Genomic DNA, 57,671 nt, shown 5'->3' on the forward strand with positions numbered 1-57,671 from the left:
TCGCTCGAGGCGCTGCTGGGCCTCGCGACGGGCTCGCTGGGCTGAGGTCGGGTCAGCTCGGCGTCGCCGCGACCGGGTCGGCTGCGCACACCTGGCCGTCGGCGGTGATCTTTATGCGGCCGTCGGGGTCGAGCTTGCCGAGGATCGCGTAGGAGAGGTCGGCGAGCCGGTCGACGCCCGCATCGTCGAGGCCGTCGAGGATGAGCCGGCGCACCGCCGCATCGTAGAGCGGGCGGGCTGCGGCGTAGGCGTTCACGCCGGATGCGGTCAGCACCGCATTGGTCGCGCGCCCGTCTTCGAGGCATGCGGCGCGCTCGACGAGCCCTTTGCGCTCGAGGCCGGTGACGACCCGCGACAGCCGAGGCAGGCTCGCGTTGGTGCGGGCCGCGAGGGCGCTCAGGCGCAGTCGGCCGAGCTCCGCCTCGTGCAGCGCCTCGAGCAGCGTGAACTCGAACGAGGTGAGTCCGACCGCGGCCAGCTCTTTGTCGAGGGCCGTCGGCAGCAGTTCGAGCAGCGCGTGCAGGCGCGCGATCGCGACCCGCTCGGGCTGTCTCAGGGTGCTGTCCATGGGCTCAGTCTAGCAAAACTTGCACCTTTAACTAAATGGGCCTACCGTGATGCTTGTACCTACAACCAATCCACTCAGGAGGTCATCATGACGAGCTTCACCGTCTTCGGAACCGGCAACATGGCGAACGCGATCGGCGGCGTGGTCGCCAAGGGCGGCAGCGACGTGCAGTACATCGCGCACGCCGAGTCGGGCTCGGCACAGATCACCGGCGACGTCGTCGTGCTCGCGGTGCCGTACGCCGCCCTCGCCCCGATCGCCGCCGCCTACGGAGAGCAGCTCAAGGGCAAGACCGTCGTCGACATCACCAACCCGCTCGACTTCTCGACCTTCGACGCGCTCGTCGTTCCCGCGGGCTCTTCCGCCGCTGCCGAGCTGCAGGCGCTGCTGCCCGAGAGCCACGTGCTCAAGGCGTTCAACACCAACTTCGCCGCGACCCTCGTCGCCGGCACCGTCGGCGCCGCGACCACCACCGTGCTCGTGGCCGGTGACGACGCCGACGCGAAGGCGGCGCTCATCGCCGCCGTCGAGGCCGGCGGCCTCGCGGGCGTCGACGCCGGTTCGCTGCGTCGGGCGCACGAGCTCGAAGCCCTCGGCTTCCTGCAGCTGACCCTCGCCGCGGGTGAGAAGATCGGCTGGAACGCCGGCTTCGCCCTGGCCAGCTGAGAACCGCCGTCGAAAGGGGGACGCCGTGATCACCGAGACCACGCTCAGCGCCGACACCGCGATGGATGCCGTCACCCTGCGGGTCGGCGACCTCGAGCTGATGTCGTCGTACTACGCGAACGCGCTGGCGCTCGAACCGATCGCCGAGAGCGCGCGGGGCGCCGAGGTGCACCGCGTGCTCGGGCGCGGGACGACGCCGATGGTGCGGCTCGTCTCGACTCCGGGGCTTCCCGCCGTCGACCCGCGGCAGGCGGGGCTGTACCACACGGCGTTCCTCTTCGACGATGAGCCGTCGCTCGCAGCGACCGTCTATCGCGCGGCGCGCGACCCGCGCAGCCGCTTCACCGGGTCGGCCGATCACCTCGTCAGCGAGGCCTTCTACTTCACCGACCCCGAGGGCAACGGCATCGAGCTGTACGTCGACCGCCCACGATCGGCCTGGACGTACGGCGACGACGGCGAGCTGAAGATGGACGTGCTGCGGCTCGACCCGAACGCCTATCTGCAGGCGCACCTCACCGAAGACGCCCTCGCGCACACCGCGGCGCGGGCCGGGCGCGTGGGGCACGTGCACCTGCAGGTCGGCGACATCCGCACCGCGCGCGAGTTCTACATCGACGGTCTCGGATTCGAGACCACAGTGGCCTCGTACCCGGGGGCGCTCTTCGCCTCGGCGGGCGGCTACCACCACCACATCGCGATGAACACGTGGCAGTCCCGCGGCGCGGGCCCCCGGGCGGCGAGCCTGGGCCTCGGCGATGTCGCGATCACGGTGCCCGGTCGCGAGGATCTCGACGCGCTCGCCGCGCGGCTGCGGGATCGCCGCATCCCGTTCGCCGACGACGGCCGCGCGATCCGCGTGACCGACCCCTGGCAGACCCAGGTCACAGTCGCCCCGGCGATCTGATCCCCCCTCCCTCCCGCAACTTGGCACCTGTCGCCGCTTGCGGGCGCACTTTGGCGACCGTTAGTGCCAACTTGCGGGAAGGAGGGAGGGCGGATGCTGGCGGCTCAGCGGCCGGAGACCCAGTCGGCGATGCGGGCAACCGGCGAGGTGGTGGCCCGGCCGCGCGCCTCGTGCGCGTCGGCGAGGTGGTAGGCCCCGTAGATCGCCTGCACGGCGAGCCAGCGCAGCGGCTCGGGCTCCCACTTGCGTGCGCGATGCCCGACCCAGGGCAGCGACACGAGGTCGGTGTCGCGGTCCAGCACGAGGTCGGCGAGCGTGCGGCCGGCGAGGTTGGTGGTCGCCACCCCCGTGCCGACGTATCCGCCGGCCCAGCCGAGGCCCGTCGCCCGATCGACCCCGACGGTGGGCGACCAGTCGCGCGGCACCCCGAGCACGCCCGCCCACGCATGCGCGATCGGCACGTCGGCCGCCGCGGGGAAGAACCTCCGCAGCAGCCCCGTGAGGTTCTCGATCGTGCGCTGCTGCGTTCGGCCGTCGGTGTCGACCCGCGAGCCGTAGCGATAGGGCACCCCGCGCCCGCCGAACGCGATGCGATCGTCGGCGGTGCGCTGGGCGTACATGTAGACGTGGGCGAAGTCGCCGAGCGTCTCGCCGCGGCTCCACCCGATCTCGTCCCAGAAGTCCGCCCGCAGCGGCTCGGTCGCGATCATCGACGAGTTCATCGGCAGCCACGTGCGGTGCTCGCCGGCGAGGTCGGCGGTGAACCCCTCGGTCGCGCGGATGACGTGCGCCGCCGACACGGTGCCGCGGTCGGTGATCGCCCGCCCCGGTTCGATCACCCGCACGGTGGTGTCTTCCCAGATCTCGACGCCGAGCCGCTCGACCGCCTCGGCGAGCCCGCGGGCGAGCTTCGCCGGATGGATGCTGGCGCAATGCGGATGCCAGATAGCCCCGGTCGCCCCCGCCACCCGCAGCCGCGCCGCGACCTCTGCGGCGTCCCACCGCTCGGCGTCGGTGTGCGGCCACGACGACTCGTCGGCGTAGGCCGCTTCGAGCCTCGCCTGCTGCGCGGCGCCGCGGGCGACCTCGAGCTCGCCGCCCTTGCGGATGTCGGCGTCGATGCCCTCGGCATCCGCCACCCTGATGACCTCGTCGACCGTGTCGTTCATGGCCGCCTGCTGGCGCGCGCCGCCGTCGCGGCCGTACTGCGCGCGGCCGCCGGTGACCGAGTTGGTGAGCCAGCCGCCGTTGCGCCCCGACGCGCCGAAGCCCGCGAAGCGGCGCTCGAGCACCGCGATGCGCAGGTCGGGCTGCAGGGTCTTCAGGTAGTACGCGGTCCACAGCCCGGTGTAGCCGGCTCCGACGATCGCCACGTCGACCTGCCGGTCGCCGGGCAGTGCGGGCCGTGGGGTCGGCAGCCCGAGCTGCTGCCACCAGAACGAGACGCCGCCGTTGGCGACGGCATCCGCATCCGCTGGCGCCATCACGCCAGGCTCGACATGACGTGCTTGATGCGCGTGTAGTCCTCGAAGCCGTAGACCGAGAGGTCTTTGCCGTAGCCGGAGTGCTTGAACCCGCCGTGCGGCATGTCGGAGACGAACGGGATGTGCGCGTTGATCCACACGCACCCGAAGTCGAGGTCGCGCGAGTAGCGCATCGCGCGGCCGTGGTCGCGGGTCCACACCGACGAGGCGAGCGCGTAGGGCACGCCGTTGGCGAGGTCCAGCGCCTGTTCTTCGGTCGTGAACGGCTGCACCGTGAGCACGGGGCCGAATACCTCCTGCTGCACGATCTCGTCGTCCTGCCGCACGCCCGTGACGATCGTCGGGGCGAAGAAGAACCCGCGGTCGCCCACGCGCGCGCCACCCGTGGCGACGGTCGCGTGGTCGGGCAGGCGCTCGATGAAGCCGGTCACCCTGGCCAGCTGATCGGCGTTGTTGACCGGTCCGAAGAACACGTCGGGGTCGTGCCGGTCGCCGGTCTTGGCGGCCGATTCGGTCTGCGCGACGAGCTTCGCGACGAAGGCGTCGTGCACCGACTCGTGCACGATGACGCGCGTGGCGGCGGTGCAGTCCTGGCCCGCGTTGAAGAACGCCGCCGCGACGATGCCTTCGGCCGCGGCATCGAGGTCGGCGTCGTCGAACACGATCGCCGGCGCCTTGCCGCCGAGTTCGAGGTGCACGCGCTTGAGCTGCTTCGCGGCGGCCTCGGCCACCTGCATGCCGGCGCGCACCGATCCGGTGATCGCGACGAGCTGCGGCGTCGGGTGGTCGACGAGTGCGGCGCCGGTCGAGCGGTCGCCGAGCACGACGTTGAGCACGCCGGCGGGCAGCACCTCGGCGGCGAGCTCGGCGAGGCGCACGGTGCTCAGCGGCGTCGTCTCGCTGGGCTTGAGCACGACCGTGTTGCCGGCGGCGATCGCCGGGGCGATCTTCCAGATGGCCATGTTCAGCGGATAGTTCCACGGCGTCACCTGCGCCACGACGCCGATCGGCTCGCGGCGCACGAACGACGTGAAGCCCTCCGCGTACTCGGCGGCGGCGCGGCCGTCGAGATCGCGAGCGGCGCCCGCGAAGAAGCGCAGCTGGTCGACCGACTGGTCGATCTCGTCGGCGACGAGGCTCGCGCGGGGCTTGCCGGTGTCTTGCGACTCGAGGTCGGCGAGCTCATCGGCGTGCGCCTCGAGCGCGTCGGCCAGCCGGAAGAGGGCGAGCTGCCGCTGCGCGGGAGTGGCCGCCCGCCACGTGGGGAAGGCGGCGGATGCTGCCGCGAACGCCTCGTCGACCTCTGCGGCCGTCGAGATCGGGGCGGTGCCGTAGACCTCTTCGGTGACGGGGTCGACGAGGTCGTAGACCTCTCCGGCGGAGGCGACCGATCGGCCGCCGATGACGTTGCGCAGGGTCTCGGTCATGCCCCCGCCCCCACGACGTAGACCTTGCGGAGGGTGCGCCGAACCGCCCAGCGCGTGCGGGTGCCGGCGGTCAGGCGGCAGACGACGCCTGCGCGCAGCTCGGTGCGCTCGGTCACGAGGCCGCTGCCGTCGAGCACCTCGACGACGGCTTCGCCGGCGAGCACGACGAACACCTCGTCGACCTCGACGTCGTACATGGCGCCGACGCCCAGCTCCCACACACCCACCTCGGCGTCGCCGACGGTGAACAGGGCCGCCTGCCCGACCGACGGCTCGCCGCCGGCGTTCTGGTCGGCGGGGACGGGGAAGCGGGGGAGGGCGAGCTCGAGCGCGTCGACGCGGGCGACGGCGATGGGGTCGCTCACGAGACGTACTCGTCGGCGACGTCGAGGGCCGCGTCGATGATGTCGAGGCCGCGCACCAGCTCGTCCTCAGTGATCACGAGGGGCGGTGCGACGTGCACGCGGTTGAAGTGCGTGAACGGCCACAGGCCCGCCTTCTTGCAGGCTGCGGCGACCGCGGCGACGGGTGCGGCATCCGCCCCCGCCGCATTGAAGGGCACGAGGGGTTCGCGGGTCTCGCGGTCGCGCACGAGTTCGATCGCCCAGAACAGGCCCATGCCGCGCACCTCGCCGATCGACGGGTGCTTGGCGGCCATCGCGGCGAGGCGCGGCGCCACGACGCGGTCGCCGAGGTCGCGCACGCGCTCGAGGATGCCGTCGCGCTGGAACACCTCGAAAGTCGCGACGCCCGCGGCGCACGCGAGCGGGTGGCCAGAGTAGGTGAGGCCGCCGGGGAAGCTCACGGTGTCGAAGTGGCTCGCGATGCGGTCGCTGATGACGACGCCGCCGAGGGGCACGTAGCCGGAGTTGATGCCCTTGGCGAAGGTGATGAGGTCGGGCACGACGTCGAACGCCTGGAAGGCGAACCACTCGCCCACGCGGCCGAAGCCGACCATGACCTCGTCGGCGATCATGACGATGCCGTACTTGTCGCACAGGGCCCGGACGCCTGGGAGGTAGCCGGGCGGCGGGATCAGCACGCCGTTGGTGCCCACGACCGTCTCGAGGATGATCGCGCCGATCGTCGAGGCGCCCTCGAGCACGATGGTCTGCTCGAGGTGCTCGAGCGCGCGCTCGGCCTCCTGCTCGGGGCTCGAGGAGTGGAACGCCGAACGGTAGGCGTAGGGGCCGAAGAAGTGTGCAACCGATCCGTCGGCCGGCTCGTTCGCCCAGCGGCGGGGGTCGCCGGTGAGGGTGATGGCCGTCGAGGTGTTGCCGTGGTAGCTGCGGTACATCGACAGCACCTTGCGCTTGCCGGTGACCAGACGCGCCATGCGCACAGCGTTCTCGTTGGCGTCGGCGCCGCCGTTGGTGAAGAACACCTTGCTGAAGCCCTCGGGCGCGACCTCCGAGATGCGGCGGGCGAGGTCGCCGCGCACGTCGTTGGCGAGCGCCGGCTGGATCGTGGCGAGGCGCCCGGCCTGCTCCTGGATGGCGGCGACGAGATCCGGATGCTGGTGCCCCAGGTTGAGGTTGACCAGCTGGCTCGAGAAGTCGAGGTAGCTGTTGCCGGCGTAGTCCCAGAAGGTCGAGCCCGCGCCGCCCGCGACGGGGAGCGGATCGATGAGGGCCTGCGCGCTCCAGGAGTGGAAGACGTGGCCGCGGTCGTTCGCGCGCACCTGCGCGTCGGTGTCGAGGTCGGCTGCGGGTTCGGTGAGGGTCATGGTCTTCTCCGGTCGTTGAGCGAGGAGCGAAGCGACGAGTCGAAACGCGGTCAGTTGTTCTGCGGGAAGCCGAGGTTGATGCCGCCGTGGGTGGCGGGGTCGAGCCAGCGGCTGGTGACGGCCTTCTCGCGGGTGAAGAAGTCGAACCCGTGCACGCCGTAGGCCTTCGCGTCGCCGAACAGCGACTTCTTCCACCCGCCGAACGAGTGGTAGGCGACCGGCACGGGAATGGGCACGTTGATGCCGATCATGCCGACCTGCACCTCGCTCTGGAAGCGGCGGGCGGCTCCGCCGTCGTTGGTGAAGATCGCGGTGCCGTTGCCGAACTGGCCGGAGTTGATGAGCTCGAGGCCCTCTTCGTACGAGTCGACGCGGACGACCGAGAGCACCGGGCCGAAGATCTCCTCGGTATAGGCGCGGCTCGTGGTGGGAACGTGGTCGAGCAGGGTCGGGCCGAAGAAGAACCCGTCTTCGTGGCCGTCGACCTGAAGGCCGCGGCCGTCGACGACGACGGTCGCGCCGTCGGCCTCGGCGATGTCGACGTACGAGGCGACCTTGTCGCGGTGCACGTCGGTGATCAGCGGTCCCATATCGGGCTCGGCGCCGTTCTGCCCCGCGCCGTTGCCGATGGTCAGCTTGCCGATGCGGTCGGTGATTTTCTCGATGAGCTCGTCGGCGACGGGCTCCACCGCGAGCACGACTGAGATCGCCATGCAGCGCTCGCCTGCCGCACCGTAGCCGGCGTTGACGGCCGAGTCGGCGACGAGGTCGAGGTCGGCATCCGGCAGCACCAGCATGTGGTTCTTGGCGCCGCCGAGGGCCTGCACGCGCTTGCCGTGCTTCGACGCGGTCTCGTAGATGTACTGCGCGATCGGGGTCGAGCCGACGAACGAGATGGACTGCACGATCGGGCTCTCGAGCAGCCCGTCGACGGCGACCTTGTCGCCCTGCAGCACCGTGAACACGCCGTCGGGCAGCCCCGCCTCCTTCCACAGCTGCGCCAGCCACAGCGACGACGAGGGGTCTTTCTCGCTGGGCTTGACGACGACGGAGTTGCCGGCCGCGATCGCGATCGCGAAGAACCACATCGGCACCATCGCGGGGAAGTTGAACGGGCTGATCACGCCGACGACGCCGAGGGGCTGCTTCAGGGAGTACACGTCGATGCCGGTCGACGCGTTCTCGCTGTAGGCGCCCTTGATGAGGTGCGGGAATCCGGTTGCGAGCTCGACGACCTCTTGGCCGCGGAGGATCTCGCCCATCGCGTCGGAGAGCACCTTGCCGTGCTCGGCGGTGATGATCTGGGCCAGCTCGCCCTTGCGCGAGTTCAGCAGCTCACGGAACGCGAACAGCACCGCCTGGCGGCGCGCGATCGAGTAGCCGCTCCACACGTCGAAGCCGCGCTGCGCCGAGGCGAGCGCCTCGTCGATCTCGGCCTGGTCGGCCAGTGCCACGGTGGCCTGCACGGCGCCGGTGGCGGGGTTGAACACGGGGGCGGTGCGACCGCTCGTCGACGGACGCTCTGCGCCGTCGATCCAGTGCGAGATGGTGCAGATGTCGGCGGCCGATTCGGCGGCGGCGGGGCTCGAGTCGGTGATGCTCATGGGGATCCTCCGTCTGGATGCTGTGGGGTGGGGCTTCGTGGATGCGCCCCGCGCGACTCGGACAGATCGACCGACGTCGCTTAGGCTGTGCGAGTCCCAGTGTGTCAGAGGGAAGGGCCGCCCACAGGTGGACGATCGTCATGAAGAATCTGTGATCCGGACGGATCGTCCGACCCTCGGTGTCGCGTTGCCGACGGTGCGAGAGGTGCTCGCGCTGGAGGCGTTCGGCGTGGGGGTGCCGGAGGTGCTCGTCGGCGACGAGGCGCTCGATGCCCGCGTGCGCTGGGCGCACGTCTCCGACAGTGCGGGGGTCGCGCGCCTGCTCGACGGCGGCGAGCTGCTGCTGTCGACGGGGTCGGGCTGGCCGTCGGAGCCGGCGGATCTCGTCGCATTCGTGGCGGGGCTGGCTTCGGCGGGCCTGTCGGCGCTCGTACTCGAGCTCGGCACGCACTACCGCTACGTGCCCGCCGTGGTCGTCGAGACGGCGCGGGCGCACGGCCTGGCGCTTGTCGCGCTGCACCGCGAGGTGAAGTTCGTCGCACTCACCGAGGCGGTGCACAGTCGCATCATCCTCGAGCAGACGGCGGCGCTGCGAGCCCGCGACGAGGTGCGCGAGCGGTTCACGGCGCTCGCGCTGCGCGGGTCGCCGGCAGATTTCGTCGTGCACCAGCTCGCCCAGACCCTGCAGGCGCCCGTCGTGCTCGAGAACCTCGCCCACGAGGTGGTGGCCGCCGATGTGCCGCTGGCGATGGAGGAGGAGCTGTTCACCCGGTGGGAGGTGCGCTCTCGCATCGCTCATCGGGAGCGCGCCGTGGAGTCGGGGCCCGAGGAGTGGCTCATCGTGCCGGTCGAGGCGCGAGGCACGCGATGGGGTCACCTCGTGGCGCTGCCGGGGCCGCCGCACGCGGCCGGCCGGGCGGCGGTGCTCGAGCAGGGCGCGATCGCTCTCGCCCTCGGGCGCCTGGCCGACGGCGACGGCGATGAGTGGGGTCGCATCGGACGGCGCCAGCTCGTCGACGGTCTGCTCGCGGGGCGCTTCGCGGGCCCGGCGGGGGCTGCGGCGCGGCTCGAAGCGGCGGGGCTGCCGGTGGAGGGTTCGCGGCTCTACGGCATGGTGGCCGCGGGCGCGCCCGTGACCGCGGAAGCCGTCGATGCGGCGGCCCGCGCACTCGGCGGTCGTGCGCTGGCGGGGTCGGCGCCGGCGGGAGTGGGCGCGCCGGCCGCCGTGCTGCTGGTGTCGCTGCCCGTGCGCGAGCAGTTCGACGACGCGGCGGCGCGCGCGTTCGCTTCGGCGCTCGCGCCCGATGCCGCGCGCCTGGTGCTGTCGGTGGGCTCGCGCGCCGAGGGCTTCGAAGCCGGGCTCATGTCGCTGCAGGAGGCGATCGATCTGGCACGAGGGCGCATCGCGCGGGCCGAGCGGGGGCCGGTCGTGCGCCGGGCCGACGAGCGACCGCTGGCCCGGCTCGTCACGTCGCTGCGCGATGATCACCGCCTGCTCGATCACGGCGAGCGGATGCTGGCGCCCCTCATCGAGTACGACCTCGGTCGCGGCGGCGACCTGCTCGATGTGCTGGGTGCGATGGTCGCGCATCCGGGCAACCGCACGGCCGCGGCATCCGCTTCGCATCTGTCGCGTTCGGTGTTCTACCAGCGCATCGCGCTCATCCAGGACCTGCTGGGCGCCGACCTCGACGACGGCGAGGTGCAGGCGGCGCTGCACCTGGCGCTGCTGGTGCGGCGGTCGGCGGCGCGCTGACCGGTGGGCCGGTGGGCCCCTGGGCCGGTAGGCCATTGGCGGGTGGGCGATGTGACTGGGCCGGTGGGCCGGTGGCCGGCGGGCGGTGCAGCTGAGGTGGTCGGGCCGGTGCGGCTGGCTGAGTTCGGCGGCCGCGACCCCGCCGGTCAGAACGGGGGTGGGGGGTCGGGTGGGTCGCCGGGTGGTGCGTCTGCTCCCTGGACGGTGGTGAACATGAGGGTGCGGGCGGGGGTGTCGGGGTAGACGCGTCCGGTGGGGCTGGTCCATTCGAGTACGCCGCCGGGGAGTTGTCGGACTTTCCATGCGGTGTGGTGTTTGAGGACGTGGTGCCCTTCGCAGAGGTGGGCGAGGTTGCAGGCTTCGGTGCGCCCGCCTTCGACGTGGGCGAAGGTGTGGTCGAGGTCGCACCGCCAGACGGGCTGTCGGCATCCGGGGAATCGGCAGTGTTCGTCGCGGGCGGCGAGCAGTCGCCGCAGCGAGGCCGGCGGGCGGTACTGATCGACGGCTCGCACGCAGCCGGTGCCGTGATCGGTGAACAGTCGCATCCACACGTGGGCGTGACCTGCAAGTCTGCGGGCGGTGTCGGGGTCGATGGGGCCGTGCCCGATCAGCTCTGCCGGTTCGTCGCCGTCGCCGGTGAGGGTCGCGGCCGGCGCGGTGATCTGCACGCGGGCGTGGATCGCCCGCGCTTCGGGCACCGAGGCGGCAGAGACTCCGGCGGTTGCGTGGCCAGTGAGCAGGAGGTCGGCCAGCACGTCGGCGCGCACTTCGCTGAGGGTGCGGGTGTCGCGGAGTGCGGGTTCGGGGGTCGCGTTCGCGGGGCCGCCCTCGGCGCCCTCACCGCTCGCGCCTTCCAGATCGTCGAATCCCTCGAGCGTGGCGGTGCCGGCAGCATCCGTCTTGCGGGCCTCGATCACCGCCTTGGCTTGTTGGGTGAGGCGGTCGAAGATGCCGTGTGCGATGACGGTGGGTTGCAGGCTCCACAGTTCGCTCATGCCGTCGTCACCGTCGCGCAGTCGCACGTCGCGGTCGCGGCGGGCGAGGTCGTGGCGTTCCTGCAGAGGGATCGGATCGATGCGCTGGGCGAGCATCCGCAGCAGCGGGCGCGCCCGGCCCGGGGTCTCCCGCCGGCAGATGCCCAAAGCCTTCTGCTCGAACTCGGCGCGTGCCTTCGGGTCGCCGATCCGGGACCCCGTGTCGAGGATCGCGACGATGTGTCCGCGTTCGATCTGGCCGCCGGCGAGCGCGGTGAGTGTATCGGGGAAGTCATCGGCGAGCATCGCCGCCTCGGCGAGCCGTGCCTGGATCGTGCGATCCGACGCCCGCACCGCGCACGCGAGCTCGGCGGCGATCTCGCGAAGGGGCAGGTCGGTGGTGCGGGAGTCTGCGGAGGCGACGCGGGCGCGACGCACGGTCACCAGGTTCATCGCCTCGGAGAGCGCCACAGACTCGGCCGCCTCGGCCGCAGCCTTGGCGCGCCGGGCTTCGACGAAGCGCGTCGTGAGCTCATCGAGCAGCCGCGCTTCGGCGTCGGAGAACCCGGGTGAGGGCGTCGGTTCGCTCGAGCTGGTCATACATCCAGTTTGCCGAGGGCCTCCGACATTCCGATCAGGACAAAGACCAGATCAGGATCCAAAACTGTGGACAATTTCGCTCGCTCCCCAGTTGTGGAGGAACAGTGCCCCGCCCGGGCCCTCAGCCCGCCTTGCGCCCCCGCTCCGCGGCGGCTCCGAACAGGTCGAGCGTGAGCCCTTCGAGCAGGTAGCCCGGCTCCACGTCGAGCGCGTCGGCGAGGCGCACGAGCGTCTGGATGTTCATCATCGCCCGCCCGCTCTCATAGCTGCGCAGGTTCGACGAGTCGATGTCGGCGCGCACCGCGAGCTGGTCCTGAGTGAGCGTGTAGCGCCTGCGAGTGTCGGCGACGCGGCGGCCGATGTGGGCTGCGGCGGCTGACGGGACTCGAGGCACCGTTCCAGCGTCACGAACACCGGTCGCTCGTGCCAGGGCGCATGTCCACGGGTACAAGTACACTCGATCCGACTTGGGATGGGAGTGTCGTGGCCGACGAGAAGCTGGTGAAGTCGCGCCGTCGCGTCGCCGACCACGGAGAGGTCTTCACCCCGCGGTGGCTCGTCGACGACATGCTCGACCTGGTCAAGAGTGAGACCGAGCGCATCGACTCGCGGTTTCTCGAGCCCGCGTGCGGCTCGGGCAACTTTCTCGTGCCGGTGCTCGAGCGCAAGCTCGCCGCCGTGCAGGCGCGCTACGGCGGCAGCGATTTCGAGAAGAGGCACTACGCCCTCTTCGCGCTCATGTGCATCTACGGCATCGAACTGCTGCCCGACAATGCGGCCGAATGTCGCGAGAACCTCGCGGGTACTTTCGCCCGGTACCTGAAGACCGATGCCGTCGCTGCCGAAGCCGCCCGCACCGTGCTGGCCGCGAACATCGTGCAGGGCGACGCCCTCGCCATGACCGATGCCGCCGGCGACCCCATCGTCTTTCCCGAGTGGGGCTATCTCGGCCGAGGCCGCTACCAGCGCCGCGACTTCCGCTTCGATGCGCTCACGCAGCGCTCCGCAGCATCCGGCACGCTCTTCGATGCGTTCGAGGAGCACGAGATCTTCACGCCGGTGCGCACCTACCCCGCCATCACGATCGACGAGCTCGCGAAGGAGTCGTCGCGATGACGACAGTGGATGCTGCCCCCTTCTCGCTCGCGCGCACGCACAACCCCGACGTGCTCACGTGCATCGCGAACCTCTCCAACGACGAGGTGTTCACGCCGCCCGAGCTCGCGAACCAGATGCTCGACACCCTCGAAGCGGCGTGGGCGGAGGCCAACGGCGGCAAGGTCATCTGGGCCGATCCGAACGTGACGTTCCTCGACCCGTTCACGAAGTCGGGCGTCTTCTTGCGTGAGATCGTGTCTCGGCTCACGCACGGCCTCGAGTCGGTGATCCCCGACCTGCAGCAGCGGGTCGATCACATCCTCACGAAGCAGGTGTTCGGCATCGGCATCACGCAGCTGACGGCGCTGCTGGCCCGCCGCAGCGTCTACTGCTCGAAGGACGCGACCGGCCCCCACTCCGTCGCGAAGGGCTTCGACCGCGACTGGGGCAACATCTGGTTCGAGCGCACCGAGCACACCTGGGCCGGCGACAAGTGCGCGTACTGCGGTGCCGCACGGGCCATTCAGGAGCGCGGCGACGAGCTCGAGACCCACGCCTACGCCTTCATCCACACCACCGACCCGCGGGCGCTGCTCGCGACCATGTTTGGAGCCGACGTGCAGTTCGACGTCATCATCGGCAACCCGCCCTACCAGCTCGACGACGGCGGCCATAACAACTCCGCGGCGCCGATCTACCAGCACTTCGTGGAGAACGGCTTCGCGCTGGAACCTCGTTTCGTCGTGCTCGTGACGCCGTCGCGTTGGTTCGCCGGCGGAAGAGGGCTCGACAAGTTCCGCGATCGGATGCTTCATTCGCACCGGATCCGGCAGCTCGTCGACTTTCCCAAGCTCTACGACGGATTCCCCGGTGTGAAGATCCGTGGCGGAGTCTCGTACTTCCTCTGGGATCGTGACAATGAGGGGCCCTGCACCATCCAGACGATGTGGGACAACGTGCCCCTGGGTGCGCCGGCGACGCGCGATCTCGATGCGTATGACGTGCTCGTTCGACGCAACGAGGCCGTCTCCATCTTGGAGAAGGTGCGCGCGAGGCATGAGCGGACGCTCGATAAGCGAGTGTCTGCAGGCAAGCCGTTCGGGCTTCGCACTTTTTTCCATGGCAAGCCCAGCAAGGACGGACTGGCCGACCCGGTGATGCTCTTTGGGTCGCAGAAGATCTCATGGATCGAGCGGAGTGAAGTCGAGCAGCATGGTGCCTGGGTAGACCAGTGGAAAGTGCTGATGACAGCGGTGCAAGGCACCAGTGCCGCCGTCGAGACCAAGTTTCTCAGTCGCCCCATTGTCGCCGGCCCGGGCACGGCATGCAGCGAGACCTACCTCGTGGCGGGGCGATTCGAAGACGAAGCAACGGCAACACGGTACGCGGACTACCTGCGATCGCGGTTTCTTCGATTCCTCGTCTCGCTGCGCAAGTCGACCCAGCACGCAAACCGAGATGTGTACTCCTTCGTTCCGGATCTTCCACTTGACGAAGATTGGACTGACGAGAAGCTCTACGCGCGCTACGGCCTGACCGAAGACGAGATCGCGTTCATCGAGTCACAGGTCGCGCCCCACGATGCCTAAGCCCCTCGACGAGCTCCTGCCGCTCAAGCCCGACGCCCGCCTGCGCATCTACGCGTACTCGATCCAGGACGACGCGCACGAGGGGCTGCTCAAGGTCGGGCAGACGACGCAAGACGTCAAGGTGCGGGTCGCGCAGCAGCTGAAGACCGCGGCGATCGAGAACTACCAGATCGTGCTCGACGAGCCGGCCGATCGCGACGACGGGAGCGTCTTCCGCGACTTCGACGTGCGCGAACGACTTAAGCAGAAGGGTCACGCCAACCCGAAGCTCGAGTGGATGCGCTGCACCGTCGACGATGTGCTGACCGCGATCGGCGAGCTGCGCTCGGGCAAGAGCTTCACCGGCACCCACCACGCGACCTTCCCGATGCGCGCCGAACAGCAGGCCGCAGTCGAGAAGACCCTCGACTACTTCGAGTCGATCTGGAGCGAAGACTCCGACGCTGTGCCCGAATTCCTCTGGAACGCCAAGATGCGCTTCGGCAAGACGTTCACGACCTACCAGCTCGCGAAGCGGCTGAAGGCCACGCGCATCCTCGTCATGACGTTCAAGCCCGCGGTCGAAGACGCGTGGGACACAGACCTCAAGACCCACGTCGACTTCGACGGCTGGCAGTACCTCTCGCGCAAGACCGGAGGCAGCCCCGCAGACGTCGACCCCGAGCATCCACTCGTCTTCTTCGGCTCGTTCCAAGACCTGATGGGCCGCGACGCGGCAGGCAACTTCAAGGCCAAGCACGCGTGGCTGACCGAGCTCACGTGGGACCTCGTCGTGTTCGACGAGTACCACTTCGGCGCGTGGCGGGATGCCGCCAAGGAGCTCTTCGAGGGCGAAGACGACCGGGCCAAGAAGAAGGCGACAGAAGACGAGTCAGCAGAGACCTCGAGACCTTCGCCGAGAACCTCGAAGAGACGGGTCTGTCAGAGGACGCGTTCGTGCCGATCAAGGCGCGCTCCTACCTCTACCTCTCGGGCACCCCCTTCAAGGTGCTCAAAGACGGCCGGTTCATCGAAGAGCAGATCTTCAACTGGACCTACACCGATGAGCAGCGTGCGAAGGCCGCGTTCGCGGCGCAGCATCCGTCGTCTCCGAACCCGTATGCGGCACTCCCCGAGATGCGTCTGCTCACCTACCAGATGCCCGACGAGCTCATCGCGATCGCCGGGGAGGGCGAGTTCGACGAGTTCGACCTCAACGCGTTCTTCGAGGCGCGCCCCGTTTCGTCTCGCTCCGCTCGCTCAACGCCCGGGGGTGAATTCGAGTTCGTGCACAAGGGCGACGTGCAGAAGTGGCTCGACATCATCCGCGGCTCGTATCTGCCCACGCAGATCGATGCGATGAAGACCGGCACGCGGCCGCCCTTCCCCTATTCCGACGTGCGGCTCCTGCCCTATCTGCAGCATTCGATCTGGATGCTGCCGCGCACCGCCTCGTGTGCGGCCATGGCGAGTCTGCTCGCCGAGCCGCAGAACGCGTTCTGGCACGACTACACCGTCGTCAACGTGTCGGCGCCCGGCATCGGTGTCGGCCTCGATGCGCTTCCGCCGGTGCGCGAGGCGATCGGCAACGGCCACGACACCAAGACGATCACGCTCACCGTCGGCAAGCTCACGACCGGCGTCACGGTGCCGGCGTGGTCGTCGATCCTGATGCTGCGCAACCTCCAGGCGCCAGAGACCTACTTCCAGGCCGCCTTCCGCGTGCAGTCGCCGTGGACGATCCGAAACCCCGAGGGCGACGATCCGTCGCGCGAAGAGATCCTCAAGCCGGTGTGCTTCGTCTTCGACTTCGCGCCCACGCGGGCGCTGCGCCAGATCAGCGAGTACGGCGTGGGCCTCGCCCCCAAGGAGCGCAACCCCGAGAAGGCCGTCGAAGACCTCGTCGGCTTCCTGCCCGTTCTCGCCTACGACGGCTCGCACATGACCCAGATCGATGCGGGCCAGATCCTCGACATCGCGATGGCCGGCACCTCGGCGACCCTGCTCGCCCGCAAGTGGGAGTCGGCGATCCTCGTCAACGTCGACAACACGACGCTGAAGAAGATCATGGCCTCCGAGGCCGCGATGGCCGCCGTCATGAACATCGAGGGGTTCCGCGCGCTCGGCTCGAGCGTCTTCGAGACGGTCGTCAACAAGAGCGAGGCGGTGTCGAAGACCAAGAAGGAGAAGGGCGACGAGCTCACCCCGGCCGACAAGAAGCAGCTCACGGCGGAGGAGAAGGAGTACAAGTCCAAGCGCAAGCAGATCCAAGAGAAGCTCATCAAGTTCGCCACGCGCATCCCGGCGTTCATGTACCTCACCGACTACCGCGAGAACACCCTCTACGACGTCATCACCAAGATCGAGCCCGACCTGTTCAAGGCCGTCACCGGTCTCACGGTCGCCGACTTCGACCTGCTGGTCTCGCTCGGCGTCTTCAACGCGGGGCACATGAATCAAGCCGTCTTCGCCTTCCGCCGCTACGAAGACGCGTCGCTGTCGTACACCGGCATCGAGTCGCACCAGGGGCTGCGCCGCTACGGCCTGTACGACACCGTCGTCGCGGTGGAGTGAACGAGGGGGAGTCGGTCTCCCGCCCTCACCCCGCGTTCGTGTCCGTCTCCACGATCGGCTCCGACGCGTCGTCGCGCGCGGCGTCGGGCTGGCCGCCCGGGCCGCCGAGGTCGGCTCCGGCGCGCACGAGCTTCTCGATCTGGGCGCCGGTGTCAGCATCCACCGCCTTCCAGTACAGGAACGCGCGCTCGAGCACATCGCCCTTCACGCCGCCCAGCAAGTGCCCCGCGACGGTCTTGACGAACGCCGCGCGCTGCTGGTCGTCCCACACCTCTCGCACCAGGGCGCCGGGCTGCGAGAAGTCGTCGTCGTCGGGGCGCAGCGTGTAAGCCTGGCGCACCATGGCGCCGTCGGCCTCCCACCCCGGCTCGACTTCGCCCACGTGGTCGGCATAGCCGCGGCCCTCGGAGTTCGGCGCATACACCGGGGCGTCGCCGGTGTGGTCGTAGGCCATCGGCCCGTCTTTCGTGTAGGTGTTCACCTCGACGTGCGGGCGGTTCACCGGCAGCTGCAGGTAGTTCGCTCCGATGCGGTGCCGGTGCGTGTCGGCGTAGGCGAACGCGCGGCCCAGCAGCATCTTGTCGGGCGAGAACCCGATGCCCGGCACGAGCGCCGACGGCTCGAAGGCGGCCTGCTCGATCTGGGCGAAGAAGTTCTCGGGGTTGCGATCGAGCGTCATGCGGCCCACCTCGATCAGCGGATAGTCTCCGTGCGGCCACACCTTGGTGAGATCGAAGGGGTTGAGCCGGTAGGTCTTGCCCTCCTCGTAGGGCATCACCTGCACCGACAGCGTCCATGAGGGGAATTCGCCGCGCTCGATCGCCTCGTACAGGTCGCGACGGTGGAAGTCGGCATCCTCTCCCGCGATGCGGGTCGCGTCGTGGTCGGTCAGGCCCTCCACGCCCTGATCGCTGTGGAAGTGGTACTTCACCCAGTGCTTGTCACCCGCCGCGTTCACCCACATATAGGTGTGCGAGCCGTAGCCGTTCATATGCCGATACGACTTCGGGATGCCGCGATCGCCCATCAGATACGTCACCTGGTGCGCCGACTCGGGGTTGAGCGACCAGAAGTCCCACTGCATGTGGTTGTCGCGCAGGCCGCTGCCGCCGCGGCGCTTCTGCGAGCGGATGAAATGCGGGAACTTCATCGTGTCGCGGATGAAGAAGACCGGGGTGTTGTTGCCGACGAGGTCATAATTTCCCTCCTCGGTGTAGAACTTCAAGGCGAAGCCCCGAGGGTCTCGCCACGTATCGGGCGAGCCCTGCTCGCCGGCGACGGTCGAGAAGCGGGCGAGCATCTCGGTGCGCGCCCCGGCTGGAAGAGCCCCGCCTTCGTGTAGGCGCTGACGTCTTCGGTCGTCTCGAAGAATCCGAATGCGCCGGATCCCTTCGCATGCACATTCCGCTCGGGCACGCGCTCGCGGTTGAAGTGCGCCATCTGATTGAGGAAGTGCACGTCGTGCAGCAGGATCGGCCCGTCCGGGCCGAGCGTGAGCGAGTTGCGATCGCTGGGGGCGGGCGCGCCGGTGTCGGTGGTCGAGCCGAGCTCGGCCTCGGCCGAGGGTGCAGTCTTGATCGAGGTGCCGTCGGTGGGCTGGGGGATCTCAGGCATGACACCGACGCAACCACTCGGGCGCCGGCCGGTGAAGGGGCTTGCGCAACGGGGGCCGGGCGCGTAGCGGCACACCCGCGTTTCGTCTCGCTGCGCTCGCTCAACGCCCGGGGTGGGTCGTTTCGTCTCGCTGCGCTCGCTCAACGCCCGGGCTGTGGGGTCCGGGCGTTGAGCGAGGACGCCCGCAGGGCGCCCGAGACGAAACGGGGTGAGCCGGGTCAGAGAGCGGCGATCGCCTGGGCGGCCGGCACCACCTCGGCGTAGCCGTCGGCCAGGCCCGCCATGAACGCGGCGTGCACCGTGGCGCCGGGGATCACCTCGCCGCCGAACTCCAGATCGGGCGCCGCGCACGCGTCGTGCGCGACCGTGACGGTGTAGCCGTGCTCCACGGCCGAGCGCACCGTCGAATCGACGCACATGCTCGACATCATCCCGCAGACCACGAGCGCGTCGGCATCGAACTGCTCGAGCTGCGCGTCGAGTCCCGTGCTCACGAACGCGTTCGGGTCGTCCTTCGTGATGACCGGCTCGTCGCCGCGCGGCGCGACGAGCGGATGGATCTCGACCCCGGCCGTCCCCGGCCGCATGAAGGGGGCATCCGGCGCATCCCACACGTGCTGGACGTGCACGATCGGCTGCCCCGCCGCGCGGAACGCCTCGAGCAGCTCACGCGCCCGCTCGGCCGCCGCGACCGGGCCGACCAGGGGGTGGGCGCCCCCGGGGAAGTAGTCGTTCTGGATGTCGATGATCACGAGCGCAGTCGCCATGTCAGGAGCGTATTCGACGCGGATGCTGTGCGCCCGCGCCGCCCGCGATGACGCGTGTGTGACGCCGCGGTTTGACGAAGTTAGGCAGGCCTTCCTATTATTCATCTGTTTGAAGTAAGGCTTACCTTCATTCTCCATCCGACGTTCTCTTGGGAGTCCCATGAACACCACCCTCAGACGGAGAGGTCGCATCACAGCGATCGCCGTCACCTGCGCCGTCGGGCTCACCGCCCTCACGGCCGTCCCCGCCTCCGCCGACACCGGCACGTGGCTCAACGGAGGCGCGACCGGTGCCACCGTCGGCGTCGCCGACGCCGTGATCGTGGGCGACAGCATCCGCCTCGAAGGATCCGGCTGGACCGACGGCACCGACGACAGCGACGCCGACGGCTCGTGGATCGCCGTCAAGCTCGGCGCCGCCGGCGGTGTCGAAGCCGACGTGCTGACCACCGAGCCTGCCGCAGGCAAGTTCGTCTTCCCTGGCGCAGGCTCGGGCACCGCCGCGATCTGGAGCGGCATCGTCGCAGACGATGACGGCGACTTCTCGGTCGACATCCCGTTCCCGACCGCCACGAACACGAGCCCCGCGCTGGCGACGGCGTGGGCGGTCGGCACGACCCACCACCTGCAGCTGCTGACCGGCTCGATGAAGGCGGGCGGCGACGTGCCGCGCTCTGTCTATGTGACCTTCACCGTCACCGGCGACACGCTCGCCGTCACCTCGGGCGCGGGCGGCCGCGGCGCCGCAGCCGGCACCGTCGTGCTCACCTTCGCCGGCGCGGCCGGCACGTTCGCGGCGAACGAGGCGCTCACCGCGAAGGTGGACGGCGTCGACACGGCGTGGACCACGGGTGGAACGGCTTCGGCGACCGGCGCCCTGACGTCGACGACCATCTCGTACGCACCCGGCGCCCTGCGTGCCGGCGTGCACGAGGTGGCGATCACCGGCGCGACGACGGGCACCAAGACCCGCACCGTCACGGTGCTGCCAACGGCCTCCTACTCGTCGCTCACCCAGGCCTCCACCGGCACGCTGACCCTGTCGAACCTGCCGTCAGGCTCGTCGGTCGCAGGCGTCTCGTTCGACGGCGCGCCGGGCATCACCTTCTCGGGGCTCCCGGCCACCGAGACCGACGGCGTGGCAACGGCGTCGTACTCGATCCCGGCCGACACCACCCTCGGCACCTACCCGGTCACCGTGACCCTGGCGAACCCCGCCGCGACCTTCACGCTGGCCGGCCAGAAGATCTCGCCCGACGCGACGATCTTCGGCGACGACGCGTTCACGCTGACCTCCAACGGCACCGGCATCTTCCAGGGGCTGTACCAGTCGGCCTACAGCGCCGAGCAGGATGCCCTGTACGCCGCTGCGGCCTCGGGCACCGGCACGGCCGAAGACGGCTACCTCTACAAGCTCGACCCCGACACCCTCGAGGTGCTCGCGAGCGTGCACCCGAAGGAAGTGACCGACTCGAACAGCGTCGCCGGCCAGGCTCCCTACGGTGTGGGCGTCGACGACGTCAACGGCACCGTGTGGGTCAGCAACACGCGCACCAACTCGCTCGCCGTCTATGACGCCGACGACCTCACGCTGCTCAAGCAGTTCCCGTCGGGCACGATCTCGCACTCGCGTGACCTCGCCTACGACCCGATCAGCGACCGGGTGTTCGTGAGCTCGGCCAGCGAGGGCACGACCGGCAACGGCTACATCAGCGTGTTCGACGGCGAGACCTTCGAGAAGATCCAGGACATCCCGACCGGTGCGCGCACCGAGTTCAGCCCGGTGTCGGTGGAGATCGTCGACGGCGTGCTCTATTCGCCGAGCCTGTCGAGCAACAAGGTCGCCAAGATCGACACGACCACGCTCGAGGTGACCTTCCTCGAGATCAGCGGCATCAACGTAGGCGGGCGCGGCGCCTCGGGCATCGACTACGACGCCGACAGCGACCGCCTCTACATCGCCAGCCAGAACGGCGACGAGCTCGTGATCGCCGACGCGACCACCGGCGAGACGCTGAAGGAGGTGCCCACCGGCACCGGCGCGCTCAACGTCGAGATCGACGACGTCAACGACCTCGTCTACGTCACCAACCTGAGCGGCGGCACCGTCACGGTGCTCGACCTCGACGGCACCAAGGTCGCCAACCTGCCGATCGTGCGTGCGAACCACGTCACGACCGACGGGGCGGGCACCGCCTACGTCGTCGACAAGAACACCGGCAACAAGGTGTGGAAGGTCACCGTCAACCCCGACGTCGCCTCCAGCACGCCGACGATCACCGGCTCTGCGAAGGTCGGATCGAAGCTCACCGCTTCGGCCGGCGACTGGTCGGAGGGCGCGACGCTCGCCTACCAGTGGAACCGTGACGGCGTCGCGATCAGCGGCGCGACGGCGTCGACCTACACGGCGACGGCGGCGGATGCCGGCAAGGCGCTCTCGGTGACCGTCACCGGCTCGCTCGAGGGTCACGTCACCGTCAGCAAGACCTCGGCAGCCACGGCCAAGGTGGCAGCCGGCACGCTCGCGTCGGCGACCCCGAAGATCTCGGGCACCGCGAAGGTCGGCAAGACGCTGACCGCCGCGGCGGGCACCTGGACCTCGGGCACGTCGCTGAGCTACGCCTGGTACGCAGACGGCAAGGCGATCTCGGGCAAGACGGCCAAGACGCTGGTTCCGTCGTCCTCGCTGGTGGGCAAGAAGATCACCGTCAAGGTGACCGGCAAGAAGTCCGGCTACACGACGGTGACCAAGACCTCGGCGGCCACCGCCAAGGTCGCCAAGGGCACGCTGGCCACGGCGACCCCGAAGATCAAGGGCACCGCCAAGGCGGGCAAGAAGCTCACGGTCTCCGCCGGCACGTGGACCTCGGGCACGAAGCTGAGCTACCAGTGGTACGCCGACGGCAAGAAGATCAAGGGCAAGACGGGCAAGTCTCTCACGCTCACGAACTCGCTCGTCGGCGACAAGATCACCGTCAAGGTGACCGGCACGAAGTCGGGCTACACCACGGTGACCAAGACCTCGAAGTCCACTTCGAAGGTCGCGAAGCGCTAGCTTCTGCGAAGAAGGCGGGCGGTGCACACGGACGCGGGTGCACCGCCCGTCGGCGTCGGTCGACATTTGACCCGGCGCTCAGGTATGCCTAGCCTTATCTACATCAGATGAGTCGCGCGACGACTCTCGACCCTCCTCCCCAGAAGAAGTGACATGAGCTGGAACGCGCGCCGCAACGCCCTCGCGGCACTGGTCGCGGCGGCCCTGCTGCTGACGGGGTGTGCGGGTGCCGCGGCGGAGCCGACGGCATCCGCCGGACAGACCCGACAGATCACCGACGTCGAAGGCACCGTCGTCGAGGTGCCCGTCGACCCGCAGCGGGTCGTGACCCTCAGCGAGCCGACGCTCGATGCCGCGCTCGCCCTGGGGATCGAGCCCATCGGCACCGTCAGCGGCCGCGGGCAGTCGACGGTGCCGAACTACCTCGCCGACCTCGCCGGCGACATCCCGATCCTCGGGGGCGTCGCCCAGCCCAACTACGAGGCGATCGGCGCGGTCGACCCCGACCTGATCCTCGTGGACGGCACGAGCATCAACAACAACCCTCCCGTCATCGAGGCGCTGCGTCATATCGCCCCCGTCGTCTACACCGGCTACGCCGGAGGACCCTGGCGCGACAACTTCCTGCTGGTGGCCGACGCGCTGAACCTCGCCGACGAGGGCGCGCAGGTCGTCGCCGACTACGAAGCCCACGTCGCCGACGCGGCCGCCGCACTCACCGGCTACGCCGACGACACGTTCTCGATCGTGCGCTGGCAGGGCACCTCGGCCTCGGTCATCCTCAAGGAGCTGCCGCCCGGGCAGGCCCTCGTCGACCTCGGGCTGCAGCGCCCCGCCGACCAGGATCGCACCGGCCGCGGACACTCCGAGCCCGTCTCGCTCGAGAACCTCGAGACGATCGATGCCGACCACATCTTCTTCGGCACGCTCGGCGGCTCGAGCGTCGACAACCGGGCCGCGGGGGGATCGGCGGGGATCGAGGATGCCGCCGCCGCCCTCGCCGAGGCCGAGACCGTGCCCGGCTTCACCGACCTCCAGGCCTACCGCGACGACGCGATCATCCTCGTCGACGGCTCGGCGTGGACCTCGACGGGCGGCCCCCTGCTGATGAACCGCATCATCGACGACGTCGTGGCGGCGCTGTCGTGAACGCTCAGAACGGAGCACTCCGCATGCGAGATCGCATCACCGCCCGCGGCGCCCTGCGCTCGATGGTCGCGGGGCTGTCAGCCGTGCTGCTGGCCGCCGTCTCGATCGGCGGCACCGCAGCCGCGGCCGGCGCGGCCGTCGCCCACACCGGAACGCAGTACACGCTCGCCTCCGACTCGTCGGTGCGCTGGTGGGTGCCGTCGACCCTCGTCGAGGGCGAAGACCTCGTGATCTCGGGCTCGGGATGGCTGAACACCGCGGGCACCGGCGGCTCGACCGTCGCGCTCAAGTTCGACGACGGCGCCTCCGCCACCACGACCCTTCAGGTGATCAACCCGTTCACCGACACGGTGTTCGCCAACAAGACGGTGTTCGGCATCGCGCAGGCCGATGCCGCGGGAGACTGGCAGCTGCGCATCCCCTATCTGACGCTGGCCAACTCGAACCAGCAGTGGAAGGCCGGCCAGACGCACAGCATCACGCTGCTGAGCGGCTCGCTGCAGACCCCGGCCGGCACCGACCGCGCCCGCACGACGGCGCCCCAGCCGGCATCGTTCACGATCACCGCGGCGACGCCCGACCCCGAGCCGACCGCTTCGCCCACGCCGACCGCCACCTCGGCCCCCTCGCCCGAACCCAGCGCCACGACGGGCGTCGGCGAGCCCGCGTGGGCGCACACGACCATCACAGCGGGCACCGCGACGGCGTGGGTGCAGAGCGAGGTCGCCGCCGGCACCGGCGGCACCCTGCGCATCAGCGGCGTCGGCTGGAAGAGCGCCGCGGGCGGCTCCACCGTGGCCGTCAAGCTCAACTCGGCGCCCGGCGTGCAGTACACGCGCAGCGGGGCCGGAATCGTGCAGCATCCGTCCGCCTCCGGCGACGACACGATCTGGGCGCTGCTGGCCCCGAGCGACCCCGATGACCACGCCAACGTGTACGTGCTGGCAGCGGACGGCTCGTTCGACATCACGATCGACGCGCCGGCGGGGCTCACCGCCGGGCAGTACCTCACGGTGCAGCTGCAGTCGGGTCGCTTCGACAGCGGCGACGTGCAGCGCTCGGTGGTCAGCTCGCCGCTGACGGTCGGCGGCGTCGCCTACCAGGATCCCGATGACGGCGAGCTGCCCACGTGCGTCGCGACGAGCTCCGCCCCGACCGTGACGATCGAGAACGCGACCGTGTCGCTCGGCGGCGTGCTGCACGTCAGCGGCACCGGCTGGTGCCACCCGGCGACGGCGGGCGGCGGCTCGGTGATCGGCGTCAAGATCGACGAGGGCGCCTACAGCCGCCTCTCCACCGACGTGCACAGCAACAAGACCATCTGGGCCGTCATCGAGGCCGACGACGACGACGGCACCTTCAGCGTCGACATCGCCCTGCCCGACGGCACCACGGCGGGTGCGAACGGCTCGAGCCCCGCGTTCACGCAGGGCTCGCACACGCTGCGACTGCTCAGCGGCTCGCTGAAGGCCGGCGACACCGTGCGCACGCTCGCCTCGGCGGCGTTCACGGTGGGCGCCTACGCCCCGAACGGCGCGCCCGACCCGATCGATCGGGCGACGCTCACCTCGGCCAACCGCGCGGGCGTCACGGCACGGCTCACCTCGACGGCGCTCGAGGTCACCGTGCCGGGGGCGCACGAGGGCGACTGGGTGTTCCTCACCCCCTTCGCCACCGACGGATCGCCGCGCTACCCGTGGCTCGACACGTGGTTCCGCACCGACGCGACCGGCACCGCGTCGGCGCCCCTGGCAGGTGTGACGCTCCCCACCGGAACGATCGCGATCGCGGTGCAGAGCGGGCAGCAGGCCGACTCGGGCGCGCTGATCGGCTGGGCATCGGTGACGGTGCCTACAGCATCCGCTCCGAATCCGACGCCGACGCCCGCGCCGACCGACGGCACCGCCGCCGCCGACGAGGGCGACGGCGCCACGCCCACGACGACGAGTCGTCCGTTCTACACGCTCTCGACGCAGCGCACTCAGCAGACCGCCCCGACCTCGGTGCCCGCTGCGCCCTTCTCGACGAGTGCGGGTCTGGTCGCGGGCAACGCCGGCGGAGTGACGCTCAGCCTCGACGGCAGCGTCGCGACCCTCGTGGTGCCGGCCGCGCAGCCGGGCGAGTGGGTGTTCGTCTTCGCGTACTCCGAGCCGACGCCGGTGGGCTGGATCCAGGTCGACGCCGAGCGCGCGGTGCGCGTCGACGTCGCGGCCCTCGAGGCCGGCGATCACAAGATCGCGATCGTGGCGGCCGACGAGCAGCTGCTCGGCTGGGCCGGGGTCACCGTCGACGGCGTGCTCGAAGAGCAGCCCGCTGCCACGACCGAGCATGCCGCGGCCGACGTCTCGACCGACGCCGGTGCCGAGGCCCCCGCAGCCCTGACTGCGACGGGCGGCCTGTCGAGCGCCGACTGGTGGCTGCTCGGCGGCGGCGCGCTGCTGGCCGGCGTGCTCGTCGCCGTCGTGCTGGTCGTGAGATCGCGCCGCGCGAGGGCGGGAGCCGAGCAGTGAGGCGCGTCGCCCGCACGGCGGTCGCGGTCGCGGTCGCGGGGCTCCTCGTCGCCGCGCCGGTCGCCGCAGGGGCGATCCCGCCAGACGGCGCGGGCAGCGACACCCCTGGCACGTCGGCATCGGTCTCGCCGCGCACGCTCGCCCCCTGCGAGACCATCAGCTTCACCCTCAGCGGCTACCCTGCCGGCGAGACGGTGTACGTCAAGATCGACGACGGCATCGGCTACGGCGACACCAGCGTGCAGGGCTCGGGTGTCTGGCACATGCAGGCCATTCCCGCCTCGGGCACCGTCACAGGCTCGTTCCCGCTGCCGTGCGACATCTCGACGGGGTCGCACTGGCTGCGCTTCCTCGCCAGTGAAGAGAAGTACGACGCCGACGGCGACTATCAGGGCGTCATCGGCTACACGCACGCGGGAGGCACCGACTTCACCGTCGTGGCGGCATCCGGATCCTCTGGAGGATCGGGCTCGTCGGGCGGCTCGTCGTCGGGCTCGTCGGGCAGCTCAGGATCGAGCGGTGGCTCAGGATCCGGCGCGACCGGATCGGGCTCGGGCAGCGCCCAGACCACTGCCCAGGGCGGTGTGCTCGTCGTCGCCACCCCGACCCCCACCGCGACGCCGTCGGCATCGGCCACGCCGACCACGACGCCGGTCGAGTCGCAGACGCCGCAGCCGTCTCCGACGGCGGTCGCCGCATCCGTCGACACGCCCTCGAGCGTGCCGTGGGTGGGCATCGTCGGCGGCCTCGTGCTGCTGGTCGGTGCCGCGGCGGTCGCGTGGATGCTGCTGCGACCGCGCCGCGCGCAGCCGTGACCGCGGTCGCCACCTCCGCACGCCTGCGGTCGCGTCGACTGTGGGGCGTCGCCGGTTTCGCCGCGGCACTCGTGGTGCTGGCGGCGGCCTCGCTCGCGATCGGATCGAACCCGATCCCGATCGGAGAGGTGTGGCGTGTGCTGACGCATCCCGACGGATCGATGGCCGCGGCAGTCGTCACGGGGCAGCGTGTGCCGCGCACCCTCGTCGTCATCGTCGTCGGCGTCGCCCTGGGGGTCGCCGGAGCGCTCATGCAGTCGCTCACCCGCAACCCGCTCGCCGACCCCGGCGTGCTCGGCATCAACGCGGGCGCGTCGCTCGCGGTCGTCGGCGCCGTCGCCTTTCTCGGGGTCTCGGGCATCTGGTCGTATCTGTGGTTCGCCTTCGCCGGCGCGGCCGCGGGCGCCCTCGCGGCCTACGTGCTGGGCTCTTCCGGCAGGTCAGGTCCGACACCGGTGCGCCTGGCACTTGCCGGGGTCGCCATCAGCATGGCGGTGTCGTCGCTCGTGCAGGCCGTGATCCTGTCGAACCAGGAGGCGTTCAACGAGTTCCGGTTCTGGGCCTCTGGATCGGCCGAGGGCCGCGGCTACGCCGAGCTCGCGGCCGTGACGGGATTCATCGTCGTCGGCACCGTGATCGCCCTGTGCCTCGCCCCGGCGCTGAACGCCCTCGCACTCGGCGATGAGGCGGGGCGCGCGCTGGGCGTGCGGGTCGGGGCCGTGCGCACCGCGGTCGTCGCCTCGGTGGCGCTGCTGGCCGGGGCCGCGACGGCGGCGCTCGGCCCGATCATGTTCGTCGGCCTCGCCGTGCCCTATCTCGCCCGCGCCGTCTGCGGCTCCGACCAGCGCTGGGTGCTGCCGGTGACCGCCATCGCTGCCCCCACGGCGCTGCTGGCCGCCGACATCGTCGGCCGGGTCGTCGCCTACCCCGCCGAGGTGCCGGTCGGCATCATCGCCGCCGTGCTCGGAGGCCCCGTGTTCGTCGCGCTCGTGCGCCGCCGCCGGATCGAGGCGCTGTGACCGCGATCGCCCCCCGCGCCGCCGTGCGCATCGGCCGCTGGTCGGTGCGCGTCGACGGGCGCGCGCTCGCCGTCGGCGCCACGTTGATCGCGGCCATCGCCGCGATCGCGATCGCCGCCGTCATGATGGGCGACTACCCGATGACGGTCGGCCAGACTCTCGCCGCACTGTTCGGCGTCGGAGACGACGAACTGGCCCGCTACTTCGTGCAGGACCAGCGACTGCCCCGCGTCGTGGCGGCCGTGCTCGTCGGTGCGGCGCTCGCGATATCGGGCGGCGTCTTCCAGCAGCTCACCGCGAACCCGCTCGGCAGCCCCGACGTCATCGGCTTCACGATCGGCGCGGCGACCGGCGCGCTCATCCAGATCGTGCTGTTCGACGCCGGCCCCGCCGCCACCGCGCTCGGGGCGACGATGGGCGGCTTCGGCACGGCGCTGGTCGTCTATCTGCTGGCGTGGCGCAAGGGGCTCGCGGGCTTTCGCCTCGTGCTCGTCGGCATCGGCGTGGCCGCCGTGCTGCAGGGTGTCAACAGCCTGCTCGTCGTGCGCGCGAGCCTGTCGGCGGCGCAGTCGGCTGCGCAGTGGCTGGCGGGCTCGTTCAACGCGACGACCTGGAACGAGGTCGCGCTCACGGCGGTCGGGGTCGGCGTGTTCGCCGTCGCGGCCTTCGCCCTGGGCCGACCGCTGGAGCTCATGACGATGGGCGACGACATCGCCGCAGGCCTCGGCATCCGCGTCGAACGCACCCGGCTCGCCCTCGTGGTCGTCGGCGTCGCGCTCGTGTCGATCGCGACCGCTGCGGCCGGGCCCATCGCCTTCGTGGCGCTCGCGGCGCCGCAGCTGGCCCGCCGGCTCACCGGCTCGAGTGCCGCGGGCCTGGTCACCTCTGCACTCATGGGGGCGGTGCTGGTGCTGGCGAGCGACCTCGCCGCGCAGCGCCTGTTCGCCCCCGCGCAGCTGCCGGTCGGGGTCGTGACCGGGTCGCTCGGCGGCGTGTATCTGATCTGGGCGCTGGCCCGCGAAGGAAGAAGGCGGCCATGAGCATCGCATCCGACAGCCGCGTGAGGGCACGCGGCGTCACGATCGGCTACGGCGGCGAGCCCGTCGCCGAGGGTCTCGACGTCGCCGTGCCGACAGGCGAGCTCACCGTGATCGTCGGCCCCAACGCGTGCGGCAAGTCGACGCTGCTGCGGGCGCTCGCCCGCATGCTGCCGGTGCGCGAGGGCGTCGTCGACCTCGACGGCGCGCCGATCGGCTCGTACCCCGCAAAAGAGGTCGCCCGCCGGCTCGGCATGCTGCCGCAGTCGCCGATCGCCCCCGACGGCATCGCGGTGGCCGACCTCGTGGCGCGCGGCCGTTACCCGCACCAGGGGCTGCTGCGGCAATGGTCGGCAGATGACGAGACCGCCGTGCAGCGGGCGCTGCAGCGCGCCGGCGTCGCCGAGCTCGCCGAGCGATCGGTCGACGAGCTGTCGGGCGGGCAGCGCCAGCGGGTGTGGATCGCGATGGCGCTCGCGCAGCAGACCCCGATCCTGCTGCTCGACGAGCCGACCACCTATCTCGACATCGCCCACCAGATCGAGGTGCTCGACCTCGCCCGCGGACTGCAGCGCGACGGCTTCACCGTCGTGGTCGTGCTGCACGAGCTCAACCTCGCCTTCCGCTACGCGACCCATCTCATCGTCATGAAGCAGGGCGCGGTCGTCGCCGAAGGGCCGGTCGCCGACGTCGTCACGGCGGAGCTCATCGAAGACGTCTACGGGCTGCCGTGCCGCATCATCGCCGACCCCGAGACCGGCACTCCGCTCGTGGTGCCGAAGGCGAGCGCGTCGTGAGCGCCGCGGCCGGTCGCACGCCGCCCAAGATCCCGCGCCCGGCGCCGGCGCCGCGGGTCGCGAGCCCCGCGATCGCGCGGCTCGCGGTCGACGTGGCGGCCGAGGGGGCGGATGCGGCGACCCGACGGTTCTGGAGCGAGGTCGCCCTCGCGACACCCCTGGTCGACCCCGTGCCCGGCGCACCGGGCGAGCGCATCGTGACGTTCGTCTGGCGCGACGCGCAGGCCGCCGAGGTGCTGCTGTTCGCCAACCGGCTCACCGACGAGAAGAACATCGATGAGAGCCTGCTCGAGCGCCTCCCCGGCACCGACGTATGGCATCTCGCGTATCGGATGGATGCCGACTGGCGCGCCTCGTATTCGTTCCTCGTGCGCGGCGCGGGGGAGCGTGCGCCCTGGCGCACCGACGACGATCAGGTGGCGCTGCGCGCCGCGCTCGACCGGGGGCGGCGCGATCTGCGCAACCCGGTCACGAGCCGCAACCGCGCGGGCGTCGACCAGTCGGTCGTCGAGCTGCCCGATGCGCCGCGGCAGCCGTGGCTCGCCGCTTCCCCCGCATCCGCCCCGCGCGAGGTGGAGAGCCCCGGCGGCAGGCGGCTGTGGATCCACGAGGCGGCCACGGGCGGAGAGCTGCTGCCGCTCGTGCTCGTGCTCGACGGGGAGGTGTGGCGCAGCATCCTGCCCGCCGCCGTCGACGCGATGGTCGCCGCGGGCGTCATGCGCCCCGCGCGGCTCGTGTTCGTAGACTCCGGCGGCACGCAGCAGCGCTGGCGGGAGCTCGACGCGGGGGGAGAGGCGGCGGCGTGGCTCGCGGGCGATCTGGTGCCGTGGGTGCGGGCGCGATGGGCCACCGAGGCCGGTCCCGGCGCGGTGGTCGTGGCGGGCCAGAGCCTGGGCGGCTTCACCGCCGTGCGCACGGCGCTCGAGCACCCCGACGTCGTGGGCGCGGCGCTCGCGCAGTCGGCCTCGACGTGGCAGGGCGATCTCGCGGCACTCGCCGGCGCGGCAGGTCGCTCCGGCCTGCGCGTCTGGCTCGAGGTGGGACGGCAGGAATGGGTGCTGCGCGATGCGCACCGCCACCTGGCCGCGCGTCTTGCCGCGGCCGGCGCCGACGTGCGCTTCACGGAGTTCAACGGCGGCCACGACTACGCCTGCTGGCGCGGCGGCATCGCCGACGGGCTCGCCGCGCTGCTGCCGGGCTGAGTCCCGGTCAGGCGGGGGTGGACTCGGGCTGGGTCTCGGTCGAGGTCTCGGGCTGAGCCTCGTTCTGAGCCTCCGGCGAGACGAGACGGAAGTCGCGGTCGACGTGCAGCGCCATGGCCTTCGCTGCCCGCTCGACATCGTGCGCCTCGATGGCGGCCAGCACCTCGCCGTGGTCGCCGAGGCGCACCTGCGCCTCACCGGCGTAGACGAGCTGTCCGCGGTCGATCGCGCGCCGCAGCGATGCCATCACGCCGGCGTACAGCGCGGTCAGCAGGGCGCTGCCCGAGGCGTCGAACACCGTCGCGTGGAACGGCCCCGTGCCGCGGCCGCGGCCGGATGCCGGGTAGTCCACGTCGCGGGGCGAATCGGCGCCGTGGGCCTCGCGCAGCGACGCGAGCTGCTCTTCCGTGCGCAGCCTCGCCGCCTGCTGCGCCGCCTCGACCTCGAGTGCCCGCCGGAACACCAGCAGGTCGGCGAGCTCGAAGTCCGAGATGTAATCGGTGATCAGCGAGCTCACGGGCGTGCGCGAGCGCACGAACGTGCCGCGCCCCGGCAGGGGCTCCAGCATCCCGAGCGATGCGAGTGATCGCACCGCCTCGCGCACGGTCGTCTTGCCGACACCGAGCAGCTCCATGAGCTCCTGCTCGGTGGGGATGCGCCGGTTGATCGGCCATTCGCCGCTGGTGATCTTGCGGCGCAGGAACGCCAGGGTCTCGAGGGCGCGGGCAGAGCCCACTCCGCCGGTCTCGTGCGCCACGTGCTCCTCCGCGTGCCTGGTGTGCTCCCCGCGAGTGTAGTGCCCGCCGCGATGTGAGCCGCTCAGGAGTCGAAGCCCAGCCCCACCGCGTCGAGCGTCTTCAGGAGCACGTTGCGCCTGCCCTCGTTGTGGTCGGCGCGATCGAGCGACCAGCGGGTCGCGTTGATGCCGATGGATGCCGCCGGCTCCGGCGGGAAGGGCAGCGGGCGTTTGCGCACCATCTCGAGCTGCGTCTTCTCGTTCTTCGTGCCGGCGAGAAGGTCGAGCATGACGTCGGCGGCGAACCGGGTCGAGCCGACACCCAGACCTGTGAACCCGGCGGCATATGCCACCCGGCCCTTGCGCGCCGTGCCGAAGAACGCCGTGAACTGCGTGCACGTGTCGATCGCGCCCGACCACTGGTGCGAGAAGCGCAGGCCCTCCAGCTGCGGGAACGTCGTGAAGAAGTGGCTCGCGAGCCGCGCCCACACGTCGGGGCGGTTCTCGTACCGAGGATCGACCTTGCGCCCGTAGTGGTAGAGCGCGTCATACCCGCCGAACAGGATGCGGTTGTCTTTCGACAGCCGGTAGTAGTGGAACTGGTTCGCGAGGTCTCCGATGCCCTGCCGGTCGTTCCAGCCGATCGAGGCGAGCTGCTCGTCGGTCAGCGGCTCGGTCATGAGCGCGTAGTCGTATACCGGAACGGTCATGAGCCGGTTGCGCTTGATCAGCGACGGGAACACGTTGGTCGCCAGCACCGCCTGCGCGGCGTCGACCCGACCGCCCTCGGTGACGACGGCGACGCCGGTCGCCGTGTTCTCGAGCGCCTTGACGTGCGAGCGCTCGAAGATCTCGACGCCGCGCTCTTCGCACACCCGCGCGAGCTCGGCGGCCAGGCGCGCGGGGTGCACCAATCCGCACGTGCGCTTCTCCCACACCGCCGCGAGATACGTCGGCGACGCGACGGATGCCTGGGCCTGCGCCTCGTCGAGGAACACCGTGTCGGGGTCGCCCTCGGCCGCCCACTCCGCGAGCCACGGCACCTGGTGCGGCTCGGTCGCGGGGGCGAGCTGCCCCGTGCGCTCGAAGTGGAAGTCCATGCCGTAGTCGGCCTCGGCCGCCTCGATCGCGTCGAGGTTGGCGAGTCCCAGCTCGTCGATCAGCGGCATCTCGTCGGGCCAGCGGCTCAGCCCGTTCTCGTGCCCGTGGGTCAGGCTCGACTCGCAGAAGCCGCCGTTGCGGCCGGACGCCGCCCAGCCCACGCGGTTGGCCTCGACGACCACGACGCGGCGGCCGGGGTCGCGGGTCTTGGCGAGCAGCGCCGTCCACAGCCCGGTGTAGCCGGCCCCGACGACTACGAGGTCGGCGGGCGTGCCGCCCCGCAGCGGGGGCCGGTCGGGCCGCAGGGCCGCGGGCAGGTCGTCGATCCAGAACACCCCCGTGCGGGTGTGTTCGAGGCTCGTGCTGATGACGGATGCCGAGGGCACACGCCTTTCGAAGACGGTGGTTCCCACGGGTATCACTTCCTATCTGGGGTGGGGTCTGGGTGGTGCCCTCGCCTCGGGCGAGGAGATCTCGTGAGGAGAGGGCAGCATCCGCTCTTTCGGTCCTCGCTCCGCCGATTCTCCTCGCCTGAAGCGAGGAGCGGGCGGATGCTGCCGCTCAGGCGTCGTCGGCGGCGAACACGCGCGCCCCCTCGACGTAGGTCTGCAGCACGCGCGTCGCGCCGATCTGGTCGGCGGGCCCGGCGAACGGATCGCGGTCGAGCACGGCGAGATCGGCGTACTTGCCCACCTCGATCGTGCCGGTGTCGGCGTCGAGGTGGTTCACCCACGCGGAGCCCGCCGTGTAGGCGGTGAGCGAAGTGGCCAGGTCGATCGACTGCTCGGGGAGGAACGCGTCGTACTCGCCCTCCTCGTACCCGGGGGCGGCGGTGCGGTTCACGGCGGTGTGGATCGCCGCGAGGGGGTTCGGCGACGACACCGACCAATCGCTGCCGGCGGCGAGCACGGTTCCTGCGCGCAGGAGGTCGCCGAACGGATACTGCCACGCATCCCGAGGCGACCCGAGGAAGGGCAGGGTCAGCTCGATCATCTGCGGCTCGAGCGTCGCCCACAGCGACTGCATGTTGGCGGCGACCCCGAGCGCGCGGAACCGCGGCACGTCCTCGGGGTGGACCACTTGGATGTGCGCGATGTGGTGGCGGCCGTCGCCCCGCCCGTTGCGCGCGAGCGCGTGCTCGACGGCATCGAGGCACTGCCGCACGGCGCGGTCGCCGATCGCGTGGAAGTGCACCTGGAATCCCAGGGCGTCGAGCTGCGGCACGGCTTCGTTGAGGATCTCGGGCGGCACGAACGAGATGCCCGAGTTGTCGGTGAAGTGCCCGTGGCCGTCGTGATAGGGCTCGAGCATCGACGCCGTGAAGTTCTCGGCCACGCCGTCTTGCATGACCTTGACCGACGTCGCCTGGAACCTCCCCGCCGACAGGCGCCGCCGTCGCTCGACGAGCGAGGGGATCTGCTCGAGGCCCGCTGTGCGATCCCACCACAGGGCTCCGACGACGCGGGCGGTCAGCGAGCCGTCGGCGGCGGCATCCACATACGTCTGCCCCTGGTCGACGAGGTCGCTGTAGTCGCCGATGATCGCGTCCTGCCAGGCCGTGATGCCGTAGGAGTGCAGGTAGCGCTGACCGGCCATGAGCGCCTCGTGCAGGAACTCGGGAGTCGGGTCGGGGATCAGCCGGTTCACGAGCGACATCGCCCCCTCGTGCAGCGTGCCGGTCGGGTCGCCGTCGGCGTCGCGCTCGATGCGTCCGTCGGCCGGGTCGGGAGTGTGCCGGTCGATGCCCGCTCGACGCAGCGCCGCCGAGTTCACCCAGGCGCCGTGCCCGTCGCGGTTGGGCAGGAACGCCGGGCGGTCGGGCAGCACCCGGTCGAGGGCGGCCGCCGTCGGCGTGCCGCCGGGGAAGGCCGACATGCTCCACCCTCCGCCCGAGATCCACTCCTCGGCGGGGTGCGCGGCGGCGTAGGCCGCGACGATGTCGAGGTACTCCTGCTCGGTCGACCCGTGTGCGAGGTCGCAGCGCAGCAGCTCCAGTCCGCCCGAGACGGGGTGCACGTGCGCGTCTTGGAAGCCGGGCACCAGCATCCGCCCCGCGAGGTCGACGACCTCGGTCGAGGGGCCGATGAGATCGCGGATGCTGTCGCCGCCCACCGCGACGATGCGCCCGTCGCTGACGGCCACGGCGCTCGCGCGCGAGCGCACGGTGTTCGCCGTGAAGACGGGCCCGCCGCTGAAGACGAGGTCGGCGTAGGTCATCGGGACTCCTGGTTCGGGCGTTGAGCGAGCGAAGCGAGACGAAACGGCGGTGCGGCTCAGCCGCCGGCCATGGTGCGGGCGATGTCGGTGGCGGAGTCGCCCGCGCGGCGCAGCACGATCGCGACGACCGCGAGGGCCAGCAGCGTCAGGACGAGCATGATCGTCGAGACCGCCGCGATCTCGGGCCGGAGGCCCGACCGCAGCGAGCTCAGGATGTAGACCGGCCACGGCGTCGACCCCGACACCTGAACGAACGACGAGACGACGGTGTTGTCGAGGCTGAACGTGAACGACAGCAGCGCTCCGGCGAGCACGGCGGGCATCGCGAGCGGCAGCGTGACACGGCGGAAGGTTGTGAACGGCGTCGCATAGAGGTCGGCGGAGGCCTCTTCGAGGTTCTCGGGCAGGCCCACGAGGCGCGCGCGCACGATGTAGGTGACGACGGCCACCGAGAACAGCGAGTGGCCGATCACGAGGCGCACCGTGCCGTCGTTGAATACCGACATGCCGAGGTCCTGCCCGAGGAAGACGAGCCACGGCAGCAGCGACACCGCATCCACGATCTCGGGGGTCACCGACACGAGCAGCAGCAGTCCGATGAACCACCACGTCCACTTTCCCGGTCGGCGGGCCAGCGCGATGCCGGCGAGGGTGCCGAGCAGGGTCGCGAGCACCGCGGCGATCGCGCCGGTGCGCAGCGACACCATGACCGCGTCGGAGAGCACCGACCGCGTGAACAGCGCCGTGTACCCGTCGAAGCCGAACTCGGTGAAGGCCGTCAGCAGTCGCCCGTTGTTGAACGAGTAGCCGATGATCACGAGGATCGGCAGGAACAGGAAGACGAAGACGAGGATGCTGAACACCATCAGCAGCCGGTCGGTCAGGGCGCCGTGCTTCATGACGAGACCTCCCCGAGCACGAGCCGGGTCTGGGCCCGGAAGGGCAGTGACACGAGCCACAGCAGCAGGCCGATCACGGCGGCGGAGCCCAGGATCACGACGATGAGGGTCACCGCCATCGCCGAGCCCAGCGCCCAGTTCTGCGCCGTCTGGAACTGCGCGGCCACCATCTGGCCCACCATGTTGCCCTTGGCGCCACCCAGCACCGTCGCGGTGATGTAGTCGCCCATGAGCGGGATGTACACCAGCAGCACGCCGACGATCACGCCGGGGCGGGCGAGCGGGAACGTCACGCGGAAGAAGGTGCGGATGCGGTCGGCACCGAGATCCTTCGACGCTTCCCGCAGCGGCAGCCCGACCCGGTCGAACGCCACGAACAGCGGCAGGATCATGAGCGGCAGATAGTTGTAGACGACGCCGAGCAGCACGGCCGGGCGCGTGTAGAGGATGTCGATCGGACCGAGCCCGATCGCCTGCAGGGCGTGCGAGACGAACCCTTCGGGGGCGAGGATCACCTGCCACCCGATCGTGCGCACGAGGAAGTTGGTCCAGAAGGGCACGAGCACCAGGGCGATCAGCATCCCCTTCCAGCGCGCCGGCGCCTTCAGCGCCATCCAGTAGGCGACGGGGGCGCCGATAAGGAAGCACAGCGCCGTGCCGCCCAGGCCGATCCACAGCGTGTTCAGGAACGTGTCGAAGAACGTCGGGGTGAACACCTCGAGGTAGCGGTCGAACGAGAGGATGTCGTTGGCGTGGGTGCCGAACAGGCCCGGCTTGTAGCCGAGGCTGTACCAGAAGACGACGGCGACAGGCAGCACGAAGAACACCACCAGCCATGCCCACGCCGGGATCGCCAGGGCGAACCCGGGAGCCCGGAGTCTACGCACCGGCGGCGGCCTTCGCCTTGTTCCAGATGTCGACCGTGCGCTGCTGCGCGTCGTTGACCTCGCCGTCCTTCATCGTCGCCAGCTGCTCGGGTGTGAAGAAGACGAGGTCGAGCATCTCGAGCCCCTCGGCCTCGGCGGTCGCCTGGATGTCTTTCGCGCCCGTGTGGTAGCCGATCCAGTCGAGTTCGGCCAGTGCGTTCTCGGGAGTGAGCACGTAGTTGATGAAGGCGTGTGCGGCCTCGGGGTGCGGAGCCGTCGACGAGATCGCCCAGTTGTCCATCCACAGCTCGGTCGCGGGCGATCCCAGCACCCACTGCCAGCGGTCGGGGTCGGACGAGTTGATGATGCCCTGGCGCGCGTCGCCGTTCCACACCTGCACGAGCGCCTGGGTCGCCTGCGGAATGGCGCTCGAACCCGGGTAGGAGTCGAACGCCGCGATGTGCGGGGCGAGGGTGTTCACGATGAAGTCCTCGCACGCGTCGATGTCTGCGGTGTCGGTCGTGTTCCAGTCGATGCCGTTGGCCCAGTAGTACATGCCGGTGATCTCGGCGGGGTCGTCGAGCACGCTCGTCTTGCCGCTGGCCTCGTTCTGCGCGGCATCCAGGAAGTCGTTCCAGGTCTTGAGCTCGCGCGTGATGACGGTCTTGTCGTAGACGAAGCCGGTGGTGCCCCACGCCTTGCAGATCGAGTAGTCGTTCGACGGATCCCACTCGCGGCCGAGGTAGGCGGCATCCATGTACTGGATGTTGGGGATCAGATCTTTGTTGAGCTTCAGCAGCAGATCGTTCTGGATCATCTGCGGGATGAACACGCCCGTCGGCACGATGATGTCGTAGCCGCTCGTGCCCTTGGCGGCGACGAGCTTGGAGATGAGCTCTTCGTTCGAGCCGAACGCGTCGACGGTGATCTTGGGCCCGAGCTCGTCGGTGAAGGCCGTCAGCACGTCGGGGGCGTCGTAGTCGCCCCACGAATAGATCGACAGCGCGTCTTCGAGCGCGCCACCGGTGGCCACGGCCGAGGGCTTCGTGCTCGAGCCGCCGGCGCAGGCGGCCAGGAACGCGGTGCCGCCGGCGATCGCCGCGAGCGACAGGAAGCGGCGGCGCGACACCTCCTGCAGGATGATGGGCGCCGCGGCGCGGCTGGCGAGGATGCGGATGGGCTGGTCGGCCATGGGGGGATTCCTCTCGAGTGCCTACAGGGACTGCGCGGTGCGGACGGTGCGGGTCGTGGGCAGGTCGACGTGGCCGGCCTGGTCGGCGAGGTCGTCGAGCGGGAAGACCTGCACCGACTCGGGTCGCCACGAGCTCCACACGGTGTCGCCGACGGCGACCCGTGGGGCGTCGGGGGTGGGGCGGCGGGCGAGGATCGACTGGTCGCCGGCGAGCTGCACGAGGAACTGCATCGTCTCGCCCAGGTGCGACAGGCCGATCACGCGGCCCTCGACCGCGTTGGTCGTGCCCTCGGGGCGGGCGGCCGACAGCTCGACGAACTCCGGCCGCACGGCCGCCCGCGCGGGGGAGCCGGGTGCGGGCGAGGCGATGGCGGTGGCGGGCAGCATCCGCACCAGTTCTGCGTCGACGGCGGCGCCGTCTGCCGAGACGGTGCCGTCGAAGAAGTTCTGCTGGCCGACGAAGGCGGCGACATAGGCGGATGCGGGCGAGCCGTAGATCGTGTCGGAGTCGGCGAGCTGCTCGATGCGGCCGTCGCGCATGACGGCGATGCGGTCGCTCATCGAGAGCGCCTCGCCCTGATCGTGGGTGACGAAGACGAACGTGATGCCCAGCCGCGACTGGAGCAGCTTGAGCTCGAGCTGCATCTCTTCTCGCAGCTGTCGGTCGAGCGCTCCCAGCGGCTCGTCGAGCAGCAGCACCGATGGACGGTTGACGAGGGCGCGGGCGAGCGCGACGCGCTGCTGCTGGCCGCCGGAGAGCTGGGTCGGCTTGCGGTCGGCGAACCGGCGCATCTGCACCATGTCGAGGGCGGTCGACACGCGCTCGCGCACCTCGGACTTGGGGGTGCGGCGCTGCTGCAGCCCGTAGGCGACGTTCTTGGCGACCGACATGTGCGGGAAGAGCGCGTAGGCCTGGAAGACCGTGTTGACGTCGCGCTTGTAGGGGGCGGCGCCCAGCACGCTCGCCCCAGAGATGCGGATGTCGCCCGCGTCGGGGTGCTCGAAGCCGGCGATCATGCGCAGCGTCGTGGTCTTGCCGCAGCCCGAGGGGCCCAGCAGCGAGAGGAACTCGCCGGGGTGGATCTGGAGCGACAGATCGTCGACGGCTGTCTGGTCGCCGTAGCGCTTGGTGACCGAATCGAGCACGACGGCTCCGCGCGCGTCATCCACAGCCGTCACGAGTCCTCCGGTTCCAGCGCGCCGCCGTGGCGCGTTCCGGCCATTCAATACGTCCGGCCCCGGCGGTACAACGAGCGCATGGCCGGAACCGGACGATCCCGTCCGTGACCGCCCCGACCCCGACAGATCGTCCGGTCCGGGGTAACGGCCGCGTAACGCCCCTTCACTCTCCCCGCAATGTGGCATCTGTTGCCGCTGCCGGGCCTCCGGATGTGACCGAAGGTGCCAAGTTGCGGGGCTTGTCAGCCGAGGGTGGAGAGGAAGAGGGTCTGGGCGGCGATCATCCGCTCGATCTCGGCGGGGTCGACCGATTCGTCGGAGGCGTGGATGCGGGCGAGCTCGGTGTCTTCGGCACCCCACAGCACGATCGACGCCTCGGGGAAGAGTCCGTGCAGGCGCCCCACGAGCGGGATCGAGCCGCCCGCGCCGATGCACTCCACCTCGGTCTCGTACACCGCCGCGAGGGCCGCTTCCGCGGCGCGGATGCCGGGCGAACCCTCGTCGACGAAGGCATCGCCGAACTTGAACGGCTCGACCTCGACGACGGCGTTCCACGGGCGCTGCGCGCGCAGGTGCGCCATCAGCGCTTCCAGCTGCTGCTCGCCTGGGACGCCCGGAGCGACGCGCATCGCGACGCGGGCGCTCACCGACGGGATCAGCACGTTGGAGGCGGCGGCGACGCTCGGGATGTCCATGCCGATCACGGTGACCGAGGGCTTTGCCCAGATGCGGTCACTGAGGCTCCCGGTGCCGAGGTAGTCGACGCCGTCGAGGATCGCGGAGCCCGCGCGATAGACGGGCTCGTCGATGTCGGCGCCGCCCCAGGTGCCGCTCGTGACCCCGGGGATGACCGTGTCGCCGTTCTCGTCGTGCAGGGTGTCGAGAATGCGGATGAGCGCCGTCACGGCGTCGGGTGCGGCCCCGCCGAAGATGCCGGAGTGCACCGGGTTCGCCAGCGTCGACACCGTCACGGTGCAGATGACGTTTCCTCGGAGCGCGGTCGTGAGCGCGGGGCGCCCCACCGCCTGCGGCCCGACATCGGCGATGACGTAGACGTCCGCGGCGAAGCGCTCGGAGTTCGCCGACACGAACGGGCCGAGATGGGATGCCGTCTCCTCCTCGCCCTCGATGAGCACCTTGATGGTGCACGGCGGGTCGGCGGCCAGCTGCTTCAGGGTGCCGAAGTGGATCGCGAGTCCCGACTTGTCGTCGGCGGCACCCCGGCCGAACATCCGACCGTCCTTCATGGTCGGAGTCCACGGGTCGGTCGTCCACCCCTGCGACTCCGGCGCCGGCTGCACGTCGTAGTGCGCGTACAGCAGCACGGTGGGCGCTCCTTCCGGCCCCGGCAGCTCGGCGTACACGGCCGGATAGCCGCCGGGCACGTCGAGCAGCTCGGCGCCGGTGGCCCCGGCATCCTTCAGCAGTTGCACGACCGCGTCGGCCATCGCGTGCACGGGGTCTGCGGGGAAGCCCGGAAAGGCGATCGAGGGGATCGTCACGAGATGCTCGAGCCGTTCGATCACTTCGGGCATGAGCGCGGCCGTCGCCGCCTTGATCGCTGCGACATCGGCCATGGTGTGCTCCTTCTCAGTGGACGAAGAGCTGGATGAGCATGCCGACGGCGACCACCGTGACCCACGACACGAGCATCGGGATCGTGAACGAGTGCCACACCGGCACGGTGGTGAGCTTCGTCGACCCGGTGAGGTCGGTCTCGACCGCCGCGATCTGCGAGCCGTTCGCGGGGAAGAGCCACACGCCGACGAGCGACGGCCACATCGCCGTGATGACTCCCGGTGTCATGCCGGCGGCGATTGCGATCGGCACGATCGTGTTGGTGGTCGCCGACTGGCTGGTCGTCAGGCCGCAGACGAGGAACAGGGCGACCGCCAGCAGGATCGGGTACGAGGTCACCAGGTCGCCGAGAGGGTCGATGATGGTCTCCTGGTTGGCCTTGATGAAGGTGTCGGCCATCCAGGCGATGCCGAAGAGGGCGACCGCCGCGACGAAGCCGGCCTTCAGCAGCGGCTGCTCGACGATCTTCCCCGGTGGCACCTTGCGCACGAGGATGATCACGAGCGCCGCCGTGAACATGAACATCTGGATGAGCACCGACATCCCCACCGGCACGAGCTGTCCGTTCTCCCCTGTCGGGAAGGCCGGCCGCAGGCCCGAGAACAGGCCGAAGGTCACGATGATCAGCACGGCGGCGATGAAGATCCACGCCGCCGCGGCGCCTCCTGGGGGCACCTCGATGTGGATGCGCTCCGCCCTCTCGGCGCCGGTCGCCGCGGACTTGCGAGCGTGGCGGGCGGCCTTTCCCTGCGACATGCCGGAGGCCACGGCATCCGCTCGCGCCGCCTGCTGCGCGGCCAGCACCTGCGGCATCTCGACCGTGCCGGCTTCGACGCGCGCGAGGAACACCTCGTCGTCGAGCAGCTCTCTGCCCAGGCGCTGCTGCACGATCGAGGTCACGATGCAGGCGGCGATCGATGCGGGGATCGTGATGATGAGGATGTCGACGAGCGAGAACTCGAGCGGGGTCATCAGCACGAGGTAGGCGGCCATCGCCGCCGAGACGGGGCTGGCGGTGATCCCCAGCGCGCTGGTGACGGTGGAGGCGGCGAGCGACCGCTCGGGGCGCTGCCCGTTGCGGTAGGCGGTCTCGTAGATGACGGGGATGAGGGCGAAGTAGATGTTGGAGGTGCCCGCCAGCGCCGTAAAGACGAACGACACGAGCGGTGCGACGTAGGTGAGCCTGCTGGGGCTCGCCTGGATGATCTTCGAGGCGATCGACACGAGATAGTCGATGCCGCCGGCGGCCTGCATCGCCGAGGCGGCGGTGATCACCGCGATCACGATGAAGAACGCGTCGACCGGGGGAGAGCCCGGCGCGAGGTGGAAGACGAAGACCAGCACGAGGGTGCCGGCCACACCCCACAGTCCCAGGCCCACACCGCCCGTGCGCACGCCCATGACGATCGCGCCGAGCACCACGACGGCTTGCAGAATCACCAGCAGGATGTCCATCGGCGCCTCCTGAGAGTTGCGGTGCTCGCAACGTATCGCGCGTGCTGGGCGAGCCGCCAGGGGGCTTCGGGCCGCGCACTCGTTACGGTGCGGCACGTTGGTGATGGCGCGATGTCGCCTCGACACGATAGCGTTGCGCCGATGTCGGCCGCTTGGGGGCGCCGGCGTCGCACGCATGGGCCGGTTGCGGGGGTGCCGGTGTCGCTTGCATGGGGAGAGGCTTGATGAGTCTGCGCAGTGTCGTTTCCGCTGCCATCGCTGGGGCGATGGTCGCCGCCGTCCTGGTCGCCGCGCCTGCTGCGGCCGCCGGTCCGTCGTCGCCCGAGGGGCTCACCGCCGACGCCTCCGTCGACGGCACGGTGAAGTTCCAGTGGGAGCCCTCGGTGGGGGCCACCGCGTATCGCCTGGAGTGGTCGGCCGACCCGTCGTTCCCGAGTGGCGCAGTGACCACGATCGACACCTACGCGCGCGACTACGTGACCCGCTGGCAGCCGGGTGCGGCGGCGGATGCCGACCTGTACTGGCGTGTGACGGCATTCGGCACCGGGGTGACCACGTCGACCCTCGGCGAGCCGTCGGGCGTCGGCCTCGTGCAGACGGGCCTCGACTCGGCGCCGGAGCCGATGGGCCCAGGATCGGACGGTGTCGCGGCTCAGATCGAGTATCCCGACCCCACGGTGTTCTCGTGGGAGCCGGTGGTGGGTGCGATCTCATATCAGCTCGAGTACACCTCCGACACACTCGGCGGCGGCGCGAGCACGACGACGACCGTCGCCGGCACCCAGTTCGCGCCCGTCAATCCGCTCGCCCGTGTCGACAGCGGCGGCAATGTGCTCACCTGGAAGTGGCGCGTGCGCGCCCAGTTCTACAACGGCACGACCAGCACCTCGACGGCTGTCTACGGCGCGTGGTCGTCGGCGCGCGAGTTCCAGATCGTCTGGGACGACGCGCCCACGAACCTCCTGCCGGCCGACGGGGTCACCGCCGTGCAGACCGATCTGTCGTTCAGCTGGGATGCCGTGCCGGGCGCCGCGAAGTACCGAGTGACGTTCGGCGAGTCGGTCGACGGAACCGGTGACAACCGCACGATCCTTAACCCACGCACCGTCGATGTGTACACGACGACCTACATCCCGACCGTCCAGATCTCCGACGCGACGCGGTTCTGGCAGGTGACGCCGCTTGACTACGCGAACAACCTGGGCGCGCCGTCTGCCGTGCACCAGTACAAGAAGAAGTGGACGACCCAGGATGCCGCATCCTTGCCGTCCGATCCCGGCAACACCGCTCCCGTGAGCATCACCGGCTCACTCAGCGCCACGGCCCCCGAGTCGGTCTATCTGACGGACCTCGAGCTCGCCTGGGAGGCGCTGCCGCGTGCGACCTACTACCAGGTCGAGGCCTACGACGACTCGAGCAACACTTACACCTGCACGACGGCCTCGACGTCGGCGACGATCATGGGCAAGTACGTCAACGGCACCAACAACTCGGATGCCGATCAGGTTCTCAAGAGCGTGAGCGACTGTCTCTGGGCGTCGACGGTGGCCAAGCAGATCCAGGCCGGACGCACGTATCACTGGCGGGTCCGAGGCGTCGACCTCACGGGATCTTCGACGGCCTCGTACACCGCAGGGCTGCCCAGCGGCGCCCTCGTGTCGAACTGGTCGGACACCCGTCACCTCACGGTTGTGGCAGACGATCGCGCCGTGCCCGAGACGGACGCGGTAGACCTCGATCTCGATGCCTTCAGCGCGGACAACCCGGCGACGGTGATCGGTCAGCCGGCGCCGCTGCTGACCTGGAGCGCATCCGGATATCTGGATGGCAGTACGCGGAAGCAGGCTCCCGCGTACCAGGTCACCTTCTACAAGAATCCCCAGCGCACCTCGGTGATCGGCAGCGTCATCACACCCAGCACGACGCTGCGGCTCGACGGGGTGTTCCTCGACAACACCACGGCCGAGCCGTATTACGCGGCAGTGCGCCCCGTGGCGTTCACCACGCCGCCCTGGAGCGGCACCATGCTGCTGCTCGGGGGCGTCGACAACGAGAGCACCGAATCGTTCGCGTGGAACAAGGAGAGTCACTCGCTCACGGGCCTCGACAGCATGCAGCTCAGCGACGGATCGGTGCGGCTGTCGTGGAACCCGCAGAGTGTGACCGGTCTGCAGGACGGCGGCAGCCGCGGTTATCAGGTGCGCGTGTACAACGGCGGGACTCTGCAGGGCATCGCCAAGAAGGTCGAGTTCCCCTTCTTCATGGCGCAGAAGCCTGCCAGCTCGACCGACACGTCGTTCCCATCGACGGCGACCGACCTGCCGCTTGCTCCCGGCAGCGGCTACTCCTTCGACGTTGCACCGCTCGACGCGAACGGCAACCCGGGACCGGTGACCAAGTCGGCGACCTTCAGCGTCGGCATCGCCACGCCCGAGGTGACGGAGGATGCCTCCGTGGCGGGCGGCTCGGTGGCCTTCACCTGGTCGTCGGTTCCCGGCGCGCTCAAGTACGCCGTGCAGTACCGCCGCGTGGGAGCGGCGTCATGGGGCACCGCTGTGGTCGTGTCGCAGACCGCCGCGGCGGTCACGGGCCTCGACCAGGGCAGCTACGAGTGGCAGGTGCGCACGTACGACGCGGCGAGCAACCTCAGTGCGTGGAGTGCGAGCCAGACCTTCGTCGTCGGTGCGGGCCAGAGCTCCCTCACCCTCGCCGCCGAGGAGGTGCTGCCGCTGAGCGAGCGCGTGCTGTCGTGGACATCGGAGGTCGCGGGCGCGACGCGCTTCCAGGTGCAGATCGCCGATGATGCGGCATTCACCACGAGTGTGAAGAGCTACGAGACCGTCGCGACGTCCCTCGCGATTCCCGACGCGCTCGTGGCGGGCAAGACCTACTACTGGCGGGTGAAGGCTCTCTCAGAGCCGGTGGGCACGTCGACGGCCCTCCGCGTGCTGGCGGTCTCGGCGACCGACACGTTCACGGTGCTCACGGTTCCTGCGAAGGTCTCGGGCCTCGCGCTGTCGAAAGCGGGCACCGGCCTCAGCGCGAGCTGGACGCTGCTCACCGGTGCCAACATCGGCGCCGACTCGCTGGTCAGCTACGTCGTCGCGTACCGCGAGAAGAGCTCCGACGACGACTGGACGAACGCCATCGAGACTGAGACGGCCGCCACCGCGAAGACCCTCCAGGTCGATGGACTCGTGTCGGGCGTCGTCTACCAGTTCCGGGTCGCCGCGAAGAACACCGAGGGCACCGGCCCCTGGTCGGACGTCAAGGAGCTCGCGACGGCAACTGCGCCCACGGCCGCACCTACGATCACGGTGACTCCGAAGCTCGGGGAGCTCTCGGTGAAGATCGGCTCGATCTCGTCGTCGGGCAACGGCGGCAGCGCGATCACCGGCTATCTCGTTCAGTACCGCACCGACGGCGGTGAGTGGACCGCATCCGAGATCAAGGTCGCCTCGACCTACGCCATCACGGGCCTGAAGAACACGACCGACTACCAGGTCTCGATCGCCGCGATCAACGCGGTCGGCGTGGGCCCAGCGGCCGAGGCCACCGCCCGCACTCTCGGCTACTCCTCGGCGCCCCAGTCGGTCAAAGCGACTCGCGGCGACAAGAAGGCGACCGTCAGCTGGAAGGCGCCGGCGACGCCCAACGGCACCGTCACCGGATACGTCGTGCAGAAGCGCCTGGGCACCTCGGGCGAGTGGACCACCGCTGCCACGACGAGTGCGAGCACGCTGACGGCCTCGGTCACGGGCCTGACCAACGGCAAGACGTATCAGGTGCGGGTCGCGGCGAAGACGAGCGTGGGCACGGGCACCTACTCGTCGTCGATCAACGTCGTGCCCGCCGGCAAGCCGCCGGCACCCACCAAGGTGAAGGCGACGTCGAGCAGCAAGGGCACCGTGACCGTGTCGTGGCCGAAGGTGTCGTCGAACGGCTCGGCGATCACCGGCTATGTCGTGAAGTACTCGACGAACGGCTCGAAGTGGTACACGCTCAAGAGCGTCTCGGCGAGCACACTCAAGGTCACCTCGACCAAGGGATCGCACGGCAAGAAGATCTACTTCAAGGTCTACGCGAAGAACGCCGTCGGCACCTCGGCCGGCAGCTCGACGATCAGCGTCGTGCGCAAGTAGGCCTCCCCCTCCCGCGACTTGGCACCTGTTGTCGCACACACCGGCGCGCGAGCGACCGTAGCTGCCAAGTCGCGGGTGGGGTGTGTGCGTCAGGAGCGCAGCGAGGCGATGAGGTGGTCGGCGGCGGCCCGCGCGAGCGCGGTGCGCTCGGCGGAGACCTCCACGTCGCCCATGAAGACGTTGCCGAGGGCGAGGGAGAGGATGCCGTAGGCCACCTGTGCCCGCAGGGCGGGCGCGGCGGCGGGCGCCGCTGAGGCCAGCAGCCTCTCGAGGGCCGACTGGGTGCCGACGTAGGCGGCGACCAGGATCGGGCGGATCGGCTCGACGCTGCGCGCCGCCTCGATGAGTGCCAGGGCGACCGCGTTGTCGGGCGTCTGCTCGGCGAAGCCGTCGAACAGGTAGGCGAGGGCGTCGCCGACGGATGCTGTGCCCTCCGGCAGGATCGACGGCTCGGCAGGAATCTCATCGCCGAAGCCGAAGTAGAAGGTGCGAGCGGCATCGACGAGCAGGTCGTCGCGGTTTCCGGCGAAGTGCCGCACGTGCCCCCGGGCCATCCCGGCCTCTTCGGCGATGCGGTCGAGCGTCGTGCCGGCGAACCCCCGGGTCTCGAGGCACCGCAGCGTCGCCTCGATGATCTGCGTGCGGCGCTCGGCTGCGACCGACGGTCTGCCCATGGGTTTCCTCCTCCGCGAGATCCTGTCAGAAAGTTTATAGTCAGACTTGACTAGAAACGTCCAGACACTCTACGGTCGATCGCACGACCTCCGGAAGGAACCCCGTGCCAGACATCGTCCACATCGGCCCCGCGCCGCTCAGCCCCCTCGCGGCGCAGGAGTTCGTGCGCATGCGCGACGGCGTGCGCCTGGCGACCGATGTCTACCTGCCGGAGGGTGACGACGCCGCGGGCGACAGCATCCTGATCCGCCTTCCCTACGACAAGGTCGGCGTCTACACGTTCATCCCGCTCATCGCCGAGTACTTCACGGCCCGCGGCTATCGCGTGGTCGCGCAGGACGTGCGCGGCAAGTTCCGCTCCGAGGGCGAGGCGCTGCTGTTCGTCAACGAGGCCTACGACGGCTACGACACGATCGAGTGGATCACGCAGCAGCGCTGGTCGAACGGACGCGTCGCGATGTGGGGCGACTCGTACTACGGCTACACGCAGTGGGCGGCCGTCTCGACGCAGCATCCGGCGCTCAAGGCCATCGCGCCGCGCGTGACGGGCACTCAGCTGGGGGAGCCCGTGCGACGCGACCCGGCGTCGCGCACGAGCGGCGTCGAGTGGGCGATCACCTACCTCTACCCGCTCACCTACTTCCACTCCGCCGACGCGTACTTCTGGGACCTCGACCCCGACCGGCGCCCCTTCAGTGACCAGGTCGAAGAGGTGCTCGCCGAGCTCGGCTCCCGCTCGATCTCGTACGACCAGTGGTACCCCCGACCCGTGCACCTGCGGCGCTTCCCCGCGGGCAGCCCCTTCGACGCCCGACCGGTGCCGACGCTGCACACGATCGGCTGGTGGGACAACTGTGCGCCCCTGTCGTGGGCAGACGTCGCCGAGATCGAGAAGCGCCCCGCGTGGGCCCACAGCCACTTCCTGCGCATCGAGGCGATGGACCACGAGTCGTACTACCTCGACGACCCCGACGCCGACCGGGTCGAAGAGCGCACCGAAGACCAGCTGCGCGCACAGCTGCCGCGCATGCTCGACCCCGCCCTCGACTTCTTCGAGGTCTTCGTCCGGGGCAACGTCAGTGCCGCCGACATCCCTCGCGTGAGTTGGAACCTCGCCGGCACGCCGGGCATGCGCTCCAGTGACTCGTGGCCACCTGCCGGCGCCGAGAGCTCGACGCTGTTCGCCGCGAGCGGTGGAGGCCTGGTGACACAGGCGCAGGATGCTGCCACCACCGCGACCTGGACGCACGACCCGCTGCACCTCGTGCCCTCGAGCGTCGGCAACGCCTTCGCGTTCCTGCTCGACCGGCCCGACGAGCAGGCGCTGGGCGACCGCGATGACGTGCTGGTGTTCACGACCGAGCCGTTCGTGCGGCAGGTCGATCTCGCCGGACCCGTCACGGCGCGCGCCCGCATCCACTCCGACGGCCCCGTCATGGACCTGTTCGTGCGGCTGCTCGACGTCGCCCCCGACGGCTCGGCGCTGCGCATCGCCCGCGGCCAGGTGCAGCTGCACGAGGCCACGGAGCCCGCGACCGTCGAGATCGACCTCGGACAGCTCGGCTATCGCGTCGAGCCCGGCCACCGGCTGCGCGTTCACGTGTGCAGCAGCGACTACCCCGAGTTCATCCCGCAGCCGGGAACGGGCGCCGAACCCTGGTCGGCCGTCGAGACCCGTGTCAACCGACAGAGCCTCGCCGTCGGCGGGGCGGATGGGCTGAGTGTGACCGTGACCGTCCTTCGACAGGCTCAGGAACCAGAGGAGCAGCCGTGAACGACCCCGTGCTGGAGTACGCATTCGAGATCCGCGTCGACATCGCCCCGCACCTGCGCATCGGGCGCAGCGCCGACGAAGAGCTCACCTTCACCCCGATCGCCGGCGGCACGGTCGCCGGGCCGCTGCTGAACGGCGTCGTGCTGGCCGGTGGCGGCGACTGGTCGGTCGAGCGCAGCCGCACCTCGCAACTGGAGGCGCGCTACCTCCTGCAGGCCGACGACGGCGCCGTCATCGACATCCTCAACCGGGGCTACTACCGCGCGTCCGACGAGGTGATCGCCAGGGTCGAGGCCGGCGAGAACGTACCCGAAGAGGAGTACTACTTCCGCACCGCGCCGGTCTTCCAGACGGATGCCGCCGCGCACCGGTGGCTCGCCGAGCACCAGTTCATCGGCCTCGCGCGCGATGAAGACGGCCAGATCTGCATCCGCATCTTCGTGGTGCGCTGAGGAGCGAAGTGACCGCCGTGGAGACGTCAGCGACGGGGCTGGGTGTCGAGCGTCGCGCGGATCACCTCGCGCAGGTGCGCGTCGCTCCAGCGCTGCGGATCCTCCGCGGTGGCCAGGTAGGAACCGCGCACCAGCAGATATGCCAGGCCCGCGACGTGCGCGGGGTCGGCGTAGCCCGCGGCGGCGGCATGCTCCTCGAGCAGGGCTTCGAACCGCTCCGTCTCGCTCTGCAGCGCCGCGCGCAGATCGGGTTCGCGGTCTGCGTTCTGGATGATCTCGAGGATCAGCGCGCGCAGCACGGGGTCGTCGGTGCCGGAGTGCATCGCCCACTCGACGACGGCCGCGAAGCCCTCTGCCGGCCCGGCCGCCGCCAGCATGCGGTCGAGCTCGCCCTGCCAGCGGTCGCTGCCGCGGTCGAGGGCGTTGAGGATGAGGGCGGCGCGCGAGGGCAGGTAGTTCGTCACGAGCGTCGTCGACCCGCCGAGTTCGCGGGCCACGGCGCGGATGGTCACGGCGTGCGGACCGGATGCGCGCGCGACGCGCACCGTGGCGGCAGCGATATCGGCCAGACGCTGGGCGGAGTCGACCTCTCTGGGCATGCCGGCCAGCCTAACGATCCCCGTAACACAAATGCAACATTGATGTACAACACTGTTGTACTAACCTGAGCAGCACCACCCGAAAGGACCCGAAATGAGAATCTCCGGCATCACCCGTGCGGCGCTCGCCGCGGGCGCTGTGCTCGTGCTGGCCACCGGCTGCTCGGCGCGCGATACGACGACAGAGCCGTCGGCATCGGCATCCGTCGACGAATCCACCCTCGTCGCGTCGCTGCCCGCGGCCACGAGCGAGGTCGACGAGGTGACGTGGGCCCTCGTGGAGGGCGAGCCTCGATCGGTGGTCCCCGGCGCCGACTACAACTTCGTCGCGCCCAACCTCTGCGACAGCCTGCTGCAGATCCAGCCCGACTTCTCGATCGAGGCGGGGATCGCCGACAGCGCCGAGTGGACCGACCCCGTGACCTTCGTGATCGACCTGCGCGAGGGCGTCACCTTCTGGGACGGAACGCCGGTCACCGCCGACGACGTCGTCTACAGCCTCGAGCGGCACTGGAAAGACGTCACCGACGCCTACTATGGCGCGTTCGTGCTCGTGACGTCGATGGAGGCCACGAGCGACACGCAGGTCACCGTGCACTTCACCGCCCCCGACAGCGACTTCCGCAACGCCATCGCGAGCGGCGGCGGCGCGGTGCTGAGCAAGGCCTACAGCGAAGAGGCGGGCGACACGCTCGGCACCTCGGCCGGGGGCCTGATGTGCGCAGGGCCCTACGAGCTGGAGTCGTGGACCCCGGGCAAAGAGATCGTCACGGTCGCCAACGAGGACTACTGGGGCGGCGCGCCGCTCGTGAAGAAGCTCACCTACACCTTCATCCCCGACGGCACGACCCTCACCAACGCCCTGCTCGAAGGCGAGGTCGACGGCGCGTTCAACGTGCCCCCCGCCAGTCGCAGCGCGTTCGAGGGCTCCGACACCGGACGCCTCGTGGTCGGCCCGTCGACGGCGTCGCTGTCGTTCGGCCCGACGACCGATCAGGGCGCCGCGGCCAGCCCGCAGATCCGCCAGGCCCTCAGCATGGCGATCGACCGCGAGCAGTACATCCAGACGGTGCTGAACGGCCTCGGCTACGTGCAGAGCACCTTCGTCGCCCCGTTCTCGTGGTCGGGTGCCGAGGCGGCCGATGTCTACCAGGCCGGCTACGACGCGCTCGCCGTGCCGTCGGTGGATATGGATGCCGCCAAGAAGCTCGTGGAGGAGTCGGGCATCGACACCTCGGTGCCGCTGACCCTCGCGATCCCCGCCGGCAGCAAGGAGCTCTCGCAGACCGCCGCCATCGTGCAGAGCGCCGCGCAGCAGATCGGCCTCACGATCGAGATCGATGAGCGGCAGGCATCCGACTTCGCCGCCATCTTCCTCGACGAGAGCGCCCGCGAAGGCCTCGACTTCGTCGCGACCACCGGCTACACCGAGACCCCCGGAGTACTGGCCTACCCGCAGCTGTTCCTGCTGCCGGCCGAGCTCGGCGGCATCTTCAACTGGAGCGGCTACTCGAACGACGCGGTGACCGCCGGCCTGCAGGCGGCGCGCACGACCCCCGACGCGACGGCGGCCGCCCAGGCCTACGTCGACGCGCAGGAGATCTTCGCGCCCGACATGCTGCAGATCACCCTCGCCGGGGCGTACCACACGACGTTCCTGTCGAACGAGCTGACGGGCGCGACGACGTCGGTGGCCGCATACTCGTCGCCGTGGGCGCTGCACCTCGGCGGCGAGTGACCCCGACGACGCCGGACAGGAAGAGAGGAGGAGCGCGATGACCGCGAGAGTCCTGCTGCCGCTGCTGCGCAAGCTCGGAGGGCTTGTGCTCACCCTCTTCCTGTCCAGCGTCGTGATCTTCTCGGCGGTGCTGCTCACCCCCGGCGACCCGGTCACGGCGCTCGCCGGCGGCGTGCGGCCGACGCCCGAGATGATCGCCCAGATCCGCGCAGAGCATCACCTCGACGACCCTGTGTGGCAGCAGTACCTGCACTGGGTGGCATCCGTGCTCTCCGGCGATCTCGGCACCTCGTTCGTCTACAAGACCGACGTCGTCGACCTCATCGCCCCTCGGATCGGCATCACGTTCCTGCTCGTCGTCTACACCGTTGTGCTGATCGCGATCTTCGGCGTGGGTTCGGGCATCGTCGCCGCGACCCGAGGTCGGGGCACCGACCGGGCGATCCTGGTGGCCACCTCGATCGGGGTGGCGCTTCCCACCTTTGTCGTGGCGATCCTGCTCATCTGGGTGTTCGGTCGGGTGCTCGGCTGGTTCCCCGTGTACGGCACCGGCGACGGCTTCTGGGACAACCTGTACCACCTGACGCTCCCCGCGATCTCGCTGTCGGTGCTCTACATCGCCTACCTCAGCCGCATCACCCGCGGCGCCGTCGTCGCCCAGCTGCACGCCGAGCACGTCGACACGGCGCGGGTGCGCGGCATCCCTCGGGCGCAGATCTTCCGCCGGCACGTCTTCCTCAACGCGTCGCCGGTGATCCTCTCGGTCTCGGGCGCCACGATCGCGGGCCTGTTCGCCGTGTCGGCGATCGCCGAGCAGGCGTTCGGCATCGGTGGGCTGGGGTCGCTCTTGACCGAGGCGGCCGCCCGCAAAGACCTGCCGGTCGTGCAGATCATCTCGCTGCTGCTGGTGGCCCTCTTCGTCGTGCTCAACGCGATCGCCGACGTCGCGATCGCCGTCATCGATCCCGATTCCGTCAAGCCGAGGAGGAGCGCATGAGCGTCGCACAGCTCGCCGGCGGCCGCGTTCCGGGGCTCGCCCGCCGGGTCGCCGCCCGCGATCCGCTGTTCCTCGCAGCCGCCGTGGTCACGGTGCTCATCGTCGCGATGGCGCTGTTCGGTCCGCTGCTGGCGCCCTACGACCCCAACGCGCTCTACGTCGGGCCGCTGTCGGCGCCGCCGAGCCTGGAGCATCCGTTCGGCACGGACGACCTCGGCCGTGACATCCTCTCGCGGGTGCTGGCGGGGGCTGCCTCGAGCGTTGTCGCCCCCGTCTTCGTCGTGCTGCTGTCGACCCTCCTGGGCGCGGCGCTCGCGATCGCGTCGGCGTGGTTCGGCGGAGCGGTGGATGCGGTCAGCTCCCGCGTCATCGAGGTGATCTTCGCGATCCCCGGGCTCGTGCTGGCGGTGCTGGCCGTGGCGATGTTCGGCAAGGGCCTGGTCGCCCCGATCATCGCACTGTCGATCGCGTATCTGCCGATCGTCGCGAGGCTCGTGCGCACCTCGGCGCGCTCCGAGCTCGCGCAGCCCTACATGGCGGCGCTGCGCATCCAGGGCGTCGGGTCGCTCGCCATCTGCTTCCGCCACCTCGTGCCGGCGCTGCTGCCGGCGATCCTCGCGCAGTCCACGATCGGGTTCGGCTACGCGATGCTCGATCTCGCCGCCATCTCGTTCCTGGGTCTGGGCGCCCAGCCGCCGTCGTCGGACTGGGGCATCATGATCGCCGCCGGCCAGCCGGCGCTGCTCACCGGTGCCCCCGAGCAGTCGATGTTCCCCGCCCTCTTCGTCGTGGTCACGGTGCTCGCCGTCAACATCCTCGGGGCGCGCGTGACGACCTGGGCGGAAGGGGCCGAGCGATGAGCGAGAACGTGCTGGAGCTCGAGCGCGTATCGGTGACCTCCACGGCCGGTCGTGCCCTCGTCGCGGACTGCACGCTGCAGGTGCGGGCAGGCGAGGCGCTGGGGCTGGTCGGCGAGTCGGGGTCGGGAAAGACGCTCTCGACCCGCGCGGTCGCGGGACTGCTGCCCGAGGGCTTCACCGTCGGCGGCACGATCCGCATCGACGGCGACGACATCTCGACCATGGCGCCGCGGCGCCTGCGCGAGGTGCGCGCCCGCCGCATCGGCATGGTCTTCCAGACCCCGCGCGCGCACCTGAACCCGCTGCGCACGATCGGTGACTTCATGACAGAGGCGCTCGTCGCGGTGGCCGGCGAGAAGCCCGGCTCGGCCGAGCGGCAGGCGATCGAACTGCTCGCCGAGGTCGGCATCCCCGATCCTGCGCGCCGTCTCAGGCAGCGCCCGGGCGAGCTCAGCGGTGGCCTGCTGCAGCGCGTCATGATCGCGGCGACCCTCGCGATGGACCCGCGGATCCTCCTGGCCGACGAGATCACCACCGCTCTCGACGTCACGACGCAAGAGGAGGTCATGGCCGTGATCGCCGACCTCCGGCGCCACCGTGAGCTCGCGATGCTGTTCATCACGCACGACCTGGCGCTGGCCGGGGCCGTCTGCGATCGGGTCGCCGTCATGCAGCACGGGCGCACGATCGAGACGCTGCGGGCGGCGACGATGCGCGCCGACGCGACCGAGCCGTACACGAAGCGGCTGCTGTCGGCATCCCTCCCCGCAGACGGCGTCGTCGAGCCGGGCGGCGCCGCAGAGCCCGTACTCGCGGTCGAGGGCCTGCGCAAGACGTTCCAGGTTCGCGCCGAGCGCGGCTTCGGGCGCGAGGAGTTCGTCGCCGTCGACGAGGTCTCGTTCGCCCTGGCCGCCGGTGCGGCTCTCGGCATCGTGGGCGAGTCGGGCTCGGGCAAATCGACGACGGCGCGGATCATCTGCGGACTCGAGACCGCCGACGCGGGAGCGGTGACCGTCAAGGGCGAGGACTGGATCGCACCCGCCCGGCGCGCGGCCGACCGCCGACACCGCGCGCGGATCGCGCAGATGGTGTTCCAAGACCCCTACCAGTCGCTCAATCGGCGCCAAACGGTGCGGCAGTGCCTCGCCGAGGCGGTCGCGGTGCACCGCCGCTCGGCACCCCAGGCCGAGATCCGCGGCAGGGTCGACGAGCTGCTCACGATGGTGACTCTCGATCCCGCGCTGGCCGACCAGCGCCCGCGGTCGCTGTCGGGCGGGCAGCGGCAGCGCGTCGCGATCGCCAGGGCACTGGCCGCAGAGCCCGAGATCCTCGTGCTCGACGAGGCGGTCTCGGCCCTCGACGTCACGACCCAGGTCGAGATCCTGACGCTGCTCGACGACATCCGTCGCGACACCGGCGTGGCGCTGCTGATGATCTCGCACGATCTCACCACCGTGCGGCGGCTGTGCGACCACGTCGTCGTGATGAGATCGGGCCGCATCGTCGAGCAGGGGCCGATCGCCGACGTGCTCGACCGGCCGCAGCAGGACTACACCCGCACGCTGCTCGACTCCATCCCGCGAGAGGGGTGGGTGCCGCGCCGGCGGCTGCCCGCGCGCACCTCTGCGCTGCCGACGGTCGCCACTGCGCCGATCCCGAGAGGAAAGAAATGACCCCCACGCCCCTCTGGCAGCTCTCGCTGAGCGAACTCGCTACCACCGTCCGCTTCCGTCGGGCGACCGCCGTCGAGGTGATCGACGCGCACCTGGAGCGCATCGCCGAGGTCAACCCCGCCGTCAACGCGATCACGGTCGTGTTCGACGAGAGGGCGCGGGCACTGGCCGTCGAGGTCGATCGCCGCCTCGCTGCGGGCGAGGAGGTCGGGCCGCTGGCCGGTGTGCCGTTCTGCGTCAAAGAGAACATCGACCTCACCTGGTCGGCCTCCACGAGCGGATGGCCGTTCCTGGCCGATGCCGTGCCGGCGCGCGACGCGACGATGGTGCGGCGCCTGCTCGAGGCCGGGGCCATCCCGATCGCCCGCGGCAACATGCCCGACTGGGGGCTTCGGTGGGACACCGACAACGACCTGTTCGGCCGCACGCTCAATCCGTGGGATCCGTCGCGGGTGCCCGGCGGCTCGAGCGGCGGCGACGCCGTCGCGGTCGCGACCGGAATGGTGCCGCTGGGCCTGGGCAACGACTACGGCGGGTCGCTGCGGCTGCCCGCGTACGCGGCGGGCGTGTGCGCGCTGCGGCCGTCGGCCGGCCGCATCCCCGCTCCGACCGCCGAGATCACCGAGCCGGTGGCGCTGTCGCTGCAGTTCTTCGCCGTCAATGGCCCGATCGCCCGCCGCGTCGATGACCTCGACACGGCGTTCTCGCTCATGCACGGCGCAGACGGAAGCGACCCGACGGCCGTCAGCGTTCCGCATCCGTCGTCGTACGAGGGGCCGCGCCGCGTCGCCGTCGTGCGCGACCCGCTCGGGTGGGGGGTCGACCCGCAGGTCGCGGATGCCGTGGGGCGGGCGGCCGACGCGCTCGCGGCCGCGGGGTGGCAGGTCGACGACGTCGAGCCTCCGATGATCGAGGAGGCCGCGACCCTGTGGCGGCAGATCTCCACCACCGAGATGGTCGGCGCGTTCCTGCCCGGCGCGCTGCCGATGCCGCTGAGCGCAGGGTCGACGAGATACTTCCTCGACAACGCGGCCGAGACGACGGTGCTCGAATCGGGCGAGGCGTACGGAGGCGCGTGGGCGCGACGGATGCTGATCGCCGCGGCCTGGGAGCGGTTCTTTGTCGAGCACCCGATCGTGCTGGGGCCGGTGTCGGCCCGGCGCATGCCCGAGATCGGGTTCGACCTGTCGGGGCCTGCCGCCACGACCGAGCTGTGGCGCGCGCACCGGCTGCTGGTCACCGTCAACTTCCTCGGGCTGCCGTCGGTGGCTCTGCCGACGGGGCTCGACGACGAGGGCCTCCCCACGGGCGTGCAGCTGATCGCGGCGCGCAACAACGACCACGTCGCTCTGGCTGCGGCGCGCGACGTCGAGGCCGCGCTCGGCACCCTGACCCCGATCGATGCGCCGGTGGGGGCGCGCGCGTGAGTGCTCTGCTCGAGCCAGGGTTCGAGTTCGTCTTCGAACTGCGGGTGCAGGTCGACGACCCCGTGCCGATCGGCAGATCCGCGTCTGAGGACCTGCAGTTCACCCCCATCACCGGCGGCGAGGCCGCAGGCCCCCGGCTGACCGGGCGGGTGCGGGCGGGCGGCGGCGACTGGTGGGTCGCCCGCGGCGACACCGTGCAGCTCGACGCGCGGTACGTGCTCGAGACCGATGACGGGCGCGTCGACGTCGTGAACCGCGGTTACTGGCGCGCGTCGCCCGAGGCGGCCGATCGGCTGTTCGCCGGTGGCTCGGCCACCGAGGAGGAGCTGTACTACCGCACCGCCTTCGTGTTCCAGACGGATGCGCCGGCGCTGCGGTGGCTGGCCGAGTCGCAGTTCGTCGGCTATGCCCGCCCCGAGCCCGGGCTCGTCTGCATCCGCGTCTTCCGCCTGACCTGACCGCCCCCTCTCCTTTCTCCTCTCTCCTTTCTCCCCTCCCGCAACTTGGCACCTGCTGTCGCATGCGGGCCCCCACGAGCGACCGAAGGTGCCAAGTTGCGGGAGGGGGAGGGGATGCCGGGGGTCAGACCCGCGGGTCGGCGGAGGCGTCCGCGGGGGTGCGAGCGTCGATCCAGCGGTCGATCTGCTCGAACCACCCGAACAGCCACTCCTGCTGCGGCTCGCGCTCGGCGGGGATCTCCGCGCGCGGCACCCGCCAGGCCCGCATCGTGATGCGCTTGTCCATCGGCAGCTCGCGCCAGATGTCGCCGAGGGTGAGGAAGTGATCGAGCCCCGTGTGACCGATGAACACCATGTCGGCATCGGGCGCGCCCGACAGGGCCGCGTGCACGCCGCCCGGCTGCGGGGGCATGACGTGGCGCAGCCCCTCGGCGCGCTGGGCGAGCTTCTCGCGCCCGGCCGCGCGCAGACGGTCGATGCGGCTGCGCCGGCGCGACGCCGAGACCTGCCCGCCCTCGGGGAAGATCACGAGCGCATCCTCGGGCCCGAGCCCGTCGGCGAGCTCGCCGATCTGCGCCTCGACGCCCCTGCCGCCGCCCGACTGCTTCGGCGCGCCCGCCTTCTGGAACCCCGTCGGGTGGATGAACCGCGTCGGGATGCGGCTGAGCAGCACGTCGATCGCGGGATCCCACCGAAGCGTGTCTTTCAGCACGATCCGCGGCATGCGGGCGGCCTC

General features: G+C 70.4%; 45 protein-coding genes and 2 pseudogenes (2 of these 47 running past the window's edge). 25 read left to right on the forward strand and 22 right to left on the reverse strand.

The genetic code is table 11. The features are described 5' to 3' along the window. A protein-coding gene (locus tag OAW74_RS11000) for a TetR/AcrR family transcriptional regulator (protein WP_262874407.1) crosses the window boundary here: on the forward strand, window positions 1–45 show its 3' end. Its footprint begins 579 nt before the window's first position; the window shows 45 of its 624 coding nt (coding positions 580–624); the start codon falls outside the window, past its left edge; its stop codon occupies window positions 43–45. A gap of 7 nt (window positions 46–52) precedes the next feature. On the opposite strand, the gene OAW74_RS11005 is transcribed toward OAW74_RS11000, so the two are convergent. Beyond that, window positions 53–568, reverse strand: a complete 516-nt coding sequence (locus OAW74_RS11005; RefSeq protein WP_262874408.1) for a MarR family winged helix-turn-helix transcriptional regulator — start codon at window positions 566–568, stop codon at window positions 53–55. Between the two features lie 87 nt (window positions 569–655). Between OAW74_RS11005 and OAW74_RS11010 the strand changes: the two genes are divergently transcribed. Both OAW74_RS11010 and OAW74_RS11015 read left to right on the forward strand, forming a co-directional pair. After that, window positions 656–1,234, forward strand: coding sequence for an NADPH-dependent F420 reductase (locus tag OAW74_RS11010; protein WP_262874409.1), 579 nt, complete (start codon window positions 656–658; stop codon window positions 1,232–1,234). A gap of 61 nt (window positions 1,235–1,295) precedes the next feature. Continuing rightward, window positions 1,296–2,141 carry a VOC family protein gene (locus OAW74_RS11015; RefSeq protein ID WP_262874473.1) on the forward strand — a complete coding sequence of 282 codons (846 nt, stop codon included), beginning with the start codon at window positions 1,296–1,298 and terminating at the stop codon, window positions 2,139–2,141. A gap of 104 nt (window positions 2,142–2,245) precedes the next feature. Here the strand turns inward: OAW74_RS11015 and OAW74_RS11020 are convergent, their stop codons facing one another. The 5 genes from OAW74_RS11020 to OAW74_RS11040 are packed head-to-tail and all read right to left on the reverse strand — an operon-like array spanning window position 2,246 to window position 8,382. Beyond that, window positions 2,246–3,625: an NAD(P)/FAD-dependent oxidoreductase gene (locus OAW74_RS11020; protein ID WP_262874410.1), complete on the reverse strand. Its 1,380-nt coding sequence runs from the start codon at window positions 3,623–3,625 to the stop codon at window positions 2,246–2,248. Then, the gene (locus tag OAW74_RS11025) at window positions 3,625–5,052 is read right to left on the reverse strand and encodes a gamma-aminobutyraldehyde dehydrogenase (RefSeq protein WP_262874411.1); all 1,428 of its coding nucleotides are present in this window, start codon (window positions 5,050–5,052) and stop codon (window positions 3,625–3,627) included. Before OAW74_RS11025 ends, OAW74_RS11020 begins: the two co-directional genes overlap by 1 nt. Beyond that, a complete protein-coding gene (locus OAW74_RS11030) occupies window positions 5,049–5,417 on the reverse strand; it encodes a cupin domain-containing protein (protein ID WP_262874412.1) in 369 nt (122 codons plus the stop codon). The genes OAW74_RS11025 and OAW74_RS11030 overlap by 4 nt, the downstream gene beginning before the upstream one ends. Beyond that, window positions 5,414–6,778, reverse strand: a complete 1,365-nt coding sequence (locus OAW74_RS11035) for an aspartate aminotransferase family protein (RefSeq protein ID WP_262874413.1) — start codon at window positions 6,776–6,778, stop codon at window positions 5,414–5,416. The genes OAW74_RS11030 and OAW74_RS11035 overlap by 4 nt, the downstream gene beginning before the upstream one ends. Window positions 6,779–6,828: 50 nt before the next feature. After that, on the reverse strand, window positions 6,829–8,382 hold the full coding sequence (locus OAW74_RS11040) for a CoA-acylating methylmalonate-semialdehyde dehydrogenase (protein ID WP_262874414.1): 1,554 nt from the start codon (window positions 8,380–8,382) through the stop codon (window positions 6,829–6,831). Between the two features lie 151 nt (window positions 8,383–8,533). On the opposite strand from OAW74_RS11040, the gene OAW74_RS11045 reads away from it, so the two are divergent. Beyond that, window positions 8,534–10,138: a PucR family transcriptional regulator gene (locus tag OAW74_RS11045; RefSeq protein ID WP_262874415.1), complete on the forward strand. Its 1,605-nt coding sequence runs from the start codon at window positions 8,534–8,536 to the stop codon at window positions 10,136–10,138. Window positions 10,139–10,284: 146 nt separating this feature from the next. On the opposite strand, the gene OAW74_RS11050 is transcribed toward OAW74_RS11045, so the two are convergent. Continuing rightward, window positions 10,285–11,712: an HNH endonuclease gene (locus tag OAW74_RS11050; protein ID WP_262874416.1), complete on the reverse strand. Its 1,428-nt coding sequence runs from the start codon at window positions 11,710–11,712 to the stop codon at window positions 10,285–10,287. A 121-nt stretch (window positions 11,713–11,833) separates the two neighbouring features. Further along, window positions 11,834–12,106 (reverse strand): helix-turn-helix domain-containing protein, encoded by a 273-nt coding sequence (locus tag OAW74_RS11055; RefSeq protein WP_262874417.1) that lies wholly within the window; start codon window positions 12,104–12,106, stop codon window positions 11,834–11,836. Window positions 12,107–12,195: 89 nt separating this feature from the next. On the opposite strand from OAW74_RS11055, the gene OAW74_RS11060 reads away from it, so the two are divergent. The 4 genes and pseudogenes from OAW74_RS11060 (at window position 12,196) to OAW74_RS11075 (ending at window position 16,952) form a co-directional block, all read left to right on the forward strand. Further along, window positions 12,196–12,828, forward strand: coding sequence for an SAM-dependent methyltransferase (locus OAW74_RS11060; RefSeq protein WP_262874418.1), 633 nt, complete (start codon window positions 12,196–12,198; stop codon window positions 12,826–12,828). A gap of 116 nt (window positions 12,829–12,944) precedes the next feature. Next, window positions 12,945–14,399: an Eco57I restriction-modification methylase domain-containing protein gene (locus OAW74_RS11065; protein WP_262874419.1), complete on the forward strand. Its 1,455-nt coding sequence runs from the start codon at window positions 12,945–12,947 to the stop codon at window positions 14,397–14,399. Then, window positions 14,392–14,658 (forward strand): annotated as a pseudogene (locus tag OAW74_RS15530) (restriction endonuclease); the annotation flags it as partial. The gene OAW74_RS11065 and the pseudogene OAW74_RS15530, both read left to right, overlap by 8 nt. Window positions 14,659–15,335: 677 nt before the next feature. Continuing rightward, window positions 15,336–16,952, forward strand: coding sequence for a hypothetical protein (locus tag OAW74_RS11075; protein WP_262874421.1), 1,617 nt, complete (start codon window positions 15,336–15,338; stop codon window positions 16,950–16,952). Window positions 16,953–16,977: 25 nt separating this feature from the next. On the opposite strand, the pseudogene OAW74_RS11080 reads toward OAW74_RS11075, so the two are convergent. Together OAW74_RS11080 and OAW74_RS11085 are read right to left on the reverse strand one after the other, a co-directional pair. Further along, window positions 16,978–18,566, reverse strand: a pseudogene (locus OAW74_RS11080) (catalase). Window positions 18,567–18,784: 218 nt separating this feature from the next. Continuing rightward, window positions 18,785–19,333, reverse strand: coding sequence for a cysteine hydrolase family protein (locus OAW74_RS11085; protein ID WP_262874422.1), 549 nt, complete (start codon window positions 19,331–19,333; stop codon window positions 18,785–18,787). Between the two features lie 160 nt (window positions 19,334–19,493). On the opposite strand from OAW74_RS11085, the gene OAW74_RS11090 reads away from it, so the two are divergent. The 8 genes from OAW74_RS11090 (at window position 19,494) to OAW74_RS11125 (ending at window position 30,917) form a co-directional block, all read left to right on the forward strand. Continuing rightward, window positions 19,494–22,388 (forward strand): YncE family protein, encoded by a 2,895-nt coding sequence (locus tag OAW74_RS11090; protein WP_262874423.1) that lies wholly within the window; start codon window positions 19,494–19,496, stop codon window positions 22,386–22,388. Between the two features lie 153 nt (window positions 22,389–22,541). Then, on the forward strand, window positions 22,542–23,537 hold the full coding sequence (locus OAW74_RS11095; RefSeq protein ID WP_262874424.1) for an ABC transporter substrate-binding protein: 996 nt from the start codon (window positions 22,542–22,544) through the stop codon (window positions 23,535–23,537). Window positions 23,538–23,560: 23 nt separating this feature from the next. After that, window positions 23,561–26,047 carry a hypothetical protein gene (locus tag OAW74_RS11100; RefSeq protein WP_262874425.1) on the forward strand — a complete coding sequence of 829 codons (2,487 nt, stop codon included), beginning with the start codon at window positions 23,561–23,563 and terminating at the stop codon, window positions 26,045–26,047. Continuing rightward, complete coding sequence (locus tag OAW74_RS11105; protein ID WP_262874426.1) at window positions 26,044–26,862, forward strand: hypothetical protein; 819 nt, start codon at window positions 26,044–26,046, stop codon at window positions 26,860–26,862. The genes OAW74_RS11100 and OAW74_RS11105 overlap by 4 nt, the downstream gene beginning before the upstream one ends. Beyond that, window positions 26,826–27,881 carry a FecCD family ABC transporter permease gene (locus OAW74_RS11110; protein WP_262874427.1) on the forward strand — a complete coding sequence of 352 codons (1,056 nt, stop codon included), beginning with the start codon at window positions 26,826–26,828 and terminating at the stop codon, window positions 27,879–27,881. Before OAW74_RS11105 ends, OAW74_RS11110 begins: the two co-directional genes overlap by 37 nt. Continuing rightward, window positions 27,878–28,921 (forward strand): FecCD family ABC transporter permease, encoded by a 1,044-nt coding sequence (locus OAW74_RS11115; protein WP_262874428.1) that lies wholly within the window; start codon window positions 27,878–27,880, stop codon window positions 28,919–28,921. The genes OAW74_RS11110 and OAW74_RS11115 overlap by 4 nt, the downstream gene beginning before the upstream one ends. Next, window positions 28,918–29,715, forward strand: a complete 798-nt coding sequence (locus OAW74_RS11120) for an ABC transporter ATP-binding protein (protein ID WP_262874429.1) — start codon at window positions 28,918–28,920, stop codon at window positions 29,713–29,715. Before OAW74_RS11115 ends, OAW74_RS11120 begins: the two co-directional genes overlap by 4 nt. Beyond that, window positions 29,712–30,917 (forward strand): enterochelin esterase domain-containing protein, encoded by a 1,206-nt coding sequence (locus OAW74_RS11125; protein ID WP_262874430.1) that lies wholly within the window; start codon window positions 29,712–29,714, stop codon window positions 30,915–30,917. Before OAW74_RS11120 ends, OAW74_RS11125 begins: the two co-directional genes overlap by 4 nt. Before the next feature lie 7 nt (window positions 30,918–30,924). Here the strand turns inward: OAW74_RS11125 and OAW74_RS11130 are convergent, their stop codons facing one another. The 9 genes from OAW74_RS11130 to OAW74_RS11170 form a co-directional block, all read right to left on the reverse strand. After that, complete coding sequence (locus OAW74_RS11130; RefSeq protein ID WP_262874431.1) at window positions 30,925–31,674, reverse strand: FadR/GntR family transcriptional regulator; 750 nt, start codon at window positions 31,672–31,674, stop codon at window positions 30,925–30,927. Between the two features lie 62 nt (window positions 31,675–31,736). Then, complete coding sequence (locus OAW74_RS11135; RefSeq protein WP_262874432.1) at window positions 31,737–33,167, reverse strand: NAD(P)/FAD-dependent oxidoreductase; 1,431 nt, start codon at window positions 33,165–33,167, stop codon at window positions 31,737–31,739. A gap of 148 nt (window positions 33,168–33,315) precedes the next feature. After that, the gene (locus tag OAW74_RS11140) at window positions 33,316–34,971 is read right to left on the reverse strand and encodes an amidohydrolase (protein ID WP_262874433.1); all 1,656 of its coding nucleotides are present in this window, start codon (window positions 34,969–34,971) and stop codon (window positions 33,316–33,318) included. A 56-nt stretch (window positions 34,972–35,027) separates the two neighbouring features. Beyond that, window positions 35,028–35,870, reverse strand: coding sequence for an ABC transporter permease (locus OAW74_RS11145; RefSeq protein ID WP_262874434.1), 843 nt, complete (start codon window positions 35,868–35,870; stop codon window positions 35,028–35,030). Next, the gene (locus OAW74_RS11150) at window positions 35,867–36,757 is read right to left on the reverse strand and encodes an ABC transporter permease (protein WP_262874435.1); all 891 of its coding nucleotides are present in this window, start codon (window positions 36,755–36,757) and stop codon (window positions 35,867–35,869) included. The genes OAW74_RS11145 and OAW74_RS11150 overlap by 4 nt, the downstream gene beginning before the upstream one ends. Further along, window positions 36,750–37,928 (reverse strand): polyamine ABC transporter substrate-binding protein, encoded by a 1,179-nt coding sequence (locus tag OAW74_RS11155; protein WP_262874436.1) that lies wholly within the window; start codon window positions 37,926–37,928, stop codon window positions 36,750–36,752. The genes OAW74_RS11150 and OAW74_RS11155 overlap by 8 nt, the downstream gene beginning before the upstream one ends. A 21-nt stretch (window positions 37,929–37,949) precedes the next feature. Further along, a complete protein-coding gene (locus OAW74_RS11160) occupies window positions 37,950–39,107 on the reverse strand; it encodes an ABC transporter ATP-binding protein (RefSeq protein WP_262874437.1) in 1,158 nt (385 codons plus the stop codon). Window positions 39,108–39,349: 242 nt separating this feature from the next. Further along, entirely contained in the window at window positions 39,350–40,684 is a 1,335-nt protein-coding gene (locus OAW74_RS11165; RefSeq protein WP_262874438.1) for a M20/M25/M40 family metallo-hydrolase, read from the reverse strand. Between the two features lie 13 nt (window positions 40,685–40,697). Then, the gene (locus OAW74_RS11170) at window positions 40,698–42,140 is read right to left on the reverse strand and encodes an anaerobic C4-dicarboxylate transporter (RefSeq protein ID WP_262874439.1); all 1,443 of its coding nucleotides are present in this window, start codon (window positions 42,138–42,140) and stop codon (window positions 40,698–40,700) included. A 224-nt stretch (window positions 42,141–42,364) separates the two neighbouring features. Between OAW74_RS11170 and OAW74_RS11175 the strand changes: the two genes are divergently transcribed. After that, a complete protein-coding gene (locus OAW74_RS11175) occupies window positions 42,365–46,282 on the forward strand; it encodes a fibronectin type III domain-containing protein (protein ID WP_262874440.1) in 3,918 nt (1,305 codons plus the stop codon). Between the two features lie 89 nt (window positions 46,283–46,371). On the opposite strand, the gene OAW74_RS11180 is transcribed toward OAW74_RS11175, so the two are convergent. Further along, window positions 46,372–46,956, reverse strand: a complete 585-nt coding sequence (locus OAW74_RS11180) for a TetR/AcrR family transcriptional regulator (protein WP_262874441.1) — start codon at window positions 46,954–46,956, stop codon at window positions 46,372–46,374. Between the two features lie 104 nt (window positions 46,957–47,060). On the opposite strand from OAW74_RS11180, the gene OAW74_RS11185 reads away from it, so the two are divergent. Both OAW74_RS11185 and OAW74_RS11190 read left to right on the forward strand, forming a co-directional pair. Continuing rightward, window positions 47,061–48,731, forward strand: coding sequence for a CocE/NonD family hydrolase (locus OAW74_RS11185; protein ID WP_262874442.1), 1,671 nt, complete (start codon window positions 47,061–47,063; stop codon window positions 48,729–48,731). Then, window positions 48,728–49,183: a DUF3237 domain-containing protein gene (locus OAW74_RS11190; RefSeq protein ID WP_262874443.1), complete on the forward strand. Its 456-nt coding sequence runs from the start codon at window positions 48,728–48,730 to the stop codon at window positions 49,181–49,183. The genes OAW74_RS11185 and OAW74_RS11190 overlap by 4 nt, the downstream gene beginning before the upstream one ends. Before the next feature lie 26 nt (window positions 49,184–49,209). On the opposite strand, the gene OAW74_RS11195 is transcribed toward OAW74_RS11190, so the two are convergent. Beyond that, complete coding sequence (locus OAW74_RS11195; RefSeq protein ID WP_262874444.1) at window positions 49,210–49,782, reverse strand: TetR family transcriptional regulator C-terminal domain-containing protein; 573 nt, start codon at window positions 49,780–49,782, stop codon at window positions 49,210–49,212. A 94-nt stretch (window positions 49,783–49,876) separates the two neighbouring features. Between OAW74_RS11195 and OAW74_RS11200 the strand changes: the two genes are divergently transcribed. Genes OAW74_RS11200 through OAW74_RS11225 form a run of 6 tightly spaced genes read left to right on the forward strand, consistent with a single transcriptional unit; the run spans window position 49,877 to window position 56,935 of the window. Further along, window positions 49,877–51,520 carry an ABC transporter substrate-binding protein gene (locus tag OAW74_RS11200; RefSeq protein ID WP_262874445.1) on the forward strand — a complete coding sequence of 548 codons (1,644 nt, stop codon included), beginning with the start codon at window positions 49,877–49,879 and terminating at the stop codon, window positions 51,518–51,520. A 37-nt stretch (window positions 51,521–51,557) separates the two neighbouring features. Then, entirely contained in the window at window positions 51,558–52,517 is a 960-nt protein-coding gene (locus OAW74_RS11205) for an ABC transporter permease (protein WP_262874446.1), read from the forward strand. Then, window positions 52,514–53,377: an ABC transporter permease gene (locus OAW74_RS11210; RefSeq protein ID WP_262874447.1), complete on the forward strand. Its 864-nt coding sequence runs from the start codon at window positions 52,514–52,516 to the stop codon at window positions 53,375–53,377. Before OAW74_RS11205 ends, OAW74_RS11210 begins: the two co-directional genes overlap by 4 nt. Next, complete coding sequence (nikE, locus tag OAW74_RS11215) at window positions 53,374–55,050, forward strand: nickel ABC transporter ATP-binding protein NikE (protein WP_262874448.1); 1,677 nt, start codon at window positions 53,374–53,376, stop codon at window positions 55,048–55,050. Before OAW74_RS11210 ends, nikE begins: the two co-directional genes overlap by 4 nt. Further along, window positions 55,047–56,477 (forward strand): amidase, encoded by a 1,431-nt coding sequence (locus OAW74_RS11220; RefSeq protein WP_262874449.1) that lies wholly within the window; start codon window positions 55,047–55,049, stop codon window positions 56,475–56,477. Before nikE ends, OAW74_RS11220 begins: the two co-directional genes overlap by 4 nt. Continuing rightward, entirely contained in the window at window positions 56,474–56,935 is a 462-nt protein-coding gene (locus tag OAW74_RS11225; protein ID WP_262874450.1) for a DUF3237 domain-containing protein, read from the forward strand. Before OAW74_RS11220 ends, OAW74_RS11225 begins: the two co-directional genes overlap by 4 nt. Window positions 56,936–57,059: 124 nt before the next feature. Here the strand turns inward: OAW74_RS11225 and OAW74_RS11230 are convergent, their stop codons facing one another. Continuing rightward, a protein-coding gene (locus OAW74_RS11230; protein WP_262874451.1) for a 1-acyl-sn-glycerol-3-phosphate acyltransferase crosses the window boundary here: on the reverse strand, window positions 57,060–57,671 show its 3' portion. The gene runs 486 nt beyond the window's last position; only the last 612 of its 1,098 coding nucleotides appear in the window; its start codon lies off the right edge, out of view; its stop codon occupies window positions 57,060–57,062.

Source organism: Microbacterium fluvii, from assembly GCF_025515205.1.
Taxonomy (GTDB): domain Bacteria; phylum Actinomycetota; class Actinomycetes; order Actinomycetales; family Microbacteriaceae; genus Microbacterium; species Microbacterium fluvii.

What these genes read in the sequence shown, in the direction of transcription:
- OAW74_RS11005 (WP_262874408.1), bottom strand. Translation starts at nt 568, where the DNA reads ATGGACAGCACCCTGAGACAGCCCGAGCGGGTCGCGATCGCGCGCCTG.
- OAW74_RS11010 (WP_262874409.1), top strand. Translation starts at nt 656, where the DNA reads ATGACGAGCTTCACCGTCTTCGGAACCGGCAACATGGCGAACGCGATC.
- OAW74_RS11015 (WP_262874473.1), top strand. Translation starts at nt 1,296, where the DNA reads ATGGATGCCGTCACCCTGCGGGTCGGCGACCTCGAGCTGATGTCGTCG.
- OAW74_RS11020 (WP_262874410.1), bottom strand. Translation starts at nt 3,625, where the DNA reads ATGGCGCCAGCGGATGCGGATGCCGTCGCCAACGGCGGCGTCTCGTTC.
- OAW74_RS11025 (WP_262874411.1), bottom strand. Translation starts at nt 5,052, where the DNA reads ATGACCGAGACCCTGCGCAACGTCATCGGCGGCCGATCGGTCGCCTCC.
- OAW74_RS11035 (WP_262874413.1), bottom strand. Translation starts at nt 6,778, where the DNA reads ATGACCCTCACCGAACCCGCAGCCGACCTCGACACCGACGCGCAGGTG.
- OAW74_RS11040 (WP_262874414.1), bottom strand. Translation starts at nt 8,382, where the DNA reads ATGAGCATCACCGACTCGAGCCCCGCCGCCGCCGAATCGGCCGCCGAC.
- OAW74_RS11050 (WP_262874416.1), bottom strand. Translation starts at nt 11,712, where the DNA reads ATGACCAGCTCGAGCGAACCGACGCCCTCACCCGGGTTCTCCGACGCC.
- OAW74_RS11065 (WP_262874419.1), top strand. Translation starts at nt 12,945, where the DNA reads ATGCTCGACACCCTCGAAGCGGCGTGGGCGGAGGCCAACGGCGGCAAG.
- OAW74_RS11085 (WP_262874422.1), bottom strand. Translation starts at nt 19,333, where the DNA reads ATGGCGACTGCGCTCGTGATCATCGACATCCAGAACGACTACTTCCCC.
- OAW74_RS11090 (WP_262874423.1), top strand. Translation starts at nt 19,494, where the DNA reads ATGAACACCACCCTCAGACGGAGAGGTCGCATCACAGCGATCGCCGTC.
- OAW74_RS11095 (WP_262874424.1), top strand. Translation starts at nt 22,542, where the DNA reads ATGAGCTGGAACGCGCGCCGCAACGCCCTCGCGGCACTGGTCGCGGCG.
- OAW74_RS11100 (WP_262874425.1), top strand. Translation starts at nt 23,561, where the DNA reads ATGCGAGATCGCATCACCGCCCGCGGCGCCCTGCGCTCGATGGTCGCG.
- OAW74_RS11120 (WP_262874429.1), top strand. Translation starts at nt 28,918, where the DNA reads ATGAGCATCGCATCCGACAGCCGCGTGAGGGCACGCGGCGTCACGATC.
- OAW74_RS11140 (WP_262874433.1), bottom strand. Translation starts at nt 34,971, where the DNA reads ATGACCTACGCCGACCTCGTCTTCAGCGGCGGGCCCGTCTTCACGGCG.
- OAW74_RS11145 (WP_262874434.1), bottom strand. Translation starts at nt 35,870, where the DNA reads ATGAAGCACGGCGCCCTGACCGACCGGCTGCTGATGGTGTTCAGCATC.
- OAW74_RS11155 (WP_262874436.1), bottom strand. Translation starts at nt 37,928, where the DNA reads ATGGCCGACCAGCCCATCCGCATCCTCGCCAGCCGCGCCGCGGCGCCC.
- OAW74_RS11165 (WP_262874438.1), bottom strand. Translation starts at nt 40,684, where the DNA reads ATGGCCGATGTCGCAGCGATCAAGGCGGCGACGGCCGCGCTCATGCCC.
- OAW74_RS11170 (WP_262874439.1), bottom strand. Translation starts at nt 42,140, where the DNA reads ATGGACATCCTGCTGGTGATTCTGCAAGCCGTCGTGGTGCTCGGCGCG.
- OAW74_RS11175 (WP_262874440.1), top strand. Translation starts at nt 42,365, where the DNA reads ATGAGTCTGCGCAGTGTCGTTTCCGCTGCCATCGCTGGGGCGATGGTC.
- OAW74_RS11180 (WP_262874441.1), bottom strand. Translation starts at nt 46,956, where the DNA reads ATGGGCAGACCGTCGGTCGCAGCCGAGCGCCGCACGCAGATCATCGAG.
- OAW74_RS11195 (WP_262874444.1), bottom strand. Translation starts at nt 49,782, where the DNA reads ATGCCCAGAGAGGTCGACTCCGCCCAGCGTCTGGCCGATATCGCTGCC.
- OAW74_RS11200 (WP_262874445.1), top strand. Translation starts at nt 49,877, where the DNA reads ATGAGAATCTCCGGCATCACCCGTGCGGCGCTCGCCGCGGGCGCTGTG.
- OAW74_RS11205 (WP_262874446.1), top strand. Translation starts at nt 51,558, where the DNA reads ATGACCGCGAGAGTCCTGCTGCCGCTGCTGCGCAAGCTCGGAGGGCTT.
- OAW74_RS11210 (WP_262874447.1), top strand. Translation starts at nt 52,514, where the DNA reads ATGAGCGTCGCACAGCTCGCCGGCGGCCGCGTTCCGGGGCTCGCCCGC.
- nikE (WP_262874448.1), top strand. Translation starts at nt 53,374, where the DNA reads ATGAGCGAGAACGTGCTGGAGCTCGAGCGCGTATCGGTGACCTCCACG.
- OAW74_RS11220 (WP_262874449.1), top strand. Translation starts at nt 55,047, where the DNA reads ATGACCCCCACGCCCCTCTGGCAGCTCTCGCTGAGCGAACTCGCTACC.